Origin of the sequence: Psychrobacillus sp. FSL K6-4046, assembly GCF_038624605.1 — a bacterium.
GTDB lineage: Bacteria > Bacillota > Bacilli > Bacillales_A > Planococcaceae > Psychrobacillus.
This window is the reverse complement of the sequence record NZ_CP152020.1, coordinates 1787440-1843998: the sequence shown is the minus strand read 5'-3', so window position 1 is coordinate 1843998 and position 56559 is coordinate 1787440. Positions and strand designations below refer to the sequence as shown.

67 protein-coding genes and 1 other annotated feature (1 of these 68 only partly in view) are annotated in these 56559 nt (G+C 36.8%); of the genes, 13 read left to right on the top strand and 54 right to left on the bottom strand.

Features of this window, described 5'->3' with window-relative positions:
- Positions 1-347 precede the first annotated feature (347 nt).
- Positions 348-980: a GntR family transcriptional regulator gene (locus MKY09_RS09070; protein WP_298471061.1), complete on the top strand. Its 633-nt coding sequence runs from the start codon at positions 348-350 to the stop codon at positions 978-980.
- A 28-nt stretch (positions 981-1008) separates the two neighbouring features.
- Here MKY09_RS09070 and MKY09_RS09065 read toward each other — a convergent pair whose 3' ends face one another.
- The gene (locus MKY09_RS09065; protein WP_298471062.1) at positions 1009-1977 is read right to left on the bottom strand and encodes a nitronate monooxygenase; all 969 of its coding nucleotides are present in this window, start codon (positions 1975-1977) and stop codon (positions 1009-1011) included.
- Positions 1978-2058: 81 nt separating this feature from the next.
- Here MKY09_RS09065 and MKY09_RS09060 point away from each other — a divergent pair, with 81 nt between their 5' ends.
- On the top strand, positions 2059-2598 hold the full coding sequence (locus MKY09_RS09060) for a gamma carbonic anhydrase family protein (protein ID WP_342568124.1): 540 nt from the start codon (positions 2059-2061) through the stop codon (positions 2596-2598).
- A gap of 536 nt (positions 2599-3134) precedes the next feature.
- Here the strand turns inward: MKY09_RS09060 and MKY09_RS09055 are convergent.
- The 3 genes from MKY09_RS09055 to MKY09_RS09045 form a co-directional block, all read right to left on the bottom strand.
- Positions 3135-3326: a hypothetical protein gene (locus MKY09_RS09055; RefSeq protein ID WP_298468366.1), complete on the bottom strand. Its 192-nt coding sequence runs from the start codon at positions 3324-3326 to the stop codon at positions 3135-3137.
- 92 nt (positions 3327-3418) lie between these two features.
- A complete protein-coding gene (paaX, locus tag MKY09_RS09050; RefSeq protein WP_298468369.1) occupies positions 3419-4300 on the bottom strand; it encodes a phenylacetic acid degradation operon negative regulatory protein PaaX in 882 nt (293 codons plus the stop codon).
- Between the two features lie 201 nt (positions 4301-4501).
- Positions 4502-5044 (bottom strand): TetR/AcrR family transcriptional regulator, encoded by a 543-nt coding sequence (locus tag MKY09_RS09045; protein ID WP_298468372.1) that lies wholly within the window; start codon positions 5042-5044, stop codon positions 4502-4504.
- A gap of 166 nt (positions 5045-5210) precedes the next feature.
- Here MKY09_RS09045 and MKY09_RS09040 point away from each other — a divergent pair, with 166 nt between their 5' ends.
- A complete protein-coding gene (locus tag MKY09_RS09040) occupies positions 5211-6641 on the top strand; it encodes a DHA2 family efflux MFS transporter permease subunit (protein WP_298468375.1) in 1431 nt (476 codons plus the stop codon).
- A gap of 94 nt (positions 6642-6735) precedes the next feature.
- Here the strand turns inward: MKY09_RS09040 and MKY09_RS09035 are convergent, their stop codons facing one another.
- From MKY09_RS09035 to paaA, 10 genes are all read right to left on the bottom strand, one after another.
- On the bottom strand, positions 6736-7938 hold the full coding sequence (locus tag MKY09_RS09035; RefSeq protein WP_298468377.1) for an acetyl-CoA C-acyltransferase: 1203 nt from the start codon (positions 7936-7938) through the stop codon (positions 6736-6738).
- Between the two features lie 2 nt (positions 7939-7940).
- On the bottom strand, positions 7941-8801 hold the full coding sequence (locus tag MKY09_RS09030; RefSeq protein WP_298468380.1) for a 3-hydroxyacyl-CoA dehydrogenase: 861 nt from the start codon (positions 8799-8801) through the stop codon (positions 7941-7943).
- 73 nt (positions 8802-8874) lie between these two features.
- Complete coding sequence (locus tag MKY09_RS09025) at positions 8875-10392, bottom strand: aldehyde dehydrogenase family protein (RefSeq protein ID WP_342568123.1); 1518 nt, start codon at positions 10390-10392, stop codon at positions 8875-8877.
- 12 nt (positions 10393-10404) lie between these two features.
- Positions 10405-11178, bottom strand: coding sequence for an enoyl-CoA hydratase-related protein (locus MKY09_RS09020; RefSeq protein WP_342568122.1), 774 nt, complete (start codon positions 11176-11178; stop codon positions 10405-10407).
- Between the two features lie 15 nt (positions 11179-11193).
- Positions 11194-11967 carry an enoyl-CoA hydratase-related protein gene (locus MKY09_RS09015; protein ID WP_342568121.1) on the bottom strand — a complete coding sequence of 258 codons (774 nt, stop codon included), beginning with the start codon at positions 11965-11967 and terminating at the stop codon, positions 11194-11196.
- Positions 11968-12270, bottom strand: coding sequence for an EthD family reductase (locus MKY09_RS09010; protein WP_169358242.1), 303 nt, complete (start codon positions 12268-12270; stop codon positions 11968-11970).
- 13 nt (positions 12271-12283) lie between these two features.
- On the bottom strand, positions 12284-12784 hold the full coding sequence (paaD, locus tag MKY09_RS09005; RefSeq protein WP_342568120.1) for a 1,2-phenylacetyl-CoA epoxidase subunit PaaD: 501 nt from the start codon (positions 12782-12784) through the stop codon (positions 12284-12286).
- A gap of 26 nt (positions 12785-12810) precedes the next feature.
- Positions 12811-13614, bottom strand: a complete 804-nt coding sequence (gene paaC / locus MKY09_RS09000) for a 1,2-phenylacetyl-CoA epoxidase subunit PaaC (protein ID WP_342568119.1) — start codon at positions 13612-13614, stop codon at positions 12811-12813.
- Positions 13611-13955 carry a 1,2-phenylacetyl-CoA epoxidase subunit PaaB gene (paaB, locus tag MKY09_RS08995; RefSeq protein WP_342568118.1) on the bottom strand — a complete coding sequence of 115 codons (345 nt, stop codon included), beginning with the start codon at positions 13953-13955 and terminating at the stop codon, positions 13611-13613. The genes paaC and paaB overlap by 4 nt, the downstream gene beginning before the upstream one ends.
- A gap of 16 nt (positions 13956-13971) precedes the next feature.
- Complete coding sequence (paaA, locus tag MKY09_RS08990) at positions 13972-14877, bottom strand: 1,2-phenylacetyl-CoA epoxidase subunit PaaA (RefSeq protein WP_342568227.1); 906 nt, start codon at positions 14875-14877, stop codon at positions 13972-13974.
- 464 nt (positions 14878-15341) lie between these two features.
- Here paaA and MKY09_RS08985 point away from each other — a divergent pair, with 464 nt between their 5' ends.
- From MKY09_RS08985 to MKY09_RS08975, 3 genes are read left to right on the top strand one after another with little or no spacing between them, the layout of a single operon-like run.
- Positions 15342-15911, top strand: coding sequence for an Ada metal-binding domain-containing protein (locus MKY09_RS08985; protein WP_342568117.1), 570 nt, complete (start codon positions 15342-15344; stop codon positions 15909-15911).
- Complete coding sequence (locus MKY09_RS08980) at positions 15908-16813, top strand: DNA-3-methyladenine glycosylase (protein WP_342568116.1); 906 nt, start codon at positions 15908-15910, stop codon at positions 16811-16813. The genes MKY09_RS08985 and MKY09_RS08980 overlap by 4 nt, the downstream gene beginning before the upstream one ends.
- Complete coding sequence (locus MKY09_RS08975; RefSeq protein WP_342568115.1) at positions 16813-17301, top strand: methylated-DNA--[protein]-cysteine S-methyltransferase; 489 nt, start codon at positions 16813-16815, stop codon at positions 17299-17301. The genes MKY09_RS08980 and MKY09_RS08975 overlap by 1 nt, the downstream gene beginning before the upstream one ends.
- Positions 17302-17720: 419 nt before the next feature.
- Here the strand turns inward: MKY09_RS08975 and MKY09_RS08970 are convergent, their stop codons facing one another.
- From MKY09_RS08970 to MKY09_RS08955, 4 genes are all read right to left on the bottom strand, one after another.
- Positions 17721-18215: a hypothetical protein gene (locus MKY09_RS08970; protein WP_342568114.1), complete on the bottom strand. Its 495-nt coding sequence runs from the start codon at positions 18213-18215 to the stop codon at positions 17721-17723.
- Positions 18216-18382: 167 nt separating this feature from the next.
- Positions 18383-18973, bottom strand: coding sequence for an SMI1/KNR4 family protein (locus MKY09_RS08965; RefSeq protein ID WP_342568113.1), 591 nt, complete (start codon positions 18971-18973; stop codon positions 18383-18385).
- Between the two features lie 63 nt (positions 18974-19036).
- Positions 19037-19441: a DUF4830 domain-containing protein gene (locus MKY09_RS08960; RefSeq protein WP_342568112.1), complete on the bottom strand. Its 405-nt coding sequence runs from the start codon at positions 19439-19441 to the stop codon at positions 19037-19039.
- A gap of 65 nt (positions 19442-19506) precedes the next feature.
- Entirely contained in the window at positions 19507-20088 is a 582-nt protein-coding gene (locus MKY09_RS08955; protein WP_298468421.1) for a GNAT family N-acetyltransferase, read from the bottom strand.
- A gap of 152 nt (positions 20089-20240) precedes the next feature.
- Between MKY09_RS08955 and MKY09_RS08950 the strand changes: the two genes are divergently transcribed.
- Entirely contained in the window at positions 20241-20600 is a 360-nt protein-coding gene (locus MKY09_RS08950; protein ID WP_342568111.1) for a VOC family protein, read from the top strand.
- A 99-nt stretch (positions 20601-20699) separates the two neighbouring features.
- On the opposite strand, the gene MKY09_RS08945 is transcribed toward MKY09_RS08950, so the two are convergent.
- The 5 genes from MKY09_RS08945 to MKY09_RS08925 are packed head-to-tail and all read right to left on the bottom strand — an operon-like array spanning position 20700 to position 24514.
- Positions 20700-21737, bottom strand: coding sequence for a collagenase (locus MKY09_RS08945; protein ID WP_342568110.1), 1038 nt, complete (start codon positions 21735-21737; stop codon positions 20700-20702).
- 9 nt (positions 21738-21746) lie between these two features.
- The gene (locus MKY09_RS08940) at positions 21747-22772 is read right to left on the bottom strand and encodes an aldo/keto reductase (RefSeq protein WP_342568109.1); all 1026 of its coding nucleotides are present in this window, start codon (positions 22770-22772) and stop codon (positions 21747-21749) included.
- Positions 22769-23323, bottom strand: a complete 555-nt coding sequence (locus tag MKY09_RS08935; RefSeq protein ID WP_342568108.1) for an NUDIX hydrolase — start codon at positions 23321-23323, stop codon at positions 22769-22771. The genes MKY09_RS08940 and MKY09_RS08935 overlap by 4 nt, the downstream gene beginning before the upstream one ends.
- Before the next feature lie 57 nt (positions 23324-23380).
- Complete coding sequence (locus MKY09_RS08930) at positions 23381-23722, bottom strand: zinc ribbon domain-containing protein (RefSeq protein WP_342568107.1); 342 nt, start codon at positions 23720-23722, stop codon at positions 23381-23383.
- Positions 23723-23740: 18 nt separating this feature from the next.
- Positions 23741-24514: an aminoglycoside phosphotransferase family protein gene (locus MKY09_RS08925; protein ID WP_342568106.1), complete on the bottom strand. Its 774-nt coding sequence runs from the start codon at positions 24512-24514 to the stop codon at positions 23741-23743.
- A 179-nt stretch (positions 24515-24693) separates the two neighbouring features.
- On the opposite strand from MKY09_RS08925, the gene MKY09_RS08920 reads away from it, so the two are divergent.
- Positions 24694-25476, top strand: a complete 783-nt coding sequence (locus tag MKY09_RS08920; protein ID WP_342568105.1) for a hypothetical protein — start codon at positions 24694-24696, stop codon at positions 25474-25476.
- 217 nt (positions 25477-25693) lie between these two features.
- Positions 25694-26485 carry a M15 family metallopeptidase gene (locus MKY09_RS08915; protein WP_342568104.1) on the top strand — a complete coding sequence of 264 codons (792 nt, stop codon included), beginning with the start codon at positions 25694-25696 and terminating at the stop codon, positions 26483-26485.
- A 104-nt stretch (positions 26486-26589) separates the two neighbouring features.
- Here MKY09_RS08915 and MKY09_RS08910 read toward each other — a convergent pair whose 3' ends face one another.
- The 6 genes from MKY09_RS08910 to MKY09_RS08885 all read right to left on the bottom strand — a co-directional run bounded on the left by MKY09_RS08910 (position 26590) and on the right by MKY09_RS08885 (position 31034).
- Positions 26590-27030, bottom strand: coding sequence for a hypothetical protein (locus MKY09_RS08910; protein ID WP_169358226.1), 441 nt, complete (start codon positions 27028-27030; stop codon positions 26590-26592).
- A gap of 160 nt (positions 27031-27190) precedes the next feature.
- Positions 27191-27760, bottom strand: a complete 570-nt coding sequence (locus MKY09_RS08905; protein ID WP_342568103.1) for a hypothetical protein — start codon at positions 27758-27760, stop codon at positions 27191-27193.
- Positions 27761-27834: 74 nt separating this feature from the next.
- Positions 27835-28935, bottom strand: a complete 1101-nt coding sequence (gene ribD, locus MKY09_RS08900; RefSeq protein WP_342568102.1) for a bifunctional diaminohydroxyphosphoribosylaminopyrimidine deaminase/5-amino-6-(5-phosphoribosylamino)uracil reductase RibD — start codon at positions 28933-28935, stop codon at positions 27835-27837.
- Positions 28936-28945: 10 nt separating this feature from the next.
- Positions 28946-29692 (bottom strand): GTP cyclohydrolase II, encoded by a 747-nt coding sequence (locus tag MKY09_RS08895; RefSeq protein WP_169358223.1) that lies wholly within the window; start codon positions 29690-29692, stop codon positions 28946-28948.
- 518 nt (positions 29693-30210) lie between these two features.
- A complete protein-coding gene (locus MKY09_RS08890; RefSeq protein WP_342568101.1) occupies positions 30211-30492 on the bottom strand; it encodes a hypothetical protein in 282 nt (93 codons plus the stop codon).
- 320 nt (positions 30493-30812) lie between these two features.
- Positions 30813-31034, bottom strand: coding sequence for a hypothetical protein (locus MKY09_RS08885; protein WP_342568100.1), 222 nt, complete (start codon positions 31032-31034; stop codon positions 30813-30815).
- A gap of 596 nt (positions 31035-31630) precedes the next feature.
- On the opposite strand from MKY09_RS08885, the gene MKY09_RS08880 reads away from it, so the two are divergent.
- Positions 31631-32866: an IS110 family transposase gene (locus MKY09_RS08880; protein ID WP_251557253.1), complete on the top strand. Its 1236-nt coding sequence runs from the start codon at positions 31631-31633 to the stop codon at positions 32864-32866.
- Positions 32867-33345: 479 nt separating this feature from the next.
- Here MKY09_RS08880 and MKY09_RS08875 read toward each other — a convergent pair whose 3' ends face one another.
- From MKY09_RS08875 to MKY09_RS08795, 17 genes are all read right to left on the bottom strand, one after another.
- Complete coding sequence (locus tag MKY09_RS08875; RefSeq protein WP_342568099.1) at positions 33346-33687, bottom strand: hypothetical protein; 342 nt, start codon at positions 33685-33687, stop codon at positions 33346-33348.
- A 166-nt stretch (positions 33688-33853) separates the two neighbouring features.
- Positions 33854-34213 (bottom strand): hypothetical protein, encoded by a 360-nt coding sequence (locus MKY09_RS08870; RefSeq protein ID WP_342568098.1) that lies wholly within the window; start codon positions 34211-34213, stop codon positions 33854-33856.
- 348 nt (positions 34214-34561) lie between these two features.
- Positions 34562-35284: an HAD-IIB family hydrolase gene (locus tag MKY09_RS08865; RefSeq protein ID WP_342568097.1), complete on the bottom strand. Its 723-nt coding sequence runs from the start codon at positions 35282-35284 to the stop codon at positions 34562-34564.
- The gene (locus tag MKY09_RS08860) at positions 35247-36470 is read right to left on the bottom strand and encodes a glycosyltransferase (protein WP_342568096.1); all 1224 of its coding nucleotides are present in this window, start codon (positions 36468-36470) and stop codon (positions 35247-35249) included. The genes MKY09_RS08865 and MKY09_RS08860 overlap by 38 nt, the downstream gene beginning before the upstream one ends.
- A 243-nt stretch (positions 36471-36713) precedes the next feature.
- Positions 36714-37523 carry a YitT family protein gene (locus MKY09_RS08855; protein ID WP_298468473.1) on the bottom strand — a complete coding sequence of 270 codons (810 nt, stop codon included), beginning with the start codon at positions 37521-37523 and terminating at the stop codon, positions 36714-36716.
- Between the two features lie 290 nt (positions 37524-37813).
- The gene (locus MKY09_RS08850; protein WP_298468476.1) at positions 37814-38593 is read right to left on the bottom strand and encodes a sulfite exporter TauE/SafE family protein; all 780 of its coding nucleotides are present in this window, start codon (positions 38591-38593) and stop codon (positions 37814-37816) included.
- 65 nt (positions 38594-38658) lie between these two features.
- On the bottom strand, positions 38659-38886 hold the full coding sequence (locus MKY09_RS08845) for a sulfurtransferase TusA family protein (RefSeq protein ID WP_169358216.1): 228 nt from the start codon (positions 38884-38886) through the stop codon (positions 38659-38661).
- A 90-nt stretch (positions 38887-38976) separates the two neighbouring features.
- On the bottom strand, positions 38977-40104 hold the full coding sequence (locus tag MKY09_RS08840; RefSeq protein WP_342568095.1) for an MBL fold metallo-hydrolase: 1128 nt from the start codon (positions 40102-40104) through the stop codon (positions 38977-38979).
- Positions 40105-40179: 75 nt separating this feature from the next.
- Entirely contained in the window at positions 40180-40575 is a 396-nt protein-coding gene (locus MKY09_RS08835; protein WP_169358214.1) for a DsrE/DsrF/DrsH-like family protein, read from the bottom strand.
- A gap of 1 nt (position 40576) precedes the next feature.
- Positions 40577-41137 carry a sulfurtransferase TusA family protein gene (locus tag MKY09_RS08830; protein WP_298468484.1) on the bottom strand — a complete coding sequence of 187 codons (561 nt, stop codon included), beginning with the start codon at positions 41135-41137 and terminating at the stop codon, positions 40577-40579.
- 53 nt (positions 41138-41190) lie between these two features.
- Positions 41191-41487, bottom strand: a complete 297-nt coding sequence (locus MKY09_RS08825; protein ID WP_298468487.1) for a rhodanese-like domain-containing protein — start codon at positions 41485-41487, stop codon at positions 41191-41193.
- Between the two features lie 12 nt (positions 41488-41499).
- Positions 41500-41841, bottom strand: coding sequence for a rhodanese-like domain-containing protein (locus tag MKY09_RS08820; RefSeq protein WP_298468489.1), 342 nt, complete (start codon positions 41839-41841; stop codon positions 41500-41502).
- A gap of 10 nt (positions 41842-41851) precedes the next feature.
- Positions 41852-42334 carry a DsrE/DsrF/DrsH-like family protein gene (locus MKY09_RS08815; RefSeq protein ID WP_298468552.1) on the bottom strand — a complete coding sequence of 161 codons (483 nt, stop codon included), beginning with the start codon at positions 42332-42334 and terminating at the stop codon, positions 41852-41854.
- A 44-nt stretch (positions 42335-42378) separates the two neighbouring features.
- Positions 42379-42639 (bottom strand): metal-sensitive transcriptional regulator, encoded by a 261-nt coding sequence (locus MKY09_RS08810; protein ID WP_169358320.1) that lies wholly within the window; start codon positions 42637-42639, stop codon positions 42379-42381.
- A 166-nt stretch (positions 42640-42805) separates the two neighbouring features.
- On the bottom strand, positions 42806-43837 hold the full coding sequence (locus MKY09_RS08805) for a TlpA disulfide reductase family protein (protein ID WP_342568094.1): 1032 nt from the start codon (positions 43835-43837) through the stop codon (positions 42806-42808).
- A gap of 52 nt (positions 43838-43889) precedes the next feature.
- Positions 43890-45581, bottom strand: a complete 1692-nt coding sequence (locus tag MKY09_RS08800) for an FAD-dependent oxidoreductase (protein ID WP_342568093.1) — start codon at positions 45579-45581, stop codon at positions 43890-43892.
- A 700-nt stretch (positions 45582-46281) separates the two neighbouring features.
- Positions 46282-46686: a VOC family protein gene (locus tag MKY09_RS08795; protein WP_342568092.1), complete on the bottom strand. Its 405-nt coding sequence runs from the start codon at positions 46684-46686 to the stop codon at positions 46282-46284.
- A 111-nt stretch (positions 46687-46797) separates the two neighbouring features.
- Between MKY09_RS08795 and MKY09_RS08790 the strand changes: the two genes are divergently transcribed.
- Positions 46798-47493: a peptidase E gene (locus MKY09_RS08790; protein ID WP_342568091.1), complete on the top strand. Its 696-nt coding sequence runs from the start codon at positions 46798-46800 to the stop codon at positions 47491-47493.
- Positions 47494-47725: 232 nt separating this feature from the next.
- Positions 47726-47890, top strand: a complete 165-nt coding sequence (locus MKY09_RS08785) for an aspartyl-phosphate phosphatase Spo0E family protein (protein WP_251552987.1) — start codon at positions 47726-47728, stop codon at positions 47888-47890.
- Between the two features lie 50 nt (positions 47891-47940).
- Here MKY09_RS08785 and MKY09_RS08780 read toward each other — a convergent pair whose 3' ends face one another.
- Both MKY09_RS08780 and MKY09_RS08775 read right to left on the bottom strand, forming a co-directional pair.
- Positions 47941-48693 (bottom strand): SDR family NAD(P)-dependent oxidoreductase, encoded by a 753-nt coding sequence (locus MKY09_RS08780; protein WP_342568090.1) that lies wholly within the window; start codon positions 48691-48693, stop codon positions 47941-47943.
- Positions 48680-49624, bottom strand: a complete 945-nt coding sequence (locus MKY09_RS08775) for an MBL fold metallo-hydrolase (RefSeq protein WP_342568089.1) — start codon at positions 49622-49624, stop codon at positions 48680-48682. Before MKY09_RS08775 ends, MKY09_RS08780 begins: the two co-directional genes overlap by 14 nt.
- Before the next feature lie 120 nt (positions 49625-49744).
- Positions 49745-49954: a binding site (T-box leader), on the top strand.
- 269 nt (positions 49955-50223) lie between these two features.
- On the opposite strand from MKY09_RS08775, the gene proC reads away from it, so the two are divergent.
- A complete protein-coding gene (gene proC / locus MKY09_RS08770) occupies positions 50224-51036 on the top strand; it encodes a pyrroline-5-carboxylate reductase (RefSeq protein WP_342568088.1) in 813 nt (270 codons plus the stop codon).
- 254 nt (positions 51037-51290) lie between these two features.
- On the opposite strand, the gene rnz is transcribed toward proC, so the two are convergent.
- The 6 genes from rnz to MKY09_RS08740 all read right to left on the bottom strand — a co-directional run.
- Complete coding sequence (gene rnz / locus MKY09_RS08765; RefSeq protein WP_342568087.1) at positions 51291-52235, bottom strand: ribonuclease Z; 945 nt, start codon at positions 52233-52235, stop codon at positions 51291-51293.
- 192 nt (positions 52236-52427) lie between these two features.
- On the bottom strand, positions 52428-53288 hold the full coding sequence (locus tag MKY09_RS08760) for a YitT family protein (RefSeq protein WP_342568086.1): 861 nt from the start codon (positions 53286-53288) through the stop codon (positions 52428-52430).
- Between the two features lie 37 nt (positions 53289-53325).
- A complete protein-coding gene (locus MKY09_RS08755) occupies positions 53326-54567 on the bottom strand; it encodes a DNA polymerase IV (RefSeq protein ID WP_169358201.1) in 1242 nt (413 codons plus the stop codon).
- Between the two features lie 117 nt (positions 54568-54684).
- Positions 54685-55173 carry a chemotaxis protein CheW gene (locus MKY09_RS08750; RefSeq protein ID WP_340883336.1) on the bottom strand — a complete coding sequence of 163 codons (489 nt, stop codon included), beginning with the start codon at positions 55171-55173 and terminating at the stop codon, positions 54685-54687.
- Positions 55174-55194: 21 nt separating this feature from the next.
- On the bottom strand, positions 55195-56307 hold the full coding sequence (locus tag MKY09_RS08745) for a M20/M25/M40 family metallo-hydrolase (RefSeq protein WP_169358199.1): 1113 nt from the start codon (positions 56305-56307) through the stop codon (positions 55195-55197).
- A 16-nt stretch (positions 56308-56323) separates the two neighbouring features.
- Positions 56324-56559, bottom strand: partial view of an acyl-CoA carboxylase subunit beta gene (locus MKY09_RS08740; RefSeq protein ID WP_169358198.1) — the 3' end only. It continues 1312 nt past the right edge of the window; only the last 236 of its 1548 coding nucleotides appear in the window; the start codon falls outside the window, past its right edge; it ends in the stop codon at positions 56324-56326.

Here is a 56559-nt window from a genome sequence, read left to right as displayed (position 1 = left end):
AAGAACACACATCACACTATTAGAAGCGCTTACAAGTAGATGAAATGAATTACTCCTTTCTTTTATCGAGCAAGCAGGAGAAATTTCGTTAAATATTTACAAATATCATATATCATTTTATATATTATTACAATATTTTATCAGAATTTATTTTATTATCAGAATATATTTTTGATATTATGTTCTACTCTACTAATAGGAAGCATATAAATCTCACTATTTTCTATATTTAGTTCGTATCTTGACAAAATAACTGTATAAATTGTTTCAGTAATTTTTAAATAATCTATCTATTTATTGATTTCATATATTAAATGATATACAATTCGATTATTATGAAAACTAATATGAATAAACGCCAATATGCTTACAAAGTTATTCGTACAAGAATAGTAGATGGTACTTACGCACCTGGTCAACGAATCATTATCAATCAAATTGCAAAGGAGGTCGGCTCTAGTCATATTCCCGTCAGGGAAGCAATTCATCAGCTCGAATCAGAAAAGCTTCTTGAATTTAAACCTAATATTGGAGCAATCGTCAAAGGAATTGACAATCAACTATATAAGGAATCATTGGAAGTACTCGCTTTACTTGAGGGCTATGCTACGGCTATTAGCGCCACAAGCATTACAGCTGATGGTATTACAAAGTTAAAAGAAATTAACCGAGAAATGAAAATTATGCTTGATAACTATGAATTAGATAAACTAGGAGCACTTAATAGAGAATTCCATTTTCATATTTACTCCTTTTGTCCAAACGAATTACTAATAAAAAATATTGAAGAAACATGGGGTCGACTAGATATAGTGAGACAGGCTGGGTTTACGTTTTATCCTAAGAGAACCCCCCTATCCATTGAAGAGCATGAGACCCTTATACAATTACTAGAGGATAAGGCGAGCAGTTCTTCAATCGAGCAATATGCTAGAAATCACAAACTAAAAACGCTTGATGCCTTTAAAATGAGAAGTTAAATTCGCTGACCGGAGGTGGTCTTCGTTTTTAGCTTTCTTTTTTTAATTGTCTAATTTCTATTAAATCATTATGAAGTTTTTGTTCTGCTTCGATCATCATTCTCTTGAACAAATCATCTACTGAAGGTAGATCATCCAACAAACCAGCTATTTGGCCACTGTTTAAAAAACCACTTTCTAGGTCTCCCTCTATCGCTCCTTTTTTATGGTGCTCCTCCGTCGTACTTTTTAAATAATCATCGATAGTCAGCCCCTGTTTTTCTCGGTCAATCAACCGACTCGCATAAGGAGTATTTAACACTCTCCGAATTCTACCAACACTTCGCCCAAGCAATATCGTATCTAAATCACTAGCTTGAATTACTCTTTTTTTATACATTTCATGAAAGGGCGCATCTTTCGTCGCCACTAGCCTTGTTCCTAGCTGCACCCCACTAGCACCTAGGGATAGTGCGGCCGCCAATCCTTTCCCATCACCAATTCCTCCTGCCGCAATAACAGGTATCCTCACATGTTTTACTAGCTGAGGAATTAACGTGAAAGTGGTCAATTCAAGACTAGAATTAATACCTGCTGCTTCAAAACCTTCACCAACTATCATATCTGCCCCTGCTTGTTCTGATTTTAGCGCCTGTTTTACAGAAGCGACAACCGTCATCACTTTAATCCCGTTTGCTTGTAAAATAGGAATATAGGGTGCTGGGTTTCCAGCCGATAAAGATACAATCGGTACTTCGTGTTTTATAACAAGTTCTATCAGTTCTTCTACAAATGATGAAACATTAATGGCAATATTAATAGCAAATCTTTTTTCGGTTATCTCTTTTGTTTCTAGTATGATTTGTTCCACTTCTTTGGGTGTCATCGTACCACAACCAATTGTACCTAAACCACCAGCTTCAGACACTGCAGCTGTAAGCTGAGCGTTACTTATGTTTCCCATCCCTCCCTGAATGATTGGATAGGAAATACCTAACAACTTACAAACGTATATCATTTTTTATCCACCCCTATAAAAATATGTTATATTATAATTAGTAGAATGACAATTGCTAATATTTAAAAAGGAGGAAATTATTTGATTATTTCATTCAAAGGAAAGTCACCAAGTATAAGTGATAACGCAATGGTTGCTCCAGGAGCGAAGATTATTGGCGATGTACGAGTGGGTGAGGAATCCACTATATGGTTTAACGCTGTTTTACGTGGTGATGAGGCACCAATAACGATTGGTAATAGATGTAGCATACAGGACAATTCAACGATTCACTTGTATGAAAATGCTCCAGTTATTATAGAAGATGAAGTGACTGTAGGACATAATGTCATTCTACATGGCTGCAGGATTGGTAAACGGTCCATTATTGGAATGGGATCTACTATTTTAGACCATTCAGAGATTGGTGAGGAATGTATCGTAGGAGCTAACACCCTAGTACCATCAGCTAAAAAATTTCCTCCTCGTTCATTAATCGTCGGCTCCCCTGGAAAGGTTGTGAGGGAGCTTAACGATAAGGATCTTGAGCTTATACAACTATCAATTGATACTTATGTACAAAAAGGGTACGATTACCGAGAAATTTTTGAAGACACCCTGTCAGTTAAAACTGCAGATTAGTCTAAGAACAAGACTTAGTTAAAAATAATCAAAGTCACTAAGAGCTTGGAGATACAGTTCCCAGCTCTTTTTATGTGTATCATTAAATATTTGTCTACATTTATCAGTGAAGGGATTTTCAGTTTAAAATGTAAATGGTGTTCTAAATAAAATGGTTTCCATTTTTTATAGACACCCGAACTTGAAAGCGACAAATTTATTGCAAACAAGAAAAGCGGAATCGCCTGTCACTGCCCCAACAGGCAAATGGGAAAAAGCGAGGAGGCAGTTCCTCAGCCACCGGAGCTTTTATCCATTTGACCCCGAGGGGCAAGGCGATGAAGCTGGACATCAAGAAAAGCGGAATCGCCTGTCACTGCCCCGACAGGCAAATGGAGAAAAGCGAGGAGGCAGTTCCTCAGCCACCGGAGCTTTTATCCATTTGACCCCGAGGGGCAAGGCGATGAAGCTGGACATCAATTTACCCACAGGTTCATAACTTTATAATTTCCTAAACAACTAAAAAAGACACCATTTGGCATGGTGTCTCCATCATATTATATCCCATCAAAAAGATTTCCTATCGCTCTACCAATACCTCGAAGTATCCAAAAAACAAAACGAATTGGCAGTATAATAATATCAGCTAAAGTGAAAAAAAAATCAAAATAACTCCACTTTGATACTTGGACTTTATTCTTTTTTCTTTTAATGCTTACCTCTTTTTTACGCTTCCACCATTCCATCATCTAAGTAAACCTCCATTTTGTATTCATATACTTACGAATAACTGTTAAAGAAGTTTCTACTATTTATTTATTTATTAGAAATAACACTACTCCTAGAGTTCCTTTAATAGAGGATGGTAATTAACATCATATTCTTCATCTCTTCTTTTCAAATCATTATCCTCTTGGAAAACACCCTCAAAAAATTCACTTGCTAATGGTGCAAGTAATTTATAGTATTGCTCGAACAAAAGAGCAGCATGATTTCCGTTCCAGATCTCTGGCAATAGCTCCTTCGGAAGACCAGGATCAATAAAAAGAAACTTTCGGTATTCATGGACTAACCTTGTTCGTTCTACAAAACAGTCTGCAGAGGACATTTTATTATCATTTATCATACTTTGATGCACAATATACTGATGACTATAAGCTGTTATAAATTCTTTATACTTTGCTTCTATATCAATAAGTGGCCAGCTTTTTTCAACTAAAGCTTGGTTCTCTTTTGGACCTTTATAGTCAGATACAAAAAAGTCTACATACTCATGTATTTCATATTTATCTATTAATAATTTTACTTCTTTTTCTAGATTATTCGGAGAGATCCAGCATCCACTAGAAAAACTTCCAAAACCACTCCAAAGCAGCTCTTTTCGCAGCTCATCTCTTATTTGTCTTTTTTCCTCGGGAATTGTGTACATTAACATACGCCATTTCCCATCCCATTCGTTAGGCATAAGCTTAAATATTCGATTTGCCGCTTCTTCCATTCTTACTTTGCCTCGATTAGTTAGATAATAATAGCTTTTATTACCTTGTTTTTCAGACTCAAGCCAACCTTGTTTCATCATTCTAGAAACTGCTACGCGTACGGATTGCTCATTATGTCCGAATTCCTTGAGTAGGCGAATCAGACTTCCAATCCATATTTTATTGCCGTAGTGCCTTATATAATCACCATAAACAGTGAAGATCATTGACTGTGTATTAGACATGTTATTAATCACTCATTTCTATTTTACCTAATTAATAATATATCACTTTTTCAGAATTTTTTCTTTAATTTGTTATAAGAGTATACTAATTATTTCCCTGAAAATAATTTAATTTTCTGAATTAGTCATTCTTGGAGAATCAGTACTAGCTGTATCAACACGTTAAAAATAAATGCCATTATATTAACACAGAAAAACAATTTATCTTCTAAATAGTAATTCGATTTGATTGACGATATATTCTGAGCTATGCTCCGTACCTTCTTCCAACCACCATTCAATCACCCCAAACATTGCAGAAGCAAGTATATCCAGTGAGACACGTTCTGGCCCATCTAATACTTGTCTTGTTGTTCTCCGCGCTTTGATAAATGACTTTATTTCTTTATGCATTTTGCGCTTAAAACGGTCTTCTTTAAATAAAACGGAGAACATGATGCGATGGTTATAGAAATAGTCTAAATATGATAATAACTGAGTTCGTTCATTCGAGCTTTCTAATAGGAGTAAGGGTTTTAACTTTTCTTCTAAATCTGAAAATATGTCCTTCACTAGATCTTTTAATAAGTCATTTAAATCTACGAAATGTAAATAAAATGTTGCTCGATTCAATTCGGCCTTGTCTGCCACTTTTTTAACCGTCAGCGCTTGAAGGTCAGTTTTTTCGTTCAACAATGCTACTAATGCCTCTTTAAGCATCCTCTGAGATCGCATTGCTCGTGGATCTTTTTTAGTTGTAGACATATTTTAATCACTCCATCTATTATCTGTAACTTCTTTGACACTATGTCTATTATTGTAGTTTAAACCACATTATTATGTAAACTGTTTATGTCATTTCATAAAAATAGTTGGTATAATCAACTTCATTGACACGGTGTCGATTAAGTCAAATAGGAAGGATTTTTGTATGCCTACTAATATAAATAAGAAAGTATTAATGACAGTTTTAATCATAGGATGTTTTTTATCAACATTAAATCAAACTCTATTAAATGTTGCGCTTAGTAGTTTAATGGACGTTTTTAAAGTATCCCCAAGTACAGTACAATGGCTAGCGACAGGATTTATGTTAGTAAATGGTATACTTATACCAATTACAGCTTATTTAATGAAGCGCTTCTCCACCAGACAGCTATTTATAAGCTCAATGACCCTTTTGCTGTTGGGCACCATTTTTTGCGCACTTGCTCCGAACTTTAGTATTCTTCTAACTGGTCGAATGATTCAAGCAGCTGGAGCTGGAATAATCATGCCGTTAATGATGAGTATTGTTATGTTCATATATCCACCTGAAAAACGTGGAAGTGCAATGGGCTTAATCGGTTTTGCTATTATCTTCGCTCCAGCCATTGCTCCTACATTGGCTGGATTTATACTTGAATACTTTTCATGGCGCTGGCTATTTATTGGTTTATTGCCTTTTGTCGTATTTATTATCGTACTTGCACTTAAATACTTGATCAATATATCTGATCAGGAAACCGCTCATCTAGATTGTCTAAGTGTTATATTATCTACACTTGGATTTGGATTTTTACTTTACGGTTTTAGTAGCGCAGGCAGTCAAGGCTGGACTAATCCAATTATTATAAGCTCTATCGTTGCTGGAATAGTCATTACTTACATTTTCTGCATGCGTCAATTACGATCAGAGGATCCGTTGCTCAATTTAAATGTCTTTACAAATAAGACATTCACTATGACATCCATAATTAATGTGCTTGTTACGATGATTATGTATGCAGATATGATTTTACTGCCCATTTACTTGCAGGACGGTAGAGGCTTTACAGCTCTTGATGCTGGGTTATTATTATTACCAGGAGCGTTAGTTAACGCTTTCATGTCACCGGTTACAGGAAAACTATACGATAAGTATGGTGCCAAACCATTGTTTATAACTGGATTGTTATTCATTATTCCAAGCATGTGGATCGTAACAGATTTAAATGATTCGACGTCCTTTACATTTTTAATGATCCGAACGATTTTCTTGCGTATTGGGCTAAGCTTCATCACGATGCCACTAAATACAGCTGGGCTAAATGCCTTGCCTAAGTTGCTTATAACACATGGTACTGCAGTTAACAATACGGTTCGTCAGCTTGCTGGCTCGATTGGAACAGCAGTTGTTGTTACTATTTTCACGGTTCAGTCATTAAAGCATACCGAAAATATCTCGAAGGAAATCCCTACAGCTGGTATCGATCAGCTTAAAGCGTTAGCATCCATTTACGGTTCAAGCGATGCCTATATTTTCATGACTATACTATCCATACTGGCGTTACTTATCACCGTATTTTATCCTAACAGACAAAAGAGCGTTCCAACTAAATAATCTGGTAGTTTAATGTAGCCAAAAGACCTCGCAGATATCTCTACGAGGTCTTTTGGCTTTCGGCTATTCTTTTTCTTTATTTATTAACTAAGAATTACTGTATATTTTCAAATACTGCAGCTATACCTTGACCTACGCCTACACACATAGTGGCAAGACCGAATCTCACTTCTCTTCTCCTCATCTCATATAGAAGTGTAGTCACTATCCTTGCTCCGCTAGCACCTAACGGATGTCCGAGAGCGATTGCACCACCATTCACATTTACAATTGTTGGGTCGAGTTCTAATTCCCGAATGCAAGCCAACGACTGTGAAGCAAATGCCTCATTTAATTCGACTAAGCCAATTTCTTCTTTTAAAACTCCTGCGCGCTTAAGTACTTTGTTAGTTGCATATACAGGTCCTATTCCCATTACACCAGGCTCTACACCAGCAGTAGCGGATGCAATATACCTCGCTATAGGCTTTAAACCTAATTCCTTCGCTTTGTCTGCGCTCATTAGAAGCAAGCCTGCTGCTCCATCATTTACACCAGACGCATTTCCAGCTGTTACAGTCCCTCCTTTAAAAATAGGAGGAAGGTTGTTCAGCTTTTCCAAGCTTGTTTCTGGTCTCGGATGCTCATCAGTATCAATGATCACTTCCTGACCCTTTTGATTTGTATACTTCACTGGTATTATTTCGTTCAAGAAGCGATTTTCAGCCATTGCTTTTTTAGCTCTTTGCTGACTTTCAAAGGAATAGAGGTCCTGATCTTCTCTAGTTATTTTATATTTCTCGGCAACGTTCTCAGCTGTTTTAGGCATCGAATCGGTACCATACTTTTCTTCTAACAATGGATTTATAAATCTCCATCCAATTGTCGTATCTATAAGCTCCATATTCCCTCGGGGAAATTCTTTCATAGGCTTTGCCATTACATAAGGGGCACGAGTCATGCTCTCTGTTCCACCAGCTATGTATATATCGCCTTCGCCAACTGCTATGGCTCGAGCGGCATAAACGATAGCATCTAAGCCAGAACCACAAAGTCTGTTTATTGTCGTGCCTCCAACCTCTATTGGAAGACCAGAAAGTAATGCGGACATTCTTGCCACATTACGATTATCCTCCCCTGCTTGGTTTGCATTACCTAGGACAACCTCTTCTATTTGGTCCACTGGAACGCGTTCGTTTCTTTCAAGAAGTCCCTTAATAACCATGGCAGCCAAATCGTCGGGTCTAATACTTTTTAAAGACCCATTATATCTCCCGATAGGAGTACGAACCGCATCGACTATTACAACCTCTTTCATCTTCACTCCTCCTCACTGGTATAGATGTATACTCCCTTGCCTGTCTTCCTTCCAAGACGCCCAGCCTTGACGTATTGTTCAAGGAGGGGGGCAGGTCGATATTTTTCACCAAGCTTTTCATGTAAATATTTTAAATTGTTCAGTCTAGTATCTAAACCAACGAGATCTCCTAGCTCAAACGGACCCATCGGATAATTCAAGCCGAGCTTAATCGCCTTATCAATTTCCTCTGGCGTACCGATTCCTTCCTGAAGCATATAGAACGCTTCGTTGCCAACCAAAGCACTGATTCGACTAGTTATGAAGCCTGGAAATTCTTTAACTACTACCGTTTCCTTTCCCATTTGCTCAGCAACCTGTTTAATAGCAGCAACTGTTTCATCACTCGTCTCAAGCCCTCTTACAATCTCTACTAATGGCATTTTATGTACCGGATTAAAAAAGTGCATGGCAATTGTTTTATCCGGACGATTAGAAAAGGAAGCAACTTCCGTAGGACTCATGGTAGACGTATTAGTAGCAAAGTAACATTTAGCCGGAGCATGCAATTCTAATGCTTCAAAGACGGATTTCTTAATCGCTAGTTGCTCAGGCACAGCTTCTATAACTAAGTCAGCAGTTTCCGCTGCAAAAGAAAGATTTTGTTCATACCTCAGCTTGTTTAAAGACTTTTCCGCCATATCAGAAGTTATCTTTTGTCGTTTAATACCTTTTTCAAATAAGCTCTCAATTTCTTTTTTAGCATGTTCTAAGGCAGTAGATTTTGTGTCCACCACCGTTACGGCAAAACCAGAAAGTGCTGCTACGTAAGCAATGCCTCGCCCCATTACCCCAGAACCCACAACAACTATGCAGTTAATCAATATAAGCACCTCCATATTTTTTATTACTATACTAAAAAAGGACAGGAACCACTCTAGCTCCTGTCCTGTTATTTTATAGTCCTAAAGGGTTCAAAGGACGGCTACCATAATATGATAAAATACTCTTCGTTTCTGAGTATAAATCTAATGTTTCAATACAAAGCTCTCGGCCAAAGCCTGACTGCTTATAGCCACCAAACGGAGTGCCTGGAAATGCAGAAAACGGACAATTTACCATTACAATTCCCGCTTTTATTTGATTAGCTACTCTTGTTGCTCTTGCTCCGTCTTTAGACCAAACCGCAGAGCCAAGACCAAAAGTAGTATCATTAGCTAGCTTAATAGCTTCTTTTTCATCTTTAAACTTCATTACCACCACAACAGGTCCAAAAATTTCTTCCTTAACTATGTTCATGTCGTGATTCACATTAGTAATGATCGTCGGCTCAAACCAGAATCCTTTTTCATATCCTTTAGGAGAACATTTATGACCTCCAGCTAGAATCTCTGCTCCGTCCTTAATTGCCGACTGAACATATCCATTTATAGTGTCCAGCTGGGTTTGATCTATAATTGCCCCAACATGTGTCCCTTTATCAAAAGGGTTTCCTAATTGAAGCCTTTTTGTCTTTTCTACAAACTTACTCATAAATTCATCATAGATATCCTCTTGGACATACAATCGAGAACGAGCTTCACAGGATTGACCTGAGTTATAGAAAATACCAAACAACGAGCCATCTACTGCTGCATCAATATCGGCATCAGAAAATACTATACTCGGAGACTTCCCGCCTAGTTCAAGAGTTACTCGCTTTAAGCTTTCAGATGCCTTCCCCATAATATCCTTACCAATAGGCGTGGACCCAGTAAAAGCAACCTTATCCACTTGGGAATGCTCTACTAAATAGTTACCTATATCCGACCCTGACCCTGGAATGACGTTAACAACTCCGGCTGGCACGCCTGCCTCTAGGCAAATTTCACCCAGTACAATGGCAGTGAGAGGAGTTAAAGATGCTGGTTTTACAATAACCGAGCAGCCAACAGCAATTGCAGGAGCAACCTTCCAGGCAGCCATCATCAGTGGGTAGTTCCACGGTATGATTTGTGCACATACGCCAACGGGTTCCTTTTCGGTGTAGTTGTGAAACTGACCGGGTACGTTATTAACCGTCCCTCTATGACCAACAATGGCCCCTGCATAAAACTCAAAATCCTCTATCGCCTGTGTTACTTGGCCCTGAGCGGCGTTTAGTGATTTTCCTGTATCTAAAATTTCTAGCTCTACTAGTTCATTAAACCGAGATCGCATGATGGCAGCTATTTTATTTAACACTTGTGCTCTTCGACCAACGGGATACATTTTCCACTTTCCATGATCAAATGAATGACGGGCAGCTGCTATTGCCTTTTCTGCATCCTCTTTTGAAGCCTTTGCAACTTCTGCCACTAACTCGCCCGTTGCCGGATTGTAGGTTTTTATCGTTTCGCCACTCGACCCTTTCATTTTTTCTCCATCTATTATTAAATGATAAAATTCTCTTTTCATAGATTCTTTTTCCGTTTTGTCGTCTTTAACAGTTGTCAAAATATCCACTCCTTATTTTCCTGTGAAAACAGGTTTTCTTTTTTGTAAGAAGGCTTCAACACCTTCATGGTGATCAGTTGTTAGACCGGCAATACGCTGCGTTTGTGCCTCTAATTCTAAGTAATCTTCTAACCTCATGTCTGAAACCGCTTTCAAATTTTGTTTTATAAGAGCAATGGCTTTTGTTGGTAGAGATACAAGATGCTCAGCAAATTTAGTTACTTCGGTTTCCCAGCTTTCCATAGGTATTATCTGGTTTGCTAAACCTAGCTCTTTTGCTTTTTGTGCCGTAACCTTCTCACCTAATATAGATAGCTCTAACGTTTTCGCATGCCCTATTAGTTTAGTTAAGTAATACAGGTTCCCACAATCAGGTACAAGTCCCACATGTATAAAGGCGTTGATCAGGCTAGCCTTATCAGAAATCACCCTGAAGTCACATGCCAACGCCAGACTAAACCCTGCTCCTGCAGCAACTCCATTTACAGCAGCTACTATCGGCTTTTCACATTGCCGTAACTGGAGAAGCATTGGATAATAGGACTCTCTGAGTAGATTACCATGATCCATCTGATCATCAACTTCAGCTAAATCCTGTCCTGAACAGAAGGCTCTTCCCTCTCCAGTTAACACGATGCATCGTACTTCCTCGTTAGATGATGCCGATTTAAAGATAGTCTTAAGCTGTCGATTCATTTGTGAGTTAAAAGCATTTAGCTTATCTGGTCTGTTAAGGGTAATCCACGCTACTCCATTTTTCACTTCAAACTTAATCGTCTCATACATACGCTCAACACCTCGCTATTTCCCTTGATAGTTCGGTTTTCTTTTTTCCATAAATGCATTCATTCCCTCTTTTTGATCCTCGGTACCAAATAGCAAATAAAAGTTTTTTCTTTCATATTGCATACCTTCATGGAGAGAATAATCTACCGCCTTGTTAACAGAATCCTTTATGAGACGGAGAGAAATAGGCGGTTGTTTAGCAAGCTTCTGGGCCAGCCTCATAGTTTCTTCCATAAGTAGCTCGCTCGCTACTACTTTGTTGATAATGCCATGGTCGAGAGCCGTGGCTGCTAGGATTCTTTCCCCGGTCCAAAGCCATTCTAGCGCTTTTGTTTTACCGACTAGCTTCGTCAATCTCTGGGTTCCACCAGCGCCTGGCATTACACCAAGTCCTACCTCCGGGAATGAAAACTCCGTTCCTGTGGCAGCTATCAAGAGATCACAAGCAAGTGCAAGCTCAAAGCCTCCACCAAAGACAAATCCTTTGACTGCTCCAATAATTGGCTTTTTAACAGTAGCTATACGATCCCAATCAGAAAATTGATTTAGTAATTCAAGACTGATTGGATCGTCCTCCATCATTTCCTCAATATCAGCACCAGCCGAGAATGCCCTGCCTCTTCCTGTTATTACTATTACTCGAACTTCTTTTTCGCTTTCCAATGCCAACAGTGCATCTATTATCTCTCTAACCATTTTTCTATTTAGAGAATTGAGACGATCAGGACGATTTAATTCGATTAACCCGATTTGATCTTTAACGCTTGTTTCAATAAAGTTGAAGACCATTTAAGCATCCTCGCCTATCATTAGCGTAACTAAGTCTCCTGCAAATCCCATTAAATCCTTTCCTGAAGCCCTTCCTTCCGTTGATTTTAATCCAGCTTTCAAGGAATCCATATCATCATAGATCATTTCACACATTAAATAATATTCCGACTCTCCCCCCATTGGAGATCCCGTAAATTTAGTTACTTTCATTTCTCGTAAACCTGGGATTTTTTGTGTAATGGGAGCGTGGACATTAAAATAGTGTTCATCAAATTCCTTTTTGTTTTCTGGTTGCTTATACATCGCGACTAATTTAGCCATTCATAATCCTCCTTTACATAATCGTAGATATTGGTTTCATTGCTTCAAATACATTTTTACAGCTTTTACAGTACAGAATGCTTCTGCAAGCTGTTGGACCAAAGAGATTCTCTAAAGTTGTATATGTGGACCCACAATAAGCACAGTCCACCTGCCACACATCTTCTCCTTCCTTAAATATAGGAGGAGGCGCTATGCCAAACTTCCTTAGATTTACATGTCCTTGTTTTGTTATCCTTTCCGAAGTCCAGGGCGGATGAAAAATAAAATCTACCTCCACTCCCAGTACACCTGGTATTCGCTCAATTGCAGTCCTAGTATTGCCTTTAATAATTTCTAACGCAGGACAGCCTAAAAAGGTAGGCAATAAATGGATCTGAACTTTCCCACCATCTATCTTTATCTCCTCCACCATACCAAGATCCATAATACTTACCGAGTCTATCTCTGGATCCATTACTTCATAAAGGGCATTGATCACTAAATCCTTTAAAACTATTAAACTTTGGGTCACTCTTGTCACCTCTTTTCATTTGAGCCTTACCAGGAAGCCGCCGGATCCATCCTATATACCTCTGAAAGAGTTTCAATCGCCTCATCTAAGTCCTTCAAATGCATTCCATTGCGACCGTTTTTATTGGGGACAGTGGAGATATTTGGTTTAGCAAGCTGAAGAAATTCAAAAGTAGGAGCTACGCTTTGTAGCCATCTTTCCATTAATACATTCTCTGGTTCTATTAACTGATGCTTTTCTATAATCTCCTTGTCTGCTCCATAGGAGAAAAAATCAGCAAAGTCATCACTTACTAGCATTATTGCATCTGTCATTTTCTTTTTAGCTAAGTCGGTTGAATTCAATAATTGCTTAAACCATGTTTCCCAATGTAAACGGTGGTAGTAAATTTCCATCTTTACCTTTTTAGCAATTTCAGCCAAAGGAATATATGAACTAGCGCACAAGGAATCGACTTTAACCTTTTTGGCAGTAATATAAAAATAGCTTCTGACTACTTGTAAAGCCCAGTCATATTGTGGAATTTCCATGTAAGAGCCTTTTCCGTTGGCTCTTTCCGTCAGTATGCTATTCTTTCTTTTACTGGATTCCCTCAGATGAGCAAGATCATCAGCATTCCCCAACCCCAATTCTTCAAGTAGGTTGTAATACATGACGGCATGCCCCATACTATCCTGGCTAATGGATGAGGAAGCGACGTCCTCTTCTATATGAGGAGCGAGGCCTAGCCACTCTGATCCACGATACGCATACATAAAATCGTCATCTGCTAACTGAAACAGCAAGCTGGCTATAGCTTCCTTATGTTCCTTGCTCATCTCAACAGTCATTTCCGATCCCCTCCCCAAGATAGTATTTCTTTTTCATCTAATATCTGCTGCTCATAGTGTCGCCATTTTTTCTTTAGGTACCCGTAGCCCTTTGTCGTTCGATAATCCTTGTTGTCTAGTCTTGTTAACGTTTCCTTCTCCTCCAGGTCAAGCTTACGGATATGCTTGCGATTGACGATCCATATGTCAGCTACCGGTTCTCGTCTCATAAAGTTTTCTTGAGCCATTATAAAAGCCATATCTTCATTCGGAGCGAGTAAACTAAATTGATGTAAAAAAGCTGAGCTTGGGGTTCGTTTGCTAAATATTTCATATTCTTGATAAAAATTTTCTTCTTTCATATTAGCTACTCCTTTCTTAGCTTACTGTCGCACTAAGTGCATCCCGGACCCATGCATTATTTTCATATGAGATTCTTCTTAAATTTAGGCGCGCCTCTGATCTAGGACCACCGTTTTTAATAATTTTCTTAAATTCATTCCAATCAGGCTGCTGGTATATCCACGTATTTGTAGATTTATCGAATGTTAAGGTTGGGTCAGGAACAGTCAGCCCCAAGGATAAAATTCTAGGGATGTATTTATCAAAAAAGATTTGTCTAAATTCTTCATTTGTTTTCGTTCTTATTTTGTATTTAATCGTTAAATCCTGTTTAGAGGAGCCTGTAGTTTCCTTAGATGCGGGGCCAAAGAACATAAGGAGGGGCTCCCACCAACGATTAAGGGCTTCTTGAATCATCTCTTTTTGTTTGCTTGTACCTTCAGCGAGAGCCATGATAATCGATTCCCCATGCTGCGCGTGAAACACCTCTTCGGCACAAATTCGCTGCAACGCTCTTGAATACGGACCATACGAGGCACCCAGCATATTTGTCTGAGTGATGATAGCCGCTCCATCTACTAGCCAGCCGATAATCCCTGCATCTGCCCAAGTTTTTGTCCCCATATGAAAGACATTGTGGAACTTAAGATCTCCTTTAAAGAGATCCTGCATCAAATCAGCCCTATTTTTCCCATAAGGCTTTAGCAAATCCTCTGTCACCCTAAGTAACAGCTGACCATGACCCATTTCATCTTGCACTTTCGCCATAATACCTAACTTTCTAGATAGAGAAGGAGCACGTGGCACCCATTCCTTCTCTGGCAGAGCCCCCATAATTTCACTCATCCCATGCATAGAGATCAATTTAATTAAGGTGACGCGATATTCCTCAGGCATCCAATCATCGGCTTCAATCTTGTCTCCCATTTCAATTCTTTCCATAAAACGATCCTTTTGCTGCTGTTCATCTTGTGAAGTTAGAAATACGCTCACTTACCTTCCTCCTTTATTTAAGCTATGCTTTTCTAAAATAACTCATAACACCATTAAAACGCCTTAACATAAAAGTTATATAATATGCTTTAGTCCCCAAATAAAGAATGCTCTAAAACTCATTAATTTTTCATAAAAAGTTACTATAGTAGTCTCTATTATTAATCAGTAATTTATATAACAAATATTATACGCATAACATAAATTTAGTGATACTTTTATTACAGATTAATAGTATCCGTGAAATTAGTCAACTAAAAATTCAGAAAATAACAATAAATATTGGACCATAATAGCAAGAATTAAGACGATTCCTTCTCCTATATTTGTTAAAGTAGACATAGGGCAATTACAAACGAAAAAAGTTATATGATATGATGAATAAAATTTACTGAAAAAGGGAGTGAAAATTCGTGGCTAAAGTAAACCTTTCTTTTGAGGAAATGTGGCAAAGGATTATATCTTGCGATCGGAATTATGATGGATGCTTTTATACAGCCGTAAAAACTACTAAAATTTATTGTAGGCCCTCCTGTAAATCCCGAAAACCCAAAAAGGAGAACGTACAGTTTTATAAAACTAAGACTGAGGCAGAGAATGCTGGTTTTCGAGCCTGTAAAAGATGCAAGCCTGATATAGAACTTGCGCCTCAAGAGGAGCTAGTAAGCGAAGTCATTTCTTTTCTGACCTGCAATTACAAGGAGGTAATTACGCTGGAGAGTCTCTCTTTACATATTGGAGTTAGTCCATTCCATCTGGAGCGAGTCTTTAAACATGTGACGTCCGAAAGTCCACGTACGTTTTTAGAAAAAGTTCGCGTAGAAAAAGCAATCCATTTATTGAAGAATACAGATAATACAAACCTAGAAATATCATTGAAAACAGGATTTAAAAGTACATCGACTTTCTATAAGGCTTTTAAAAATTCCTTACATACCTCTCCTAGTGAATATCGAAAACAATGGAGGAGTTCGCAAATATGAATGAAATATTAAAACCTGAGACACTAAATATACCTACACCTTCCGACTTTAGCTTCGAGGAATGTCTAGCTCATTTAATGAGATCTGAACAAGAAACAGTACATCAAGTAACAGATCATTCTATTTATAAGGCTATTAAAATTGATGACGATGAGCCCATTTTGTTTATAATTGACTGGAAACCTGATGCACTACATGTACGATTTCCATTTACTACACCTTCTGCTAAGCAGAAAGAGCAAACTGCTTCATTTATAATTGAATGGTTTGATCTAACTACGGATTTGAATGGGTTTTATGAGCTCGCTAAACATGATCCTATTTTAAGCCCGATCGTTCAAAACCACTATGGCTTACGTATCATGGGAATCCCTAATCTTTTTGAAGCATTAACCTGGGCCATTATCGGTCAACAAATAAATTTGACATTTGCCTATACTTTAAAAAAGCGATTAGTAGAAAAATACGGAGATTATGTAGAATATGAAGGTAAAAAATTCTACACATTTCCTTCCTTTGAAATGGTTGCTTCTTTAACAACAGATGATTTACGAGCCTTACAGTTTAGTACTAGAAAAGCAGAGTATATTATTGGTATTGCTCAGCTGATGCAAGGCGGAAAGTTAGACAAGGACATATTATTTAAACTAGAGACATTTGAACAAAAGCATTTGTATTTAACGACTATAAGAGGTATTGGACCTTGGACTGCAGACTATGTATTGATGAAAAGCCTACAAGAGTCCTCTGCTTTCCCTATTTCAGACGTTGGATTGCACAATGCCCTCAAAAAACAATTAAACCTTGACCGTAAACCTACGATGGACGAACTAAAAGAACTAGCCGACAGATGGAAAGGCTGGCAGGCATACGCTACATTTTATCTATGGAGGTCCTTATAATGTATCAAGTAGACTATCAATCACCCATTGGAGTATTAGAAATCTCTAGTACGAGCGAGGCTATTGATGCTATTCGCTTTACGGAGAGAAAAGAAGTAGAACGCGCGCTAGAGACCGATCATCCTCCTATACTCCATACTTGTATCGAGCAATTAAATGAGTATTTTTATGGAGACCGTATGGAATTTACCTTTCTCTATAACTATGAGGGCACTGAATTTCAGCAATCGGTTTGGCAAGCACTTACACAAGTTCCTTATGCGACAACTGCTACCTATAAGCATATAGCCGAAACGATTGGGAAAAATCGTGCGGTTAGAGCTGTAGGAAGTGCTAATAACAAAAACAGATTGCCCATTGTGATACCCTGTCATCGGATCATAAGCGTTGGAGGAAAGTTGACTGGTTACGCTGGAGGACTATGGAGGAAAGAATGGCTTTTACAGCATGAACGAGCTAAATTGCAAAATATAAAAACTACTTTATAAATATCTAAAGGAGCCCAGGAGAAATATCCGGTGCTCCTTCTAAGGGTTGATTTATGATGAAAAGAAATCTTAGATCAGAGAGTAGAATTGATTTCCGCCCCAGCCGGACGCTTTCCGCGGGGTGAGCGATAAGCCATCACCCATCGCTTACGCGCGTGGTTGTGATGTCTTATCTGTCTCCCTCATCCCGTAGGAGTCGCCGACTGGCGCTGCAATCAATAAATGGGAACCGCTTTAGCATCGATAAAGCGCTAACATATTTACTCACATAAACATAGCGAAAAACTGTCACCAACCCCAATTTCATCATCTATATATGTTCTTAATAGCTATTTGAAAGTTCCTTTGTTTACGTTTACAGTCACTATAAAAAGAATGGTTAGTCAAAATCAACCAATAACTTTAAAAAGCTTAAAAGATTATGGCGATTTCTTAATTCGTTTGAAAACATACATAATTACCAGTAATAAGCCTAAGGCGAGCAGACTAATATATATACTATTCATATTTGTTAAACTTTTGGGAGTTAACTGTTCTTCATCCTTGCTAGCAGTTGAGTCATTAAAAACTTGTTCAATTGGTTTTTCACCTTTTCCTAATTCAGATAGATCCTTATCTGCTAAAGACAACAGAGTAGTTTTGGAACAGTAATTCACTTGAATTTCTCCATTTGATTCATTTGCATATACTAAATACTCTTGATTCAATTCAAATTCGTAGCCACAACTTTCCGTATTTCTTACAGTATAAACTGTAATTGGTGACTGATTCAGCCCTTTCCAATATTCATTCACTTCAAAATGTACAGCAATAGGATCAGCAGAAGATTGTATGGACTTATTTTTGTTCTCATCTATTATTTCAACAACTTTTCCAGAAAAAACTGTGGAACTAAAATCTAATTCTTCTTTCACGGTGTTTGGCCCATCACATGAACAAGCATAACCTGTAACAGTGAAAAAATTAAAAAAAGGAAAAAAAGTTATTATAAACAACAAAACAATGTACTTAACTTTATTGTTAATTATAGAATTTATTTTCAGTTAACCTCCCCTTTAACACTGTTCAAGTGTACAATATATTACTGTTCTTCGTTATCAAGAAAAATAAAGTTACCATCAATAATATCCTGTAAATACTCGTCAAAGCTGTCTGCAATCACTTTGTATTCATCTGGATCGTGCAAAAATCGAACTATTTGACCGCTTACACCATCAGCTGAAGGGTTAAAGTCGATAAAGAGTCTTGATGTCCCACCGTTGTTCATACAGTCTGCAAAATGAATATATTTACCGGGTAGTAGTCCCTCTGGATTGATCTTAGTGTCAACAGCCTCCTCGTCATCTTGATATTCTAATAGATAGGAGACATCTTCTTCTTCCTTAGAACTATCGAGCATCTGTTGTGTAGATAGCAAATAATATGGATATTCGCCATCAGCAACATCAGCGCCTAAAATACAAACCGCAATTTCATTTTCTTTATATTCCCTCCAATATGTACCGTCTATATTTTCCAGTAAACAGATTAGTGATTCTGGACATTCTGGATATTCTGACCTGAGGGTATTGAGATCCTCTTTTGAAGCCCCATGTGCTGTATTTAATTCGTCGAGCTCAACTTTTGATAATGCTCCTCTTAAACTGATTAAAAATTCGTTAACCAAATTCATTATTTTTACCTCCTAAAAAAAATATTTGCAATCTCTATTTGACTTTATATGTATCTACTTTCTTTACTTAATCATTTGCTCCTTAATGAGACGTTCTTTATCGTCCAACTTAAATACGCCTGGCACCCATGTCCGAAGTACTCCATAGCCCCCAATAATTTCTTTGTCTACTTCGAATATCACAGCTTGCAAACGTTCTCCATTATCATCTTTTTCTTTTAACACATAAGTATGCCGTATAACTTCTTCACCTAAATACTCACTCAAAAATGTAATTCCACTTGCTTCATAGTTATTAAGCAATTCATCGGGAATATCTAATATATAAGTTTCAACTTCAATTGAATCTTTTATCTCCCAACCTTTTTCTGATAAATATACTTCGTGACGTTCATTAAGACTTTCCTGCCCACAAGCTGGAACGAATAATATTCCTACAATCATCATAAAGAGCATTCTGATTTTCATTACAACACCTCACTTTACAATCGTGGTAAAGCATTTTAACGCTTTAGGTAAATAAGATGTATTTTTTATTTAAAATATTTTTCATAGCAAACGCATTCATGAATTCGTTGGTTTTCTGAAAATTGTTCGATATCTTCTCCTACATAATGAGCAAACGTATTCTTTAAGTGAAGATTAGGAATAGTACTTTGAATTCTATTTTTCAATTCATTTCCTTCGAAATAAATATGGTAATAGGAATAGACTTTTTTAAACTGCATTTTTTCATACCAATTCCGTACCCAACGATCATCTCTAGTCCACGCTTCAAATCGATTCAACCCTAAATTGATTGCTCTTTTTTCCGCTTCTTGGAGAAGTTGCTCACCGATTCCCTGTCGGTGGTAGTCTGGATGTACTGCAACATGCCAAACCATACCTCCTAAACCGTGACCTCTTGAGCAAACGGTTTTTTCTTCCTTTTCATACTCTATATCAATGAGTCCAATAATTTGTCCATTTAATTCTGCCACGAGTTCGATTGCAGGATTTTCATAGTTTTCTTTTTTATTCAATACGTTATCAAAGTAGGCTGTATTTAGAAATGATAGTGTTCTACATCTTACCCAACCTACCTCATCAGAATCGTTATATTCCCGAATAAACACTTAATATATCCTCCTTTGTTTAAATGATGTTGAACTATTAAAATATTATTTCTAACTTATATTATTCGACTTAGGAAATTTATATCCTCTAAAAAGGACAATCAATAAGTAATGTAGAATATGTATAAAATAATATTAATAGGAGGGATAATTTGAAAAATCAAATTTGTGTTATAAGCATTTATGTGCCCAATTTAAATAAAGCAATTGACTTTTATACTAATACGTTAGGTTTTGAATTACATAAGCAGTATGGTCCTAAGCTTGCATCACTCGTTAACGGATACTTACCACTTGTTTTGGAGGAAAATGATAGTGCAAGCAATAACCAAAATGCTTCAGGAGTTGCATTGGGATTGCAAACGGAAGATATTTATGAAAAGGTTAAATTCTTAAAAGAAAAAGAAGTACATTTTATAATAGATGAGCCAACTGATTGTCCTCCAGGAAAATTCATTAGTTTTCGAGACCCTTTTGGTAATATTTTAGAATACCTGCAATTTGAAGATTAATAATCTAATTAAAATAAAAATTGAGTTACGGCGTGCATTAAAAAAGAACTAGAATTAGTTATCTAGCTCTTTTTAATTTGATAATAAAAGAGAAGTCTTTTAATAAGTTGCTAGAAGAGTTTTCTGAAATTCCTCTGTGCTTTGTCCAGTAGTTTTCTCCATGGTGCTATAAAAATCATTTAAAGACTCCGATAATAACAACTTCGCTATGACTTCTGATCCATATAAACTATCCAACTTTTTCACTGTGAAGTAGCCTTGTAAATATACTTTATAATGTTCCAGAGTCGCTGGGATGGTTTTATTTGTGTCTAGTAAGCGATAATCCACTGTTTCACCTAGGATCTGATGGTTAATCACCCTATCCTGATAACCAACGTACTCACTTAGCCCCTCTATGAACCAAAAAGGCAGATGCTCCATTTTACTACTCAATCCATTAACCTTTGCAAATTGGTGAATACGATAGTGGGTATATTCGTGTAATAATATTCGTTCCCATCTTTTTTCATCATCCATCTTCATTAGATGAATAGATTGATTCCTACGTTTGTAATAACCTACTGCTCCAGGGGACACTTCCTTAATAGCCGAGGAATCATTGTATATTTCAATCTTTAAAGGGTCCTTTAGCTCTGACCCGAAAATCCGATCTAACTTTGCCTTTTCCTTAGCTAACAGCGAGGAGTACTCCTGCACAGAAGCAATATTATCTGCTGCAAAATAATAAGAGATACTATCAATCTGCTTAGACTCCACATTTTTTTGGATTGAATCTCCTGAAAATAAAGAAAATAATTTTCTGCTTTTCTTCTCTTCTGCTTTGGCTCCAGTAGCTAGAGGCGCTATCTCTTTATAAGGTTCTTCTATGAAATTAGACCATGCGCTACCTCCGATGTAGAAGGAGCATAATAAGGTAGCTGTTAATATAAACCTAACAGTGGGCCGAATAATGGAGACCGAAAAGTCTCGTTTGGTTTCCAAGTAATACATATAAAAGATAAAAAGTAAGCAGCTAATTAATATGCTCCACACTAGATTGCTCCAGTTATAATACACAGTAAATGCTTGCACGGTATACGCTCCAATGAAGAAAGGAAACAGCAGAAACAAAGCTCGCTTGATGATAGTTTTCAATTTATCCTCCTATTGAATGGTTGTACGTTTGCTCGTTGCTATGTTGCGCTTGGCATGGTCGATTTGCTTCATGCCAACCATTGTTGACAATATGCCTTTCGTATTCATTAGGAATCGCAAGCTATCATCTGTTTTTTGTATATCTTTACCAAGGTTAAAAGGTGCGCTGGTCGTTACGTGTATATTTAACTGTCTTGCTGCCTCAAGTACTGTCATGTCAATTCCAGCAACTGATTGGGTTTTCTTTTTGATTGCTTCAGGAAAAACTCTATTTACGGGTATTTGCACAAATCTAAAGTGGTGGTCTTTACCCCCCACCTTTCTGGCTATACTTTCTGCTATCTCTAAAGAGATATAGCCTATCTCATCATGAGCACTGATAAGTCCAAGCCATGTAGCCATTCCATAAAAGCGAATATTTTGCTTCTCTACCTGTTCCTCAAAAAAGTAAAATAAATCCTCCAGCTGGTTGTAGAATGCATCTTTTCCAAGAACCTTCATGGAAAGCTCTGGAACATGTAAATAATATATATCAATCGTATCCAAATGAAGGTGCTTTCTGCTTTGCTCTAAAGCAAACCGGAAATAATTAGGTGTAAGTACGTGCTTTTGATGTTCAACAGTTTGTATATCTGTCTCTTTAATAATTTTATTTTGTAAAAGCACCGATTCTAAATAATCCTTGGGAACAAGTCCGGCATCTTTATCCCCCGGAAGTAGCCCACCTTTAGTGGAAAGGACAAATTCTGATCTATTCAATTTTTTGTTTTCTGTTATCTCTAAAAGAACCTTGCCAATGTCTCTTTCTGATTTCATACCACGATAATTTAAGGCGGTATCAATAAAGTTTAGTCCGTTCAATAGACTATAACGAATCGTTTCTTGATATAAGGCAGAATGTGCCTCCGTCATCTCTCCTAAATGTGTTCCAAGTGCAATTCTAGAGCAATAAAACCACGGTGTTTCTCTATAAATGGATTGATGATGACGCAAGTAACCAAAGGTATCCTCTCGAGTCGCAAAGCCTTTGATCATTTTCCTGGATTCTCCTTTAAAAAATCTAAAGCCATATAATAAGCATTGGCTGTGAAAAGCTGTTGAATTTCACCATTCTTTATTAAAGAGTGCATTTCCTTAAAATCAAAAGTATGAACATCTATAAATTCTGTAGGATCCAGCTGTTGGTTGCTAGTTTGATAAGCATCTAGTAGCAAATAGGTGTAAACCTTATTCGTTTGAGTAGCTGGGTTTACGTAAAATTGACCCAATAAAACTGGCTCACGGTCGGTTGTATAGCCAGTCTCCTCTTGAACTTCTCTAAGAATTGCCTTCTGATAGCTTTCTTGTCCCTCTGGCTTTCCAGCTGGAATTTCTAAAAAAATATTTTGACCTGCGTAGCGATATTGGCTTACTAAAATAATTTCTTGTTCCTTCGTAAGGACAATCGCATTAACCCAGTCGGTATATTCATTTACATAATAGTCATCAATTACTTGTCCATCTGGCAGTTCACAAATGTCTTTTCTTAAATTTCCAAATGGGGATTTAAAAATATACGAGGAACTTAACGTTTTCCATGTGATCAATCGTATCACTCCTTTAACTCGAAGTTCATTAGATAAGCCATCATACTGACTAAATACTTACGTTTGCAGTGAGGTACCACAATCGGAGCAAAAATTGGATGATCGACGAACAGGATGGCCACAGTTTGAGCAATAGGCTTCCGCTTTTAACTGTCCCTCCTCCCATCCTTGGCTGGCTGCAGCCATTTGTTCACGTATTACCTCGTTATTCAGTTCTATTAATTTTTTATGATTACCTATTCCAGTTAAAACAAATCCAAAAAAGATAATGGGAGCACCTACAAAGAATAACCAAAAATACTGCGGTTCCTCAAAAAAATCCAACGTAAAAAATTCAAAAAAAGCAAACCCTATGCAGCATACGCCAACTATCATCATAAATGGACCTATTAGCTTCACTTCAATTTCACCTCATTTTCAAAAAAATTCATAAAGACCTCCATCAAAATATTTAAACTCTTCTATTGAAATAGGTGTAGAATCATACCCCTCATAGAAAGCTTCTACTAAAAATGGATTTGATTGTATAGATCTAGTTGCAAGAGCTAGGTCATATCTCGGATCTCCGTATGCTACTCCAGCAAGATCAATAAAAGCATATACCTTACCATCCTTCACAAGAACATTATCAATCGTACAATCCCCATGATTAAGTGTTTGAGGTACTGGCTTAGGCTGGTTGAATTTTAAATAGGTCAGTAGCTCTTCATTGCCGTCGACCTCATAATGCATGACGTTATATGTGGCAGTTTGTAATTGTTTTTCAAGCCAGTTATCTTCTATTAACAATGCTTTAGGAGGCATAGTGGCGTGTAATAATTTTAGGAGAGTACCAAAACTGTAAAAAAGGGATTTCTTTTCTTCCATTGTATTTGCAACATGTAAGGCTTCTCTTAAAGGCACACCTTCTAACTTACTCATTAGAAGTGAATTCTCTTCGGGTTGCTCTTTGTAATGCATGAATAATGGAATCGGAAGTTCTGTCTCTTTATTTAGAAGTTCCATTACCTCTGCTTCTTTTTTTAGCCATTCTCGATAAGGTAGCTCAGTTGCTACTTTCCATACAAATTGTCCTTTTTTAGTTTGTAGAAAGGTGGTAAATGATGTTCCACCTTGACGCTTAGGGAAAGACTGTGCGAGTATTTCTCCAGTTATTTTCATATCTAAACTTTTAATTATTTGTTTATTCAAAATAAAACACCTCTAGGCCATATTATACAATAGGCTAATAAGAAATAACTATACATTTTTCATTATTTTGTAAAAATTGAAACTATTTCGCTATTCCAATTGATGCATGCCTCGCAATCCCTATATTTAACCTACATGCATATTCTAATAAATATGATAATTCATAAGGAGGAAATTTAATGGGATTATTCATCAACGATAGCCAGCATCCAGGTGTTTTTAAAAATAATGGCGAATTAAAAGCTAGCAACCAAGTCGAGTTTCGTAGTAACTACTTATCCGATTTCATTCTTAGCCAAGAAGCAACTAACCAGTCTTTTTTAGATAATATTATTCGATTAAATAATTCGCAACAACAATATGGAGAACAACAAATAACCCATTGGAATGAAATTAACAAAAGACTTGAGTACTTAAAGAAATTAAATATGCAGCATGAACAGGTTGAAAAACAAATACAAACTGGTTTAAAGAAATTAGAGCAACAAAACGAAAAGTTGCACCACTTAATAACAGAAGAGCAGCTTGGAAAACAATGTTTAATGGAACATATTGAGCATCTAGATGAAACACAACACCATATAAAGGTTCGATTAGACAAATCTGAAGAAACTTCCGGAGTGATTGTTCAAAAGATAGACGATCTTTCATTAAAAAATGTAGAAGTACTTTCAAGTATGGAGCAGGTGTCAGCGTTTCAACATGAAGCAATGGCCAAAATGGACGAACAGCATCATTTCCATCATACGATTACCCAACAGATTAGTGGTTTGGAAGAAGCTCAAAAGGATTTAACAAGTCGAGTAGATCTCCAAGAAGGCTTGTTGGAGAAAATAATGAGGCAGATCGACCATATTCGATTTTCATTATATGAAAGAACGAATTTCATAGAGGAAAAAATGGAGAAGTTGTATCAGGCTTCTATAGCAAGCTTTCAAAAAATAAAAAATGGGTCTAATTAATTTAAATTGCTTTGGGAGTAAATTGCAAAGATATTCATGTACAGCATGGATAATTTCAATTTACTTTCTAGCAACCTGAATAGATTATTAATTACGTTTTTAGTGAAGAGGTGATGTTTATCAAAATGATAACCTTAAGAAAAAATTAAGAATTATCGTACCATAATCTTAAAGTCTACTTGCTATGCTAGATATATCTAGTAAGGGAGTGAGACAGTTGAAAAAATTCTTCTTATTATGCTGCCTTTCAACATTTGGGTATTTGATCTTTACTAACTATACCAATGAAGACAGACAAATCTTTACAATTGAAGAAGAACAGATTTATGAAGGGAATCTTATATTAATTAATAACGAGGTAAAACTTCAACAAGAACCAACCGAAATCGAAGCGGTACCTAATGACTTTGCAAATAACGTAGAAATACAATCAGAAATGACTGTACATAAGGATTTACTGACCCCTATGCAGGAAATGTTCGAGGCAGCTGAAAAAGATGAAATTATGCATTTCAAGCTTAATAGTGGTTTCCGTACTGGTATCGTCCAACAACAACTTTATGAAGAATTAGGTTCACAGTATGCCCTGCCAAATGGCTATAGTGAGCATCAGTCAGGCTTGTCCATTGATATTGGTTCAACCGAAGGAATGATGGAATATACACTGGAAGCCGACTGGTTAGCACAACATGCACCAGAATTTGGCTTTATTTTACGTTATCCGGAGAACAAAGTGGACGTAACTGGAATCGCTTTTGAACCTTGGCATTTCCGCTACGTTGGAAAACCCCATAGTCTTATTATGACCAATGAAGATTTAGTGTTAGAAGAATACCTCGCATTTTTAAAAGAAAAAGGCGAATATGACACAACCATTGAAGGTAAGCAATATCAAATAAGATATGTAAAACAGGAACTATTAAAAAGTATGGAGTCATCTAAAAGCAACAAATATGAAATTTCAGGGGATAATTTGGGCGGAATCATTATAACTAAAGTAATGAATTGAACTTATACTCCAACGCTAGAGTACATAGAATGACAAAAATATATTCTAATCCTATATCTTTTTTTACTTTTAAATACAGTCAAGCATGTAGTTGAACCCAAAGTCTATTGTTTCCTTTGCAACAAATTGCTAATTTTTTTATTCGTTTCTTCATCAAAAGTATAAATCGTATGGGTATCATCAGCTTTCATTAAAGATCCGTTTTCCCTGTTCTCTCCTAACCATAAATAATAAGTTTGTTTTTTATCTTTTTTAAACATAATATCTATATAATGATCTGGATTAGACATATTAACAATTCCAGCTTGTTGTACTGAACTTGAAATCATATCTTTAAACTCTTTTATACTGGCTTCATCTTTAAAAATAATAGTGTCTTCCAAAGTTGAGCTTGATAGGATAACTTCCATTACCTCACCTTCTACTTGTTCATTTGACGATTGCTGAGGGTTATCGTGATTTGTTTCTTTGCTTTCAATTGATTGACATCCTATTAGTAAAATAGATAAACATGTTAACAGGATAATGAAATGTATTTTCTTCAAAATGTCACTTCCTTTGGATTTTAACTATTTTATAATTAGACGGCCCTTCCCTTGATTTGTTTCAAATTTAAAAATTATTCCATTTAAAAAATACCCCGTGCATATTAGTTGGCGACTAATGTGCATGGGGTATTCGAATCACGAAATATATTATGTCGAGTTAGACTGTTTCCTCTAAAATTTTCCTCAAGTCAGACCATTGTTTCAGCCTTGGCATATCCATTAACTGATTATACGATTGATCCTTTATGAATACTTTTGTTTTTACGTTTTGGAGCGTTTCTAAAACAGCTGGCTTATCATCGAAATAATAATCTAACTCTAATGCCTTGATTGTTGCTATTTTTTCTTCATCCTGCATCCCGCAGTAAAAGTTTTCATCTGTTATTGGAAAGCCTTGTGCTTTCATCCAATCTCGTGTTTGAGCGCAATATTTTTTCGGGCGAGAGGTGATATAGTAAATCTCATGTCCATCATTTTCTAGGGATATCAACGTTTCCAAGGCTCCCTCAAAGGAAGGACATTCTGTAAAATATATTTCCTCCATACAATCTCTCCACATGGTGTTTCCAGCTTCTCTTTCCAAACCAAAAGCTTCATGAATCTCTACCGTTTTTAAAGCATGAAATACGTCAAGATTCACATTTTGATTAAGTTTCTTATTGTACAAGTGAAAAGCATGCTCTCTCAAATTAATTAATGTATCGTCAATATCAAAACCAAATTTCATTTTTATTCTCCTACTCTTATACTATTGTTACTTTTTATTTATTTTTCTTTATACTGGATCAAAAGTTATGTAGCTCATTTATTTTTAGGGTAGGCAATTATACGAAGATCCTCTCCAAAATTTTGGAATTCGTCAAAATACAATTGCTTGGCAGCATCCATTGACTCTGGATTTTCACCAGTAAAAGGGGTAATGGATTCTTTGCCTCCCAGTACTTTTGGAGCTATATAAATATAGTATTTATCTATTAAACCAGCATTCAGAAAGGCCGAATTTATCGCCCCTCCACCTTCCACTAGTATGTCGGTTAACCCTTGTTGATATAATTCGCTAAGTACCTCTTCTAAATCCAATCCACTATTTCTCTTGGAAACAAATAATACTTTTGCTCCCTTTGATTCATATTCCTTAACACGGTTTGAATCTACTTCTTTACTTGTTACTATAATCGTTTTGGCTTCCTCTGTTTGAAGGACCTGTGCATCTAAAGGAGTCCGTAGGCTGCTATCTAAGATAATTCTTGTAGGATTTTTTCCATCAAGCTCAGTAAGTCTTGTAGTTAAGGCTGGATTATCTGCTATTACTGTACCTACCCCTACTAAAATACCGTCTACTTCATTTCTTAGCGCATGCACATCTTTACGTGATACTTCTCCAGTAATCCATTTAGAATGTCCATTGTAGGTTGCGAGTTTACCATCTAGTGTCATAGCAAACTTTGAAATAACAAATGGACGCTTGGTAAGCATATTGTGTATAAAACGCTCATTTAACTTTTGCGCTTCTTTTTCTAATATCCCGACATCAACTTGAATGCCGGCGTCACGAAGTAGCTGAATGCCTCTTCCTGCAACCTCAGGATTAGGGTCCCTAGTCGCTACAACGACTCTGCTTACCTTTGATTCCTTTACTAAATTTGCACAAGGTGGTGTTTTACCGTAATGTGAGCAAGGTTCTAAGGTTACATAAAGAGTGGAACCCTCCGCATGCTGTTGCGCCATATTAAATGCATGCACTTCTGCGTGAGGCTCGCCTGCCTTGCGATGTAGTCCCGTACCAACAATTACTCCATTTTTCACAATTACTGCACCCACTACTGGGTTAGGATTCGTGTTGCCTTTCGCACTAGCCGCCAAGTCTAATGCAAGCCTCATATATTCCTCGTCGGTTTTCATTGTATACACCTCACACTTTTAAACTTGGACTCTCTTCTACAATATGTCCGGATTTTTTCACTTTCGTATTCAAATAAAATTCATTTGTTTCAGTCAGTCCACCCCATAAAGGCACGTGATCCTTAGCAAGAAGACCATGGTTCTTTAACGCAGCCAGCTTCCTAGGATTATTAGTTATTAAAGTCACCTGCTTGCTTCTTAATACTTCCAACACGCGAATTGCATCTTCATAGGAGCGACTATCGTCTTCAAAGCCTAGTGCATGATTGGCTTCAACCGTATCATAGCCTTCCTCCTGTAAAAGATAAGCCAGTGATTTAGAAAATAAACCAATTCCTCTGCCTTCATGATCTGCTAAATAAAAAATGGCACCACAGCCATGATTTACTACCATTTTCATCGATTCATGAAGCTGGAAACCACAATCACAGCGTTGACTACCAAATATATCTCCTGTATGACAAATACTATGCATACGAATAAGAGCATCTTCCTCATTCGCGAAGTCACCATAAACAAGAACAGAGGATTGTTGGCCAAAAGCTAAATTTGATTGTGGCAATGATGTTAAAATATCCTCTTTTGATAAATTTTTATCAATTTTAACCCAGGTATACCATTGAAAGGTTGTTTGGAAATCGCCTTGCTTAATAGGCAAGTTAACTGGCCCAACTAAACAAAGATCAAGTTCCTCAACCGTTTCTATTATTTTTATTTTATCCTGCAACAATGTCAGCGTTTCTTTATTTATATTCATTTTCATTCACCTATCATTCATATTCATCATTTTTGTCTATTATATTCTAACTATTTTTAAGCACTTACATAACGTAACCTAGTATATAATTGCAACCTCGCCGTGTCAACTTTTCTTCCCTTTTCTATTAGGGAATGGTGCGTACAAACATAAACATCTTACCATAACTTTTCACCTAAGATAACATAATCTTTCTTGACTAGATCTGACTAATTAAGCATCTTTAATCGTTCCACGATGTCCATAAAACTAGAGTCGTACAAATTAGTTAATAAATCAAATCACGTGAAATGGGCTTGAGTTCCTGTAAAAACATCCCTCTATACTTGGCTATGGAGTGGACGACTCTCGAGGAAGCAGTACTAGCTATTTCAGACTGTTGTAGTCCTATTATTATTGTATGAGTAAAGGTTATTTTAAAAAACACATAAAAAATGAGCTAGGATATTTTTATCTTTGCTCATTTACTTTGTTATTACTTTTATGTTTTTGTGATAATTTGTTAAATTACCTGTTAGTTAAGTAATATTTTTAAACCAAGTCATCATTCTAATAACTTGAAAAGGTTCAAACCAAGTAACTAAAAATAGTAGAATAATAAAAGTAGCAATTGATATATATTTCACGCTTCCTTTTTCTCTTTTAGAGATCGCAATAAAACTAAACACAGCCCCTATTAATATTAAAATTACTCCAGTAAGTACAATAGGTTCCACGTAGCCATCTATTAACCAGTTTAATATAAAGAATAGAATCCCAATAAACATTAGGACTATTGAGCATATACTGAATCGTTTCATATTATAACACCCCTATTAGTTTTACTTATATATATGACTTTAAAATTTCATGAAAGTTCCAATTCGTTTCCAGCTAGCCTTTTGCTTTAGATCAATAAAAAAAGGCATTACTCCAACTTAAAGTAATGCTCCCATAAGGTAAACAAGAAAATCATTCAATTAAACTATTTATAATGGTTATGTTCCAAAGCATTTTTGGGATTAATATCATATCCTGTTGCCCGTTTTCCATACCTACTAACGCCTACCTATAATCCGTTGCTTACTTTAGTTCAATAAGAAAAAGGCTTTACTCATTCTTGTAGCCAGCAGCTGTTAGCTTAAGAAGAATTTTTTACTTTATTCCTCATTTTCTTACGATAAAAATAACGCCACAAATAAAAGACAGTCCAAACTATTACTAATACTACCAAAGGAATATACTGATATTTTTGTTCACCATAAAATATAAAGATGCTTCCTATAATAAACGTTGGTACCATCAAATAGAACCACATTCTTACTTCCTTATTTTTAAAACTTAATTCAAATCGTTCACTCATAGTCTCCCCCCTCGTATATTAGTAATAAGAGCTCTTTCCGATAGAATTTCCAGTTGATCCGGACAGCTGGAGGATCTGTTGGATTTCCTATAGGAAGTGGTCGCCTCTTGGCTCCCTCACCCTTTTTATGTTTTACCTGTTTGACCCCTGCTTTACCGAGGGAGCCAAAAAGGAAAAGTCTATTTTTAACATGACTAAATAAAGCTGACAGGTGCTTACCTGCTTATTTGAGTTGCCTAACTTCATATCGTTTGGACGAAGATTGGAGGATGCTCCATTTCAGTACTTCGTCCTTTTTTATTTCAATCTACTTTTCTCTCAGACCGTGCCCATGAGACAATGGAACGGACAAGGTTGACACAGGAAATAGCTTTTCCCCCTTGCGGGCACTTAGTGCACTGCTTAATAAGCCTGCTACCCATCGTTCATTATGGAAGGTCTAACCACTGGCTGCGACGCTGAGGAAGAAGAGAGTGTAGCGCTCATTTTGGTCTTCTTTCACTTTGATTGCTAATAACGAGGCAGACATCGATGATTCTGATGGGCACCCAGGTCTGAGACAATCTTGATTAATCCCACCTTAGGAGGTGATTGGCATGTCACAAATGCTAGTCGGTATCGACGTGAGTTTGCGCTCCCATCATGTCCATTTCATGCATGGAGAGGGACATACGCTCGCTGATTTTTCTGTTTCCAATGATACAGAAGGTGCGAACACCTTAATTCAAAAGCTTTTAGGAACAGCGGAAAAAAATCAGTGCGAACATATTAAAATTGGATTAGAAGCGACAGACCAGTATAGCTGGCACGTTGCTCATTATTTAAAGAATCAATTGCACAATTATGAACCAACGTTTCAAACAGCGGTTTATATGTTAAATGCACGTAAAGTATCTCGCTTTAAAAAGGGGTACGATACGTTACCGAAAAACGATCGAATTGACGCCTGGGTAATTGCGGATCATTTACGCTTTGGACGTCTGCCACATGAAATGCAAGAAACCTTACAATATGAAGCACTTCGTCGTTTAACACGTACCCGATTCCATCTAATGCATGAAGTTGCACGTAATAAAACCTACATGATGAACCAACTGTTTTTAAAGTTTAGTGGCCTACGCCAAGATAACCCGTTCTCGAATACATTCGGTACGACCAGTCTCGCTGTCATTGAAGAGCTAGATCCGGAAACCATTGCCGAGATGCCTTTAGAAGAACTGGTTGAGTTCTTACAGGAGAAAGGCAAAAAACGTTTTGCCGAGCCAGAAGAAATCGCTAAATATCTTCAAAAGCTTGCACGTAATTCCTTTCGATTAGACAAGGCCATGGCTGATCCCGTTAACATCTCACTATCCGTGATTTTAAGTACGATTCGCCATATGGAATCCCAAGTCAAACGTTTGGATAAGGAAATCGAGCGTATGATGAAAGGTTTCACCCAAACATTAACTTCCGTAAAAGGCATTGGACCCGTGTACGCAGCCGGCTTGCTCGCCGAAATTGGAGATATCAAGCGTTTTGATGACCACCACGCATTAGCGAAATATGCTGGACTCGTTTGGACACAGTATCAATCTGGCGAATTTGAAGCCGAAAATACTAGCCGGATGCGAACCGGCAATAAATACCTACGGTATTATCTTGTACAAGCAGCAGATGCGGTACGTAAATATGACACTGAATATAAAGCCTTTTATCAAAAGAAATACCAAGAAGTAACCAAGCACCAACATAAACGCGCTCTCGTCTTAACCGCTAGAAAACTAGTACGCCTCGTGCATTCGCTACTACGCACGAATCAGCTGTACATACCACCAGAAAGGAGAGACTGAGTTAACCAACTCACAACCTTTCACCCGTTAAATAACTTCCATTTTTTTCTTTTTTAAAAGCAGAAAAATGAGAGGTTTATTTGGTATGCGCAAAAAGTGTTCATTTGGAAAGTATCACTTAAGTAATTTCCAATTCATTTCTTTTTTTCGCTTGACATATTACCACTGGGCTTTTATAACTTTCTTCATCTCTCTTTTCCTCTAATACGTTCGAAACGAATTGAGGTTCCTATTTTTCACAACTTCTTAATCTCTATTCAACAAATTCGTCTTTGGTTCAAAATAAAAAAAGAGTTGCCTTATCAACCTCAGTAGCCCCCATAGATTTGAAGTAAAGCACTACACTACATTGAAGAAGCTAGAGTCTTTTTCAAATATACTTTTGGGGAGAAGCATTTGCCTGGTTCATTATAATAGTATCTCCATATCTTTCGGATCTGAATTCGACTAATGCCACAGGCAGTACAAAAGGGAGGGATTTAACCTAATGGACCATATAGATTTATAAATTCACCAGTGTATGCATCCATCACAATAGTTGATTCTTGAACGTTGTATTTAAATGTTACTTCCCAATTCATATTATTCATTATTTCATTCCAATACCCAGGCTTTGGAGTGAGATACACACTAATATTCTCAGGTGGAACTTCCTCTAAACCATTGAAGGATATTGAGTTTTTCCACTCTTCTGGTGGATTTAGCAAATATTTTTCTGCATTATTTATTGCTTCACCTGATGTAATTATAGGTGACTGATAAAAATATAAAAAAAACATTATTGGAATAAATACTAAACCTATTAGTATTATTTTCTTCAAAATGAGTACCTCCATATCAGAATTCACGCTTTATATTCTGTGCTAGTTTAGTTCATTAATAAAATAAAGTTCCCAAAGCAAATAGATCATCGAAACGATGACCAGATTGTGCTAGGACCCGTTCGTTTAGTAAGTATTGAGACGCTTATTAAACCATCTTTCTAGTTTAAAACAGATAGATATAAGCAATTAGTACGGAAATCCCTATTAATATCATAGCAATACACTTAAAGGTATTTCCCTCTCCTTTTATTAGACCTACTCCCCAAATTACAAACCAACCAAATAGTGCTAAAGCAATCCCTAAATCCCGTAAGACTTTTATGTCTGATGCTGCAACAGAGCCTGTAAGATATACGAGTAAACCAATAAAACTGGGTATAATCCCTAAAATACATAAAGGATTTCTCAACTCTTTTATAACCTTTATCTGTTTCTCATTCTCCATTTTCCTAAAGGAATACCAAGAACCCATACTAGGTATTGTCCATATAAGCACTATATAGGTCACTTGAATTAAACTCAATTCATCACCTCTCCCTGCCCCACGAATTGCCTTTTACAACTGTGAGATGGTTGACCACGTGTTAATAACACCCTTTAAAACTAACCTACTCCTTTACTTTAATACGGTTGAAGTAATTAGAAGTTCCAATATTAAACAAATTTACAATATATATTTCGTAAACATGCATTTGGCATATGTACAGTACAAAAAATCAACCATAGCCATTTACATAGCCAAAATTAATAAGAAGTATTAACGTATCAAAATAGATGAAATGCTTATCTTTGGAGCAAAAAAAAGACTATAGACAATTTCAAATTCGTCTGTAGTCTTAATGGTTTTACTCATGAAATTTTAAATAAGGATTTAATTATCATAAAAATGTAACCAAGCTTCATGAATTCCGCCTGCACAATTTTTAGTTGCTCTAAATAATTGGGGGTGATCTTGAATGGCTATTAGCTCTGGTTGTGCATTTGCTACTATAACAGATGGATATCCAAGACTTATCATTTCTTCATCATTACCTGAATCACCTGCAATCAATATGGATGCTTGATCTTCTACATATTTTTCAATCACGTATGTCAAAGCAGATCCTTTTCCACTGGCCTCAGGGAGTATATCAATATCCCTTCCTGAGCTAAAGATAAATTTGTGCGGTATATTAGCTTGTAGCAATTCTTGCTTGAGCTTTTCAACACTTCCCTCATCTTCTTGCGCAGTATAAGAAATCCTAGATTCGTCTGGCAGCTTTTGTGGAACAATAGTTGGATAATGAGAAGCTATTTTCTTTATAGCCTCTGGATTCCAATTTTTCTTCATTAAAAGTTCCCATTCTTCATCTGGTTTAAGGTCATTGCCTATATATATGCCTGTTCCCACATCCGAGATTAAAATACTCGGCATTGGAATGTTAGCCTCTTTAATAAGTTCTAGGGCTGATTCCCGATGCCTACCTGTGACATAAACTAAAGTAACTTTCTTTTGTAGACCTTCATAATAGGTAAGTAAGTCTTTTAAGTGTTTTTCATCACCAACAAGCGTTCCATCAAGATCGGTTGCTAGCATTTGCGTAATCATTTGCATATAACAATTCCTCATAAGTATGATCTATTTCTTTTGCAATGGAAGACCAATTAAAGATACGTTTTGCACGTTCTCCAGCTTCTCTGCCTAGTCTTTTTGCTAAAAGATTGTCTTTTAATATAGTTTTCATAGCTGAAGCCAGCTGAGACGGATCTTTGGGCTTTACCTGTAAGCCTGTTTTTCCATGAGACACTACATCTTTGAGTCCTCCGACTCCAGAAGCAATAACAGGTGTCCCACATGCTTGGGCTTCAGCTGCTACCATCCCAAAGGATTCATAGTATGACGGTACGATAACTGAAGTAGCTTTAGAGAAAAGATTACTTAATCCTTGTTGAGATTGAGGTCCTATGAATTCAATGTATTCCTCTATACCTTTTACTTGCTCCCTTAAACCTGGATTGATAGGTAATCCTGAGTTGATGTCTATTTCTTCCTTATCACCACCAGCTAGCACTAATTTAGCATCCAGTTCTGGATTTTCCTTTTTTAATTTCTTAAAGGCATCTAATAGTGTGCCGATTCCTTTTGTCTTTTCCAGACGACCAGCATATACTAGCAACGGTTTAGTTACTGATTTTTTCTTGACTTGTGATTGAAATTCTTTTGCAACTCCAATTGATATTACTTCTATATTTGTAAGTGGTCCTGCAAAGTCTTGAATTATTTGCTTTTCAACTTCAGTAGTGGCGATCACCTTATTCGCAGATGTTAAAATTTTCTTTTCTGCGTCTAATCGAATCGGGTTGGCAGTTCCAGTAGCTTGTTTTTTTGCGATACCTAATGAATGAGAAGTGTGAACGAGGGGAATACCAAACTCTTCTTTTAAAGATAGCCCCAGTAGTCCGGACATCCAATAATGAGAATGAACAACATCATATTTTGGTATAGATAAATTGTTTTTTATTTCATCATAGAATTGTGGTAACAAATCATATATCTTATCTTTTGCTATATATCCTTTATGACCTGCAGCAAATCTAATGACTCTTGACATATTTCCTAATTTCTCCACTTGAGGAGCACTGGGGTTACTCCAATGAGTAATTACATCTACTGCTATACCTCTTCTTCCAAGGGCAAGGGCAAGTTCTTTTACATAGTTGTTTTGTCCACCAGCCTGTTTACCACCTAAAGTTTCAAGTGGATCCCCATGCTCGGAGATAAATAAAATTCTTTTCCACATAACTAGCATCTCCCCTTTTCTTAAATAGTAACTATAATGTATTTACCCCGTTTTCAGACTATTAAACTCTAAATTATATTTATATAGCATGAAAATGACGATGGGCCCTTCAGCAATTAGGAAGGGGAGATGAAGGTCACCACTTAAATGCTGTATGTTTTAACACCTAGAGGCAAATTCACAAATATAATTTTCTATAAAAATGCAAATTAAAAAGCCCAGAGTTTTCTGGACTTTACAAAATCAATTTTTATTAAATGCTCCCATGACCTCAATCGTTTCAGTAATATTTACAAACGCATTACTGTCTACTTCCTTAATCATTTTCTTTACTTCCCCTAGTTCATATCTTGTGATGACGGTAAAAAGCACTTTTCTTGGTTGTTTAGTATATGCTCCTTCTCCGTCCAAAACAGTAATCCCTCGGACTAAGCTTTTAAGCATCTTATCTTGAACTTCCTCACCTTTTTCAGTGATGATCATAAGTGTTACTTTTACATGTTTGGTATGAATGACATCTACTACTTTTCCAAATACATATAGAACTAATAATGTATACATTGTTTGCTCCCAGCCTATGAAGTAACCAGAGGCTAATACAATGACACTGTTCATAACGAGCATTAAAGTTCCTAAAGAGAAATCCTTCTTTTTGGTAATAACAAGCCCAATAATATCTATTCCACCAGTAGAGCCATTGAATTTAATGATCATTCCGGTAGCAGCACCACCTATTACTGCTCCAAAAACAGAGGACAATAAAATATCTTCTGTAATCTGATAAACTGGAATATATTGCATTGCTAAACTCGTAAGGAATACAGAATACATACTATATGCTACAAATTTTTTCCCAATACTTATAAAGCCAAGAATAAACACGGGGATGTTCAAAAGGAAAATTATCCAACCAATATTCCATCCGGTTAGAATCCCTATTATCATACCTATCCCAGAAAACCCACCAAGAATAACTTCATGTGGCACCAAGAATAAGTTCAGTGCAACAGCCATTAATAACGAACCCAAAGTAATAACAATAAAATTTTTCATGTCTTGCTCCTTAAATTTAATCGAACTTAACTATACATCATTTTATTAAAAAAACGTATATTTAACAAAAAATAGTTTATTGAGTCAATTTAAAATTTCATGGGTTGTTTCATTAATAACCATCTTTTCATAAAATTATTACTGTATTTGATGGAACTGGATTATCTAGGAACTAATTAGGATATATATTTATAATAGAGATTCATAGAAATCTTAGCTAAAGTGAAACGTTAATCCAAAACAAAAACCTTAATTCACGAGATACATCTTTAAATTCTTTTCTTCGTGTATTACTGTAAAATATCGATCCAAATTTTAATAGCTGTTGCACCAATCATAATAGCTAACAGCCATTGTAGAATTTTCACATTCATTTTTTGACCAATTTTTGCTCCTAAAGGTGCTGCGATGATACTTGCAATAATCATTATGAACGCAGGCCAGTACTCAATTTGACCAGTAATAATTTTACCTACACTACCACCAATAGAAGAAATAAAGGTGATTGCTAAACTGGTCGCAATTGTAACACGTGTTGGTATTTTTAAAACGGTAAGCATAATCGGGACGAGTAAAAAGCCACCCGCTGCTCCGACGATCCCAGATCCTATTCCAACAATGAGCGCTAGGCTACTTGCAAGAACTTTATTGAACGAAATTTTAGCATTTTCCTCTATAGTTTTACGTGGAATAAACATCATAACCGCTGCAATTATAGCGAGTGTTCCGTACACAATATTAACAGCATCCTCCGATAAAAATCCTGAACCGTAACTACCAATAAAGCTTCCAAGTAAAATTGCCCCACCCATATAAATGATCAATTCCTTATGGAGCAGACCACTTTTTCGGTATGCCCAAACACCTGCAATAGAAGCGAAGAATACTTGAATCGCACTAATTCCCGATACTTCATGGGCAGAAAATGCCACCAGTCCAAATAGTGGTGGAACGTATAATAGCAAGGGGTATTTAATGATGGAGCCCCCAACTCCTAACATGCCCGAAACAAATGACCCTATAAATCCAAGGGCAAAAATAACAACTATAAATGTAATGGAAAGATCCATAATGTCTGTCCCTTCTTTCTGTAAAAAAAACGAGTAGAAGAATATTCTACTCGCTATTTATACTGTTAAGCTTTTTGAATATAAAAGAATAACACGCCGTCTTCCTCTTTTTGTTCAACAATTGTATGCCCACCAGCTGCTGCCCACGCTGTAAAGTCATTTAACGCACCTTTATCCGTAACTAATACTTCTAGTATTTCTCCAGAATTAATCGTATCAATTGTTTTTTTCGTACGAACGATTGGCATTGGACATGCTAATCCTTTTGCATCTAATGTTTTAGTAATGTTCATGTTATATTCCTCTTCTCGTATTATTTTTTGTCAGTATAAACTTCTCTCCAAGAGACAAGTGTATGAATAATATTTCCTTTGTTATGAAAATTAACGTACTGCACAACGGTTTGGTCCGATTTCCATTTCCGTTTGCTCTTCATTACTTGGTGTAATTTTGCCCATGTTCACGTGGCGAATTTCTTGATAGGCATTTGGTTGAGGAGGCAAGTTGTCTGTTACCATTGAACGGAATACTTCCTCGTCCTCTACATTTAAGCCATGATTTTCTGCAAATAGATCTCCTAAACGTTTTGCTACAGTACCATTTTCGTTTAGCTCTTCAATAATCATAAAGTGTGCTGGTAATACGATTAGATCTTCAGCTAATGAACGATAGCGAGAGTATAATGTTTCGCGTAAATCTGCTACCCAATCCTCTGCCAGACCGGCTAAATCAGGACGCCCAATCGAATCGATGAATAAAATATCTCCTGTTAATAAGTACTTTTCATCAATCACAAATGAAGTTGAACCAATTGTATGACCTGGTGAGTAAAGCGCACCAACATTAATTTTTGTTGACCCAAGCTGTACAGTTAAACCGTCTGTAAGGGCTGTGTAGTCAAACACAACCTCTTCTGCATCTTTCCGTGGTAAATAATAGGTTGCTCCTGTTTCAGCAGCGATATGACGTCCTCCTGAAATATGGTCAGCGTGTAAGTGAGTATCAAATACATGCTTGATTTCTACACCTTTTTCCTGTGCAAAATTTGTAAATACTTCTGTGAAACGGACTGCATCTATAAGCGCTGCCTCACCTTTAGAAATTGCCATGTAGGATAAGCAGCCTTTTCCTAAACGTACGAATTGGTATAGCTCGCCACCATTTGCAAGATCTCCTACTTTAATTGGTTCTAAATACATAGACCAGGATTTCATCCCACCAGCTAAATATGCAACTTCACGGCCAGCATCTGACAGCATTTCAGCAATCATAATAGATGAGCCTTCCTTAGCACATACTACTAAAATATCTTTATCAGTAGGAATTTGGTCTAGTATCTCTTCTACACCATCTAAAAGATCAAAATATGGAATATTTAAATACTCAAATTTATGACCTTCAATCTTCCAATCCTCAAATGCATCTGCATTTCGGACGTCTAATATAAATAATTCTTTATTATCAATTACTTTTCGAGCTACATCAGCAGCTGTCCATATATTTACTGTCATAAACAATTACCCCCATAGGTATATTTTTTATTAAAAATTTTTAGGTCGGAAGGGAACTCCCCTCCCATTACCTAATTAAAATGTTAATGTTGGTGATGCGTCTTTCGCGAATTCTAGGAACGTAACTGCTCCGCCTACATCAATACCGTCTACAAAATCATTTTTTGTTAAGCCCATAACATCCATTGTCATTTGGCAAGCAATAAATTTTACACCTAGCTCCTGAGCCATCTCAACCAATTGCGGAATTGCTGGGACTTGTGCCTGAGCGAAGCCTTCTGCAAAATGCTCTTTGCCTGCTGGCATTTCAAGTGCATGCATACCTTGCTTATGGATAAGGTTCAAGCCTTCAAAAGTAAAGAAAATTGCTACTTCCTTATCAGAAGCTGCCGCTGCTGTTGCGATATTAAATACTTTATATGCATCAAATAAACCGCCGTTAGATGCAATTATTGCTACTTTGTTTGACATATTATTCAACCTCTTTCTGTAATTCGCCTTCATACCCTGACATACCAGGTAAGACATTATATATTTTTTTAAAACCTGCTTTTGTCAATTGCTGTGCAGCCATATCCGAGCGAGTACCAGTACGGCAAATGACATAAATGGTTTGCTCTTGATCTAATTCAGATAAACGATTTTCTAACTCACCCATTGGGATCGATTTCGCACCGGGGATATGGCCGAATCCATACTCTGCTGCTTCACGCACATCTAAGATTAAGCCATCACCAGCGATTGCTTCTTCATTTGAAACCGTTTGTTCAAATGACTTTTCTTGTTGCTCGCTAATTTCTGGATTGCATTTTCGTATATAATGATAAAACACACCATTTTCTTCATGAGAACCGATGTATTGGTGCCCTACTGTTTTTGACCAAGCTGCTAAATCCGCGACAGAACCTTTATCTGTTGCTTGGATTTCTAAAACTTGACCTTCTTCCACTTCATTCATTGCTTTTTTAGTTTTCACTATTGGCATTGGGCAAGCTAAGCCCTTTGCATCTAATTGCACATCTGATTTAACCATTTGTTACCTCCACCTATACCGGTTAGGGTATAATTTTTTTAAAAAAATGTAATTTATTTAACTTCGCCTTTCCATTCAAGCATCCCGCCAGACATATTCGTCACATCAAAACCTTGAGATTCTAAAAACGTTGTTGCTTGGCCACTGCGACCACCTGAACGGCAAACCATAATATACGGTTTAGTTTTATCCAATTCGTGTAAACGAAATTCTAACAAGTTTAATGGTATATGGATGATACCCGGGATATGACCTGCCTCAACTTCAGAAACCTCACGCACGTCAATTAAATTTAGATTTTCCCCTGCTTGTAGCTTTTGTTGTACTTGCTCTGGTAAGATTGTTTTCATTTTAATATCCTCCTAATATGCACTCATGCCGCCACGGACATTCGTTACTTTAGTAAATCCCAATTTCTTTAATTGCTTACACGCTTGACTTGATCGCATACCACTTTGACAGATTACAATGATTTCCTTGTCTTTTGGTAACTTCGAAAGGTCAGAACCAAGTGGTATATTTTTAAATTGGGGTATATTTCGTGATTTGAATTCACCTTTTGTTCTTACATCGACAAATACTTTATCCTTATCGTTAATAATTTGTTTTAACTGTCCGGTAGATATATTTTGAATCCCTTTTGTCGGTTTAAAGCGCCATATTAAAAACACTGCTACGACTGCTATAATAATTATGGTTTCCATATGTCACCTCTTATATGAATAAGTTTACATTGCCATTTTCTGCATCTGCTAAATAAGCTGCAACACCAGCATATTGAATACCATCTAATAGCTCTTCTTTTTGAAGTCCCAGTAAATCCATTGTCATCGTACAAGTTACTAATTTAATGTCTTGCTCTTGAGCCATCTCCACAAGCTGTGTTAGCGTTAATGCATTGTGCTTATTCATTACATGCTTAATCATTTTGGGACCCATCCCAAACATTTGCATTTTTGATAAACCAAGCTTTTCAGCACCTCGTGGCATCATCTTAGCAAACATTTTTTCTAAAAATCCTTTTTTTACTGCAACTGATTCTTGCTTACGTAACGCATTAATTCCCCAGAACGTGTGAAAAATAGTAACTTCGTGGTCATAAGCTGCTGCACCATTCGCAATAATATAGGCAGCCATTGCCTTGTCATAATCACCACTAAACAAAACAATTGTTGTTCTTTTCTTTTCCATAATTATCTCCTTACCCGTATAGGTATATTTTATTGTAAAAATAAAAAGTCTTATCGACTTTTTACTAATAGATCAACTGCTTGCTTAACCATTGCATTTTTATCAAGAGTTTCTACATTTTCTTTAGATAAACACTCAACTAAATTATCTGTGACAATAACACCAATTGTACGATCTACAGCAGAACGAACAGCACTTAGTTGTGTAATCACATCTTTACAATCTTTTTCTTCTTCCATCATACGTAGTATACCTCTAAGCTGGCCTTCTACTTTTTTCATCCTTGCTGTAACCTTCGCATCATATTGCATCATCTCACCTCATTTAATCAATATTTGTTCTAAACACATATTACTACCCCATAGGGTATATGTCAACACAAAAGAATAGAAGCTTTGGACCTCAATTGCGAGAGACAAGAATATTAAAGTCATTATAGGATGTAGAGGGCCACATCCCATAATTTAAAGATATAAATCATTTATACTTGTTCGTTAAATTTCGTAAAACCTCTTCACTTACCGGCCCTATAATCCGTTCTAGCTCTTGCCCATCCTTATTTAGAACTACCGTAGTGGGTATAGAAACAATATTATAGGACTTACCAAACCGATCCTTTTCATCTAACAACATGGGATATGTCACTTCATATGTTTCCATAAACTCTGCTAATGCCTTCGGACCATTATCACGGTCAGTCAAATTGATCCCAATCAATTCCACTTGATCTGGTAAATCTTCAGCAAAATTTTGTAAATGTGGCATCTCTGCCTGACATGGTGGACACCAAGTCGCAAAGAAATTCACCACTGTGAGCTTCTGGTCTTTCTCAGATAAAATATATCTATCATTTGAGGTAGTATTTAAATCGATTGCAACTCTGTCAGATGTGGAAACGGTCGCACGTAAATCAGTCACTGTCATAGCCATTAAGCTAAGTACACCAATTAAAGCAATTTGCTGATAGCTTTTCTTTTTTAAAATTAAAGACAAAATGACCATTAAATGTGCTATGACTAGTGCGTCCATCCATCCACTTACCCATAAAATAATTGGCCACTGAACAATTATTATCCACTGTTTCTCTTTCATTTCGAGTAAAACTAATAGTGCTAACCATATAATTGCAATGACCCATTGCTCCATTAAGATATAGTTTACGAATTGGTGGGCTGCTACAAAGCGGGTCCAATATTGCCATAGCACCTCCCACTCAATTCCCGCTCGATGCTTCACAAGTACAATTATCATCACCATGAAGGCTAATATATTTCCTTTTAAACCTCCATCAAAATATAGTATTGACATAGGTGCTTGGACAAAGCTTTCCCAGGAAAATAGGATATAACTTAATTTCCAGATTAAAACGTAAAACCAAAAAAGACGACTAATTATTTTGTCAGTATGATCATCTTTATTTTTGTTTCTAAAATCGCTGTAGAGAATAGCGATAAAAAATGCAATCCATGCAATGGGTATTGAAAATTGCCCCAAGGTTATATAAGTCATAAACATCTCCCTTCATGTAAAAAGATAGCCCAATATGCAAATGCTGAAATCATTATTTAAAATTATATTTCGTCACGATTGGTTCACGATTTTGCTGTTGGTCATTAAAATATTCGTATAAGCTTATTCCCAAAAATGAACCCGAAACATTAAAAACTTTATCATAACCGCTATGTTCTAATGCCATGACAGCATTATAACTCCGCTGTGCTGAACGACAATGAACATATACAGGGATATCCTTTGGAATCTCATGCATGCGCTCTCGTAACTGACTTAAAGGAATATTCTTTGCACCCTTCACTGCTCCATTTGCAAATTCATTGGGCTCACGCACATCTACAATAAAAGCTCCCGATTCAACTAATGAACGTACTTCACTTACACGTACTTGTTTAAAACGTCCTGCCATCATATTCGTTGCCACCAGTGCCGCTAAATTCACAACATCTTTAGCAGTAGAAAACATTGGGGAATAAGAAAGCTCTAAGTCTTTTAAATCTTCAATTGTTCCATTCATTGTAATTAGAGTTGCTATCACATCGATACGCTTATCTGCATTACCTTTTCCGATAGCTTGTGCACCAACAATACGTCCAGTAGGAACTTCATAAATCAATTTAAAATGTAATGGATTGCTGGATGGCATCAGCCCAACTTTATCTGGAGCAATTACGTATACCGCATCCACTGGTATACCAATTTCTTTCGCAGTACGTTCATTTAATCCTGTAGCGGCAGCTGCATAATCAAACACTTGAATACTTGAAGAGCCGATTACACCCTTATTTGCATTAGGAATACCATAAATATGATCTGCAGCTGCACGTGCTTGGCGCTGTGCTGGCCCAGCTAATGCTAAACGTGTTGGTTTATTCATTAGGCGGTGATATACTTCGATTGCATCTCCCACCGCATATATATTTGTATCATTTGTTAGGAAATTTTGATTTACTTTAATGGCACCTGTTTCACCAATCTCCAGTCCTGCTTCCACTGCAAGTGATGTCTCTGGACGAACACCAATTGCCAATACTACGATATCCGCTTGGAGTACTTTACCTGAGCTTAAAGTAATCGAGGACATATTAATCTCAGCTAAGCCATCGTCTACCACCAACTGAATACCTTGATCCATCATTTCCTTATGCAATATTTGTACCATATCATCATCGAATGGTGTGAGAATCTGAGGTGCATGTTCGACCAATGCTACATCACGCCCAGCTAAGCGAAGGTTTTCAGCTACCTCTACACCTATAAACCCACCACCAATAATCGCAATATTTTTTGCGTCTTTTTTGACAATCGCATCTTGTAATTTTTCAATATCTACTACATTTCGCACAGTAAATACGTGTGGTAAATCTGTTCCAGGTAGCTTTGGTATAATTGGGCTTGCTCCTGGCGATAAGATTAACTTATCGTATGATTCATTAGACAGCTCACCTGTTTCCACATTTTTAATCGTTACCGTTTTTTCATCACGGTTAATTGAAACGACTTCATTGTTAACACGTGCATCAATATTGTATTTCGATTCAAAGGAATCTGGTGTCATCATAAGTAGACGTTTACTATCTTCTACGATCCCACTTAAATGAAATGGTAATGAACAATTTGAAAAAGATACATGCGGACCTTTTTCAAACATAACAATATGTGCTTGCTCATCTAAACGTCGAATTCTGGCAGCTGCCGAAGCTCCGCCAGCCACACCACCAATAACCACTATTTTCTTCATCCATATTACCTCCATATGATTGTTTATATCATTAGCTACATTATCAAGAACCTTAATTTCATAAACATGATGGTTATATTCTGCTCTGTTCATCACACATTGCTTACGTAAGCCAGTTATACACTTACTTTCATCATTTACATTATACCCCTATAGGTATAATGTCAACAAAAAACTATACTTTAAATAGAATCTATTGCTCATAGATGATTGTACAGCATTACTAAACCAAAATAACTTATATGTATAATGAATTCCCCAAGACCAGTAGTCGTCATACGCTGTTCACATTGCTTAAATACTATGATAATATTTAAATGTCTAAAAATTCTAATTACACGACTAGTATTCTTAAATATAAATACATTCGTCTCAAAGATGTGCGGTGTTAGTAGGAGCGTCCTGTTGTATATAAAATTGAAGAGGCTGGGACATACCTAATCAATAAATTAAAAGACGTCAAATAAGCAACTTGATTTCACGTCTTTATTATTTTCGGTAACATATTTTTTAATAAAAATTCTCTATTATTGTTGTTTGGAGAGAAGGCGGCGACTCCTGGGGGAACAGCACGAGCTGAAAGCCCCGCAGGAGCAAAGCGACGAGGAGATTGAAGCCGTGCCCCCGGAAAGCGTCCGCTGGAACGGAAAACAACTATGCTTTATTTCCCAGCTTCTTCATTTGCAATCTTTTTAATATGTCAGATTCCTGAATCGTTCATGAGAACCACTCTCCACCCGTCTGGATCTTCAAATGTAACCCCATTCTTCTCCCAATATGGATTTTCTGATGAGACAGTAGGGTATCCCATATCAATTAATTGATTAACTAGAGTGTCTAGAACGAGTTTTTGAGGTATATAAAAAACGAGAAGATTATCCTTAGACGGACTAGGACATGGAGAACCGTCCTTATGAGCAGTAAATTCTAAGTGGTACAACTTGTTTGGCAAACCAATCATCACCCCATTGTAGCCGTCATGATCCTTGAAGCTTCCAATTATTTTTAATCCTAAGCCTTTATGGTAAAAATCAACAACCTGACTTAACTTATCAGTAGGTCTTACAATTCTAATTTGAGCTATGCTATTTTGCCAATGATTCATCGCACTGTCCCCTTTTCCATAAATTGTATCATGTAATATAAAATCCTTACTTCCACCATTAGAATGAACTTATGTAGAACAATAACTATTAACCATAGAAGGAGTGTTTAAATGAGACAAATTATTGCAATGGGCGGTGGTGGTTTCTCCATGGAGCCCGACAATCCACTGTTAGACCAATACATACTAGAGCAAGCAAAGAAGCAATCACCTAAGGTTTGCTTTATACCAACTGCAAGTGGGGATCAAGATAACTACACAAACAGGTTTTACGAATCTTTTAATAAGCTAGAGTGCTCGACTTCTCATCTTTCCTTGTTCGAGCCCAACTTTAGTGACTTGGAAGCGTTTATTTTGGAGCAAGATATTCTGTATGTCGGTGGAGGAAATACTCGAAATATGTTAGTGCTTTGGCAGGAATGGGGACTAGATTCTATTCTTTTAAAAGCATATAAAAAAGAAATTATTTTAGCAGGTCTTAGTGCAGGTTCTATCTGCTGGTTTGAGGAAGGACTGACTGATCCATTAAACGGTCCGTTATATAAGCTTGACTGTCTTGGAATTTTAAAAGGAAGTAATTGTCCCCACTACGATGGAGAAAGTAAAAGAAGACCAGCTTATAAAGAAATGATTGCTGAAAACAAAATGAAGCCTGGTTATGCAGTAGAAGATGGAGTTGCTTTACATTTCGTGGATGAGCAATTACATATATCCGTCAGTTCTCGTATAAATCGTAAAGCGTATTTTGTCAATAGCATGGAGTATACAGTTAAAGAACTTGAAATAAGCACTAAGTACCTAGGTTAATAATAGCTATATACTTGAATTTTAAAATACTAGTCAAATTCTCTTTGTTAGAGTTCAAGGAAGCAACATTTCTACTACATAGATGCATAAATACAATAAAAAAATAAAAAATATTTTAGTTTCCTCCACAGTTTGACAAATTTTTCATTAATGATACTTTACAATAAAAAAAGTTCATCATTATACCAAGAAACCATTACAGTAAAAATCTGTTAAACGGAGGAAAATATCAGTGGAAACCAAGTGGCATGAAACATCTTTATTGATCTTAATAACTAGTAAAAGAAATGATATGTACAAAAAAGCAAAAAGTCTCGGGTTTACTCATCCTGTTGTAGTAGCATGTAGCCAAGAGCTCGATCAACTACTGAATGTTTATCAAGGAAAAGTATCTTGATCATACAAAATAACCAATCAACTATTGCTAAGCATTGATTGGTTTTTTTGTTATTTTTTATTGAAAAAGCTTTTACCTAGTAATTCAACGGTTTTAGGAAAAACAGCATATAACTTACTAGTGAAACTCATATAAAAAGGTAAATCTACCTCTCTAACAGGCTTATCAATGACTTTCTTAATAGCATCTACGACATTTTGAGGAGAAAGCAAATGTTTGCTCATTTTCTCACGGTAGCCCCCTGTTTGGTCTGCTAAATCTAAAAATGGAGTATCTATCGGACCAGGATTAATAGTGCTCACATGAATACCATATTCCTTTAACTCCATTCGAGCTGCATTTGCAAACCCAATGATTGCATGCTTAGATGCTGCATAAGCAGAAGCCTTAGGTGTGGCAACCTTACCTGCCTGTGATGCTACAAAAATAAAATGTCCTGTATTTCTCTCTTTCATCAGCTTAGCAAAATAGTTGGTGAGCATAATAGGTGCTTTTACATTCACACTCAGCATTTGATCTATCTGTTCTTCCTTTAAATCTGTTAGATAAGCAAAGGTACCCACGCCTGCGTTTAATATGACAACATCTGGAGTTTCCACCTTCTCAAAGAGATTTTCATAAGCCGTTTCTTTCGTTAAATCAGCAACAAGGACATGGACTCCTTGCTTTTCCAGCTGACCTAGGGCATTAGTATTTCTCCCTGTTGCATAAACCTGATGACCATCCTTTTGCAGTTGTAGCGCCAGCATAAATCCTATTCCACTTGTGGCACCAGTAATGAGAATCCTCTTACGCTTGTTCATATAAAAGAATCCCTTCATCTGTCCGCTTTTCTTGAATGAGATTTTCGTCCATTAAATAATCTATTTGACCGATGGTTTCAGATAATGTCAAACCAAGCTCTTTTTCGTAGACCTTTGGAAACAACCTCTGAGTTAGTTCAAAAATAGTCTTTTCCCCATCCTTCATCATTTCAAGAACATGTAATGCTCTCTCCCGTTGTCTTACTAAACGAGAAGATATTAAATCAGCGACACCCAATACCTCATTTCCATGGCCACTGTATACTTTTTGAACGCCCAATGCTTGCACTCTTTTTAACGCTTCATTATACTGAAGCATCGATTTTGGACGAGGTGCGGATTTGTCCAATGGTGGTTCTATTAATGGATTAGAAGAAATTTTTTCAAGGATTAAATCCCCACCAATTAACACCCCATTTTGTTCGTCCCATAAGGAAATATGACTCTGCGCATGACCCAAAGTTTCTAAAACCTGCATATATGGATGACCTGGTATGGTATCTCCTTCCTTCAACACCGCATCTAATGAACGATTACCGATGAAATTTAATGGTCTCCTCATCTTTTCAATCCATTTTAAGTATTGTTCAGGAACACCTTCCTCGACCAAACATTTATAATAAAATTCATCATGATAAGATAAAAATGCTTGGTCTTTTCTTAGCCACACTTGGTTATATTCATGTCCTAGAATCTGGGCTTTTTCAAACGCCTCGATCCAACCCGAATGATCAGGATGATGATGACTAAGGATGACTTGTTCTATATCATCGAGTTCATAACCTGCTTCGTTTATACCATTTTTTAAAGCTACTAGTGCTTGTTCCGTTTTTGGCCCTGCATCTACTAGAGTAAGTACGTCTCCTTTTATAAGGTATGCATTAACATCCCCTACAGCAAAAGGAGTCGGAATAATTATCTTATGTATCATCGTTGTGTTTCTCCTTTACATGAATGACTATTCATTTATTTTACAGGTTAATAAGTTAGGAGTCACTAAATTAGATTGACTTTTTGTAAAATGACCTCTATAATTTCATTAATTCAGATAATTCTTGCTATGAAGAAGACTAGTACATATATGATGGAGTAAAGAGAGTGAAATGCCTGCTGAAAATTTCATCTCCCTCTCATATAAGGAACCTGCTTCGGAGCAACTATGTAAACATAGTCGTGACCTTCGCGATAAGAAGGAAAAAGATGTGCTATTTTATAGCAAACTTAGGTGGTACCGCGGAAATCAAACGTTTTCGTCCTTATTTAATATAGGGACGGGAGCGTTTTTTTATATTCAAATCTAGGGGTGAGTAGATGGAAGACTTTCAAAAAATGATACATGAACTGGATATGGAATTCCCTATTCAAAGCAATAAGAAGGATTCTTTTTTTATCCTATTACTCCCCATATGAAATAACTCGTTGTTAATCATTGAAAGGATATTTAGATGATAATTTAATGTTATCTAACGTTTGCTTATTATTAATAAAGGAAAATTGTAGAGATAAACTAACTTGAAGGAGGATAAATGTATGACTAACATAGTTTTTGTAGGCGCTGGTTCCATGGCTGAAGCTATTATCCACGGCTTATTGGAGGAAAATAAAGTTTCTCCAGATTCCATTTGTGTGATGAATAAATCAGATCAGAAACACCTTCAGTATTTACAATCAAAGTACCAAATCAATATTATGTGCTCAGAAAAGCTTGCTCTGCAAAAAGCTGACATTGTATTTCTTGCTATGAAACCAAAAGATGCCATAGATGCTTGCAAAGATATCTCTTTATATATAAATAAGACGGCTACAATTGTATCTGTCATTGCGGGTGTTTCCATCCAAACAATAGAATCGTACCTTGGAGAGCGGCCAATTGCACGTGTTATGCCTAACACCTCTGCCTCTGTTGGTTTGAGTGCTTCTGCCCTTTGCTGTAATGACAAAATAAATGATCTATCTAAAAAGGTAATAATAAACTTATTAGAATCAATAGGAACTGTCATGTTAGTAGAAGAGGAGGATATGCATGTAGTAACTGCCCTGTCTGGAAGCGGACCAGCGTATCTATACTATTTTGCTGAACAATTTGAAGCAGCGGCTGTTTTGCACGGGCTAAGTAAGGAAGATGCCCGTCAATTGTTCTTTCAAACGATGAAGGGGGCAGCACATATGCTAATGAACGGCAGTGTGGAGCCTGCTGAGCTTAGAAGAAAGGTTACGAGTCCAGGAGGTACAACAGAGGCAGGCATTGAGCAGCTCATGTCACACAAGGTCGACGAGGCTATTTTTGCATGCATAGATGCAGCCCAGCAAAAATCAAGAATTCTTGGGAAACAATTTGAATAGGGAAACGAAAAAATGGTGATCAGAAACCATCCATAGACTTACTGTCAGAAAAAAAGCTGAGGCAATTCTCTCAATATAAAAAGCTCAGGGCTTCTAACTCCTATGATATGTAGTTGTTTTCCGCTACAGCAGGCGCTTTTCGGGGGGCACGGCTTCAACCTCCTCGTTGCTTTGCTCCTGCTTCCTTCTTTTCTACTATAGAAAAATAGTAGCACAAACCATGACTTTGGTTTGTACTACTAATGTTAGTATGTTTAGTTTTCCAGTTTTTCTAATTGACCGTTTATATAATTGAACTCATTAAAATCATCTGCAATATAAATAGGGAAATTATAGGAAGAAACTTGATTTAGCAAGGTTTTTAAATCCTCTGCCATGAAACGAGCACTAATATGGTTGACTATTAAATGCTTAGCCCCGGCACTTTCACAGACATTTGCAGCATCAGTAATTGTCGAATGCCCATATTCTCTAGCAAGCTCCTCCGTCCCAGTGTCGAAGGTACCCTCATGTATTAATATATCTGAGTCCTTTGCTAAAAGAATAGAATTTTCGCAATGTCGCGTGTCACCTAAAACGGTAATCTTAAACCCATTTTTGGGTTGTCCTGTTACATCAGAGCTCTTGACTGTTTTCCCATCTGGTAATATAACATCCTCACCGGATTTTAATAGCCGTAATAATGGACCTCTTGGAACCCCTAGAGCATCCGCCTTCTCGATTAGTAATTCAGGAGGAAGTTGCTTTTGGGTTACACGATACCCATAACAAGGAATAACATGCTCAAGCATTCTTGCTTCTACAATGAACTGTTCATCCTCAAAGATTATTCCCTCTTCTATCTCTACGATTTGAAGAGGATATTTTAATCGAGTTTGGGACGTAGATAAAGTAACCTCTAACCAATCTTTTACACCCTTTGGACCGTATATAGTTAGCTGCTCGTCGCCAGCTAGAAAAGATCGAGAGCCTATCAGCCCTGGCAAACCATAAATGTGATCTCCATGCAAATGAGTGATAAATATTTTTTCTAGTTTTCTCGGTTTAATAGTTGTGCGAAGAATTTGATGCTGGGTTGCTTCCCCACAATCAAACATCCAATAAGTCCCTCTTTCCTCTAGTAGCTTTAAAATCATTGAGCTTGTGTTACGTTGCTTAGAGGGCATACCTGCTCCGGTACCTAAAAACAAAATTTGCATATATATCCAACTTCCTTATTTTATATAATCTTCGTTATATATCATTTTAACATTATGAGCGCTTGGGACAATAGTATGTTCATGATTAGCACTTATACAAACATGCTATTGTTTCCTAAAATATATATCATAACCTATAGATAGCTACAAAAAACCGTTAAACGAGTTTTTGACTCATTTAACGGTTTTTGATTAGTGAATGTCACGCTTTTTGAAACTGCCACCGCGAACCTCAGCTACATCGGTAATTACTACAAATGCACTTGGATCCTTTTCTTTAATAATTGTAATTAGTTTGTTTTCTTCCATTCGAGTAATGACACACGTAACAATGTCAATTGTTTCGTTGGTGAATCCGCCTCTTCCATTCGAATAGGTTACCCCTCGACCAAGTCTATCCTGAATGGCTGCTCCAATTTCCTCTGAATGCTTACTAACAATCCTAGCAGATTTGGATTTTTCAAGACCTACTTGAATAACGTCAATGACTATTTTAGCAATATAATAAGTGGTAGCAGAATACAGTGCACTCTCTAGACCATATATGAACCCTGCACCAACAAAGATAAATGCATTAATAAATAATATTATATCCCCCACTGAAAATGGTACTTTACGTGAAACTAGAACGGCGAGTACCTCTGCTCCATCAAGTGCACCACCGTTACGAAGTACAATACCAATACCTACCCCAAGCATTACACCACCGGATAATACTACAAGTAACGGGTCTTCCGCACTTAAAATCGGATTAATAAGATGTAACAAAACAGTGGAGACTGATAATGCGGCGATACCAATGATACTAAATAAAGCAAACGTCTTACCAACCTGTTTATAACCTAAATAAATAAAAGGAATGTTTAAGACAAATAGTAGGATTCCTAATGGGATTTCAAATAAATAATTCCCCATGATACTGACACCTGTCACTCCGCCGTCAATTACAGAGTTTGGGATTAATACAGCTTCTAGTGCATAGGCAGCAATCACAGCGCCTATAATTATCATAATAATTCGACCTATCGTTTCTGGTGTTTTTGTTTTCTTCATCTACTCGTAAAACCCCTGTTCTTATTAAATTGATTTTTTATCTTTCGTGGTCATCTAAAAAGTCTTTACTAAAACTTGTTTTAGACTCAAAAGAAGGCTTTTTATCCAACTTAATACCTCTTTTAATAATCCCTGCTCCAAATTTTGTTTGAAGCTGTTCCACAAGCTTTAATATTGGCTCCTCTTTTGCATGCTCTTCATAGTTAAAAATAGATAATTGCTCTACTGATTCTCCCTTATCAAATACATTGTTAACTGTGACGCCAAGCAGTCGAATAGGCTCGCTATTCCAAGCTGATTCAAATAATTGAAAGGCTAGCTGAAATATTTCATCCTCTTTAAAGAGGCGATTAGTTACAGTCTTACTTCTCGTTTTATTTTTCCAACTAGCATCCCGAATATGTATTGTGATAGAACGTCCAGCGAGGTTTTTAGATTCTAACCGTGATGCGACTTTCCCAGATAGTCTTCTGAGTACTTTTTGAAGCTCATCCATATTTGTTTCATCATATGGTAATGTAGTAGAATTACCTACGCTTTTTGTTTCAAAAATAGATTCTGGATTTACTTCACGATCGTCTATGCCATGAGAACGATTATATAACCTAGCACCAGCTTTACCTAGCTTTGATTTTAAAATTTCAGGATTGGCACTAGCTATATTTCCAATGGTTATAATACCCAATGATTCTAGTTTTTTAGAGGTGCTTTCCCCAACGCCATGCATTTCGATTACTGGTAAGTGCCATAGTTGTTGTGAGACCTCTCGTTTTCTCAGCACAGTAATACCCATCGGCTTTTTCATATTGGAGGCTGTCTTAGCTAAGAATTTATTAGGAGCAATGCCAATAGAGCACGGTAAATCTAACTCTCGCAATATTCTTTGTTGAATGGATTTTGCAAATCCTACTGCATCATTTTGTATATCAACATCGGTTAAATCTATATAGCCTTCATCAATAGAGACAGGCTCTACCATTGGAGTATAAGACCGTAAAATATCAAACATTGCTTTTGAGGCGGCTCTATAACTTTCAAAATTAGGAGGCAATAAAATTAGTTCCGGGCATTTTCTTTTAGCCTCCCATACTGACATGGTTGTATAAATGCCCCTTGCTCTTGCCTCGTAGGAGCATGTTACTAATATTCCTCTACGTTCCTTCGGATTCCCAGCGACTGCGATTGGCTTACCTTTTAAAGAAGGGTTATGTGCTTGTTCTACAGATGCATAAAAGCTATTCATGTCTAAGTGAAAAATGATTCTGTTTCGTTTAGTCAAGTCTCTTCACCTCTTCTACATCTTTAACTCCTTCAAAATAAAAAGGGAAAAAAGGTAGCCATTTAATAGCTACCTTCCACTGTCCAATCGTAAAACAGAACTTACCCATGTCTAATATTATATACTACTTACTTCAAGGTTTCCTTTATTGTCTTCTAAATAAGATTGTATATCTTGTATGCCTTCTAATGAACGGACTAAAATAGAAGGGTCTATAATTGTAATCATTCTATCTTCAAGATTAGCAATATTCGTGAAGTATTTTGTCTTAGAATAATTCATAATACCCAGCTGTTTTAAAGATTCAGAAGGGATATCTAAAATCTCCTTTGCCTCTTTTACAAGAATACCAACTGACATTTCTTCCGTATGCATCGTAACAACACGGGCATTAGCATTCATAAGACCACTCTGATTATATAGAATCTGTTCAAAATCAATTATAGGCACAAGTTCTCCTCTAATTTTCATCAATCCTATCAAATAAGTCGGTAAATGAGGGATAGGATTAACTTTATCTAGCTTTTCGATAGAAACTACATGATCAATAGATACTGCATATTCTTCATTTCCGGATTGAAACACAACTACCTTTTGAGAAGACATGGATTAAAACCTCCTGGTGCATTATTCTGCGGCAACCTTTACGATTTCTACAAGTAAATCTGCTAGTTTTTCAAGTTCCTCCACTGGCATTCTTTCATTTGTGGTATGGATTTCCTCATAACCGACTGAAAGAATTACTGTTGGTACACCAAAGCCAGCTATTACATTGGCATCGCTACCACCACCGCTTGTTTTTATATCGGCTTTTCTTCCTATATTTTCAACCGCACGCTTTGCAACCTGTACGACTTGATGATTTTCTTCAAAACGGAAGCCTGGATACATTAATTTAGTTTCCGTAGTAGCTGTTCCACCGAATTGCTCTGCTTTTTCTGCAAATGTATTTACCATATGCTCAACCTGTGCATCTAGCTTTTCTTTATCGATAGAACGAGCCTCTGATAAAATATGAACAGTATCGCAAACAATATTTGTTGCCTGACCTCCCTCGAAGCGACCTATATTAGCAGTTGTTTCATAATCTATTCTACCTAATTTCATAGCTGCGATTCCTTTAGCAGCTAATGTAATCGCTGAAACACCTTTTTCAGGAGCAACACCGGCATGCGCAGTTTTTCCAGTAATGGTAGTCCAAAGCTTTGCTTGATAAGGTGCTGCAGTAACAATACCGCCTACTTCTCCATCACTGTCTATAGCATAACCGTAAGTTGCAGTTAGCAAGGAAGGGTCCATTTCCTTAGCTCCAACTAGGCCACTTTCTTCTCCAGCAGTTATGACCACTTGTATATCTCCATGCTCGATGGACTGCTCTTTTAAACGACGTATTGCTTCGAATAATGCTGCAATCCCTGCTTTATCATCAGCACCTAGTATAGTGGTACCATCAGAGTAAATATAGCCATCCTCTTTAATAACTGGTTGGATTCCCTTACCTGGCACAACCGTATCCATGTGAGTAGTAAAGTAGATGCTATCTGCCGAAGACTTATTTCCCTTCAAGGTAGCAATTAAATTACCAGCTCCATGTCCAGTTCTCTGTGCTGAGTCATCTTCCAGAACTGAAAAACCGAGCTGCTCGAGCTTATTCTTTAAAATTGGTGCAATAACTTGCTCATGCTTTGTTTCAGAATCTATCTTCACTAATTCAAAAAATTCTTCTATTAAACGATTCATCTTGTAAAAGACTCCTTTATAATGGGATATTCCCGTGCTTTTTCTTAGGTCTAGTTTCTTTCTTGTTACGCATCATCTCTAGTCCTTGGATTAACTTGATGCGAGTCTCTCTCGGATCTATAACATCATCTACCATCCCCATGGAAGCTGCTACATATGGATTCGCAAATTTTTCACGATACTCTTCAATCTTTTCAGCACGAACCTGTTCAGGATTATCGCTAGAGGCAATTTCTCGAGCAAAAATAATAT

What these genes read in the sequence shown, in the direction of transcription:
- MKY09_RS09070 (WP_298471061.1), top strand. Translation starts at nt 348, where the DNA reads ATGAATAAACGCCAATATGCTTACAAAGTTATTCGTACAAGAATAGTA.
- MKY09_RS09065 (WP_298471062.1), bottom strand. Translation starts at nt 1,977, where the DNA reads ATGATATACGTTTGTAAGTTGTTAGGTATTTCCTATCCAATCATTCAG.
- MKY09_RS09055 (WP_298468366.1), bottom strand. Translation starts at nt 3,326, where the DNA reads ATGATGGAATGGTGGAAGCGTAAAAAAGAGGTAAGCATTAAAAGAAAA.
- paaX (WP_298468369.1), bottom strand. Translation starts at nt 4,300, where the DNA reads ATGTCTAATACACAGTCAATGATCTTCACTGTTTATGGTGATTATATA.
- MKY09_RS09045 (WP_298468372.1), bottom strand. Translation starts at nt 5,044, where the DNA reads ATGTCTACAACTAAAAAAGATCCACGAGCAATGCGATCTCAGAGGATG.
- MKY09_RS09040 (WP_298468375.1), top strand. Translation starts at nt 5,211, where the DNA reads ATGCCTACTAATATAAATAAGAAAGTATTAATGACAGTTTTAATCATA.
- MKY09_RS09035 (WP_298468377.1), bottom strand. Translation starts at nt 7,938, where the DNA reads ATGAAAGAGGTTGTAATAGTCGATGCGGTTCGTACTCCTATCGGGAGA.
- MKY09_RS09020 (WP_342568122.1), bottom strand. Translation starts at nt 11,178, where the DNA reads ATGTATGAGACGATTAAGTTTGAAGTGAAAAATGGAGTAGCGTGGATT.
- MKY09_RS09015 (WP_342568121.1), bottom strand. Translation starts at nt 11,967, where the DNA reads ATGGTCTTCAACTTTATTGAAACAAGCGTTAAAGATCAAATCGGGTTA.
- MKY09_RS09010 (WP_169358242.1), bottom strand. Translation starts at nt 12,270, where the DNA reads ATGGCTAAATTAGTCGCGATGTATAAGCAACCAGAAAACAAAAAGGAA.
- paaC (WP_342568119.1), bottom strand. Translation starts at nt 13,614, where the DNA reads ATGACTGTTGAGATGAGCAAGGAACATAAGGAAGCTATAGCCAGCTTG.
- paaB (WP_342568118.1), bottom strand. Translation starts at nt 13,955, where the DNA reads ATGAAAGAAGAAAATTTTTATCAAGAATATGAAATATTTAGCAAACGA.
- paaA (WP_342568227.1), bottom strand. Translation starts at nt 14,877, where the DNA reads ATGGAAAGAATTGAAATGGGAGACAAGATTGAAGCCGATGATTGGATG.
- MKY09_RS08980 (WP_342568116.1), top strand. Translation starts at nt 15,908, where the DNA reads ATGAATGAAATATTAAAACCTGAGACACTAAATATACCTACACCTTCC.
- MKY09_RS08975 (WP_342568115.1), top strand. Translation starts at nt 16,813, where the DNA reads ATGTATCAAGTAGACTATCAATCACCCATTGGAGTATTAGAAATCTCT.
- MKY09_RS08965 (WP_342568113.1), bottom strand. Translation starts at nt 18,973, where the DNA reads ATGAATTTGGTTAACGAATTTTTAATCAGTTTAAGAGGAGCATTATCA.
- MKY09_RS08960 (WP_342568112.1), bottom strand. Translation starts at nt 19,441, where the DNA reads ATGAAAATCAGAATGCTCTTTATGATGATTGTAGGAATATTATTCGTT.
- MKY09_RS08940 (WP_342568109.1), bottom strand. Translation starts at nt 22,772, where the DNA reads ATGATCAAAGGCTTTGCGACTCGAGAGGATACCTTTGGTTACTTGCGT.
- MKY09_RS08920 (WP_342568105.1), top strand. Translation starts at nt 24,694, where the DNA reads ATGGGATTATTCATCAACGATAGCCAGCATCCAGGTGTTTTTAAAAAT.
- MKY09_RS08905 (WP_342568103.1), bottom strand. Translation starts at nt 27,760, where the DNA reads ATGAAATTTGGTTTTGATATTGACGATACATTAATTAATTTGAGAGAG.
- ribD (WP_342568102.1), bottom strand. Translation starts at nt 28,935, where the DNA reads ATGAAAACCGACGAGGAATATATGAGGCTTGCATTAGACTTGGCGGCT.
- MKY09_RS08895 (WP_169358223.1), bottom strand. Translation starts at nt 29,692, where the DNA reads ATGAATATAAATAAAGAAACGCTGACATTGTTGCAGGATAAAATAAAA.
- MKY09_RS08890 (WP_342568101.1), bottom strand. Translation starts at nt 30,492, where the DNA reads ATGAAACGATTCAGTATATGCTCAATAGTCCTAATGTTTATTGGGATT.
- MKY09_RS08885 (WP_342568100.1), bottom strand. Translation starts at nt 31,034, where the DNA reads ATGAGTGAACGATTTGAATTAAGTTTTAAAAATAAGGAAGTAAGAATG.
- MKY09_RS08880 (WP_251557253.1), top strand. Translation starts at nt 31,631, where the DNA reads ATGTCACAAATGCTAGTCGGTATCGACGTGAGTTTGCGCTCCCATCAT.
- MKY09_RS08865 (WP_342568097.1), bottom strand. Translation starts at nt 35,284, where the DNA reads ATGCAAATGATTACGCAAATGCTAGCAACCGATCTTGATGGAACGCTT.
- MKY09_RS08860 (WP_342568096.1), bottom strand. Translation starts at nt 36,470, where the DNA reads ATGTGGAAAAGAATTTTATTTATCTCCGAGCATGGGGATCCACTTGAA.
- MKY09_RS08855 (WP_298468473.1), bottom strand. Translation starts at nt 37,523, where the DNA reads ATGAAAAATTTTATTGTTATTACTTTGGGTTCGTTATTAATGGCTGTT.
- MKY09_RS08850 (WP_298468476.1), bottom strand. Translation starts at nt 38,593, where the DNA reads ATGGATCTTTCCATTACATTTATAGTTGTTATTTTTGCCCTTGGATTT.
- MKY09_RS08845 (WP_169358216.1), bottom strand. Translation starts at nt 38,886, where the DNA reads ATGAACATTACTAAAACATTAGATGCAAAAGGATTAGCATGTCCAATG.
- MKY09_RS08840 (WP_342568095.1), bottom strand. Translation starts at nt 40,104, where the DNA reads ATGACAGTAAATATATGGACAGCTGCTGATGTAGCTCGAAAAGTAATT.
- MKY09_RS08835 (WP_169358214.1), bottom strand. Translation starts at nt 40,575, where the DNA reads ATGTCAAACAAAGTAGCAATAATTGCATCTAACGGCGGTTTATTTGAT.
- MKY09_RS08830 (WP_298468484.1), bottom strand. Translation starts at nt 41,137, where the DNA reads ATGGTTAAATCAGATGTGCAATTAGATGCAAAGGGCTTAGCTTGCCCA.
- MKY09_RS08825 (WP_298468487.1), bottom strand. Translation starts at nt 41,487, where the DNA reads ATGAAAACAATCTTACCAGAGCAAGTACAACAAAAGCTACAAGCAGGG.
- MKY09_RS08820 (WP_298468489.1), bottom strand. Translation starts at nt 41,841, where the DNA reads ATGGAAACCATAATTATTATAGCAGTCGTAGCAGTGTTTTTAATATGG.
- MKY09_RS08810 (WP_169358320.1), bottom strand. Translation starts at nt 42,639, where the DNA reads ATGCAATATGATGCGAAGGTTACAGCAAGGATGAAAAAAGTAGAAGGC.
- MKY09_RS08805 (WP_342568094.1), bottom strand. Translation starts at nt 43,837, where the DNA reads ATGACTTATATAACCTTGGGGCAATTTTCAATACCCATTGCATGGATT.
- MKY09_RS08800 (WP_342568093.1), bottom strand. Translation starts at nt 45,581, where the DNA reads ATGAAGAAAATAGTGGTTATTGGTGGTGTGGCTGGCGGAGCTTCGGCA.
- MKY09_RS08795 (WP_342568092.1), bottom strand. Translation starts at nt 46,686, where the DNA reads ATGAATCATTGGCAAAATAGCATAGCTCAAATTAGAATTGTAAGACCT.
- MKY09_RS08790 (WP_342568091.1), top strand. Translation starts at nt 46,798, where the DNA reads ATGAGACAAATTATTGCAATGGGCGGTGGTGGTTTCTCCATGGAGCCC.
- MKY09_RS08780 (WP_342568090.1), bottom strand. Translation starts at nt 48,693, where the DNA reads ATGAACAAGCGTAAGAGGATTCTCATTACTGGTGCCACAAGTGGAATA.
- MKY09_RS08775 (WP_342568089.1), bottom strand. Translation starts at nt 49,624, where the DNA reads ATGATACATAAGATAATTATTCCGACTCCTTTTGCTGTAGGGGATGTT.
- proC (WP_342568088.1), top strand. Translation starts at nt 50,224, where the DNA reads ATGACTAACATAGTTTTTGTAGGCGCTGGTTCCATGGCTGAAGCTATT.
- rnz (WP_342568087.1), bottom strand. Translation starts at nt 52,235, where the DNA reads ATGCAAATTTTGTTTTTAGGTACCGGAGCAGGTATGCCCTCTAAGCAA.
- MKY09_RS08760 (WP_342568086.1), bottom strand. Translation starts at nt 53,288, where the DNA reads ATGAAGAAAACAAAAACACCAGAAACGATAGGTCGAATTATTATGATA.
- MKY09_RS08750 (WP_340883336.1), bottom strand. Translation starts at nt 55,173, where the DNA reads ATGTCTTCTCAAAAGGTAGTTGTGTTTCAATCCGGAAATGAAGAATAT.
- MKY09_RS08745 (WP_169358199.1), bottom strand. Translation starts at nt 56,307, where the DNA reads ATGAATCGTTTAATAGAAGAATTTTTTGAATTAGTGAAGATAGATTCT.